The following is a 56,101-nucleotide window of genomic DNA, read 5'->3' as shown; positions in this document are numbered from 1 at the left end:
CGCCCAATCGGCGCTGCCCTTGTAGAATTGCTGGCGGGTGCGGCCATGCACCGTGATCATCGCCGCGCCGGCGTCGACCGCGCGCTTCGCCAGTTCGGGCGCATTGCGCGAGGCATCGTCCCAGCCGAGCCGCATCTTGACCGTCACCGGCACGTCGACCGCCGCCACCGCCGCCTCGACCAGCGACAGCGCATGGTCGAGATCGCGCATCAGCGCCGAGCCGGCCCAGCCGCCGGTCACCCGCTTGGCCGGGCAGCCCATGTTGATGTCGACGATGTCGGCGCCGGTGGCCTCCGCCAGCCGCGCCGCCTCGCCGAGCCAGTGCGGATCGCAGCCAGCGAGCTGGACGACATGCGGATGGACGCCGGTGCCCTCGGCCCGCAGCCGCGCCTCCTCGCTGCCGCGCACGAACTCGTCGGACGCCACCATTTCGGAAACCACGAGGCCGGCGCCATAGCGGGCCGCGATCCGCCGCATCACCACGTCGGTGACGCCCGACATCGGGGCCAGCAGCGCGCGCGAGGCCATCGCGACCTTGGCGATCACCGAAGCACTCTCGCCCGAATATGAGGCAGTTTCCATTATGATGATTTATTAGACATTGCTGCGTTTGCGCAAGAGGCGCGAGCTCATGTTGCAATGCGTCAACGTCGCACCCCTGCCGCACCGTATACTGGTATGGCGGGTGGCGGCTTCGATACGCGCTCTTGGCGATTGCGCAAGCGCTAGGTATCACCAAGGCCCATTCTGGAACCAGTTGCCGTGCCGACCGAAACCAAGATCGAAACTCTTCCGGTCGCCGCGCTCATCGTCGCTGCGGGACGTGGCCTGCGCGCAGGAGGCGAAACGCCGAAGCAATACCGCGAACTCGCCGGCAGCCCGGTTCTGCGGCAAGCGCTTGCCCCTTTTCTGGCCGAGGCGGCCATTAGCCAAATCATCACCGTGATCGGCGCCGGTGACGATGCGCTCTATGCCCAAAGCGTGGGCGCCATCGCCGATGCGCGGCTGGCCGCCCCCGTCTCTGGTGGCGAGACCCGGCAGGATTCGGTCAGATTGGGCCTCCAGGCGCTCTCCGGGAGCGGTTTCGACGGCATCGTCCTGATCCATGATGCCGCCCGCCCCTTCGTCTCCTCGGCCCTGATCGGCCGGGCGCTGGCGGCCGCCCGGATCGAGGTGGCAGCGATCCCCGCGCTCGCCGTCACCGACACGATCAAGCGCGTCGACGCGGCCGGCTGCGTCGTCGAGACGCCGCCGCGCGACCGGCTGGTCAGCGTGCAGACGCCACAGGCCTTCCGCTTCCGGCCGCTGCTCGCAGCCCACGAAGCCGCCGCCGCCGCTGATCTCACCGGCTTCACCGACGATGCCGCCTTGATGGAATGGGCCGGCCACAGCGTCGCGACCTTCCCCGGAGATGCCGAAAACGTGAAGCTGACCCATCCGCAGGATTTTACGAGCGCGACTGAGCACCTTGAACGCCGGCTGACCGTCCGGGTCGGCACCGGCTACGACGTCCATGCTTTCACCGAGGGCGACCATGTCTGGCTCGGCGGCGTCCGCATCCCGCATAGCCAGGGCGTCAAGGCGCATTCGGATGGCGACGTCGCGCTGCATGCCCTGACCGACGCCTTGCTCGGCACCTTGGCAGAGGGCGATATCGGCACGCATTTCCCACCGAGCGACCCGCAATGGCGCGGCGCCTCCTCGGACCGCTTCCTCGCCTTCGCGGCAAACCGCATTGCCGAACGCGGCGGCCGCATCGACCATCTCGACCTGACCGTGGTCTGCGAGGCGCCGAAGGTCGGCCCGCATCGCGACGCCATCCGCGCCCGCATCGCCGCGATCGCCGGCCTCACGCCCGACCGAGTCGCGATCAAGGCGACGACATCCGAGCGCATGGGCTTTACCGGCCGCGGCGAAGGGCTCGTGGCCTTCGCCACCGCCACGGTCAGGCTGCCCGAGCAGGAGTGAGACGATGTTCGACTTGCAGATCACGACGCTTGCCATCGAGGTCCTGGCGATCTGCCGCGAGCGCGGCCTCACGGTCGCGACGGTCGAATCCTGCACCGGCGGGCTGGTCTCCGGCGCGCTGACGGCGATCCCGGGCTCCTCGGATGTGGTCAATGGCGGGCTGGTGACCTATTCCGACGCCGCCAAGACGGCGCTGGCCGGCGTCCCGGCCGAGCTGGTCGCCGCGAAAGGCGCGGTCAGCGAGCCGGTGGCGCGCGCCATGGCCGAGGGCGGCAAGGCGAAGCTCGTCGCCGACATCGCGGTTGCGATCACAGGCGTCGCCGGGCCGGGCGGCGGCAGCGCGGAGAAGCCGGTCGGGTTGGTCCATTTCGGCTGCACCAGTGCGACAGGGACCGTGCATCGCGAAAAGCGCTTCGGCGACCTCTCGCGCGACGACATCCGCCGGCTCTCAGTGCTGGAAGCGCTCGATCTGCTGAAGCACGCGGCGCTCAGCCAATGATCGCGGCCGGCGCGGCGCCTTTGCCATAGACGACATCGGCCCGGCGCTCGAAAGCCTCCGCGAACTTGCGAAAAGCCTTGTCGAACATCGCGCCCATCAGCAGCCCGAGCATGCGGCTGGCGAATTCGTAGGAGATGAAGAAGCCGATCTCGCAGCCGCCGCCATCGAGCGGCTTGAAGCTCCAGCGATTCTCCAGGTGCCGGAACGGCCCATCGACATATTCGACCAGGATCTTGAAATTGGTGGGATCGAGCGTGACGCGGCTGGTGAAGGTCTCGTGGATCGCCTTGTAGCCGACGGTCATGTTGGCGATCAGCACCTCGCCGCCATCCTCGCGTGGCGTCCGCCGGCGCACCACCAGCCCCTCGCAGAGCGGCAGGAACTGCGGGTACTGCTCGACATCGGCGACGAGCGCGAACATCCGCTCCGGCGAATGCTTCACCCGGCGGCTGGTGTTGAACATCGGCATGAGGCGGGCTTACTGCCTCACTTGCCGAGCTTGGCGGCGCGCGCATCCCGCAGCCGCGCGAAATCCTCGCCGGCATGGTGCGACGAGCGCGTCAGCGGCGTCGAGGACACCATCAGGAAGCCCTTCACATAAGCGATCGCCTCAAAGCCCTTGAACTCCTCGGGCGTGACGAAGCGGATCACCGCATGGTGCTTGCGCGACGGCGCGAGGTACTGGCCGATCGTGATGAAGTCGACCTCGGCCGAGCGCAGGTCGTCCATCAGCTGGAGCACCTCGTTCCGCTCCTCGCCGAGGCCGACCATGATGCCGGATTTGGTGAAGATGGTCGGGTCGAGCTCCTTCACGCGCTGCAGCAGGCGCAGCGAGTGGAAATAGCGCGCGCCCGGCCGCACCGTCAGGTACTTGCCCGGCACCGTCTCGAGATTGTGGTTGAATACGTCCGGCTTGGCCGCGACCACGACTTCGAGAGCGCCCGGCTTGCGCAGGAAGTCCGGCGTCAGGATCTCGATGGTCGTACCGGGCGAAGCCTGGCGGATGGCGCGGATGACGCGGGCGAAATGCTCGGCGCCGCCATCCTTGAGGTCGTCGCGGTCGACCGAGGTGATCACGACATGCTCGAGCCCGAGCTTGGCGACGGCCTCCGCGACCTTGCGCGGCTCCTCATGGTCGAGCGGCAACGGCACGCCGGTCTTGACGTTGCAGAAGGCACAGGCGCGGGTGCAGGTGTCGCCCATGATCATGAAGGTGGCGTGCTTCTTCTCCCAGCACTCGCCGATATTCGGGCAGCCCGCCTCTTCGCAGACCGTGACGAGCTTGTTCTCCTTCACGATCTTCTGGGTCTCGGCCCATTTCGGCGAGCCCGGCGCCTTGACCCTGATCCAGTCCGGCTTGCGCAGGATCGGGTTCTCCGGGCGCTTCTGCTTCTCGGGGTGGCGCAGCTCCGGCGCGGTCTTCTCGGCATCCACCTTGGGATTGCCGGCATTGGGCCGCGGGTCACGGTTCAGGAGATCGAGAACAAGCGCCATAGGTACCATCCATAGCGCCGCCCCCGATCAGGAGGCGGCTGTCTTTCTAGGTAATCCGCCGCGTGCGTTGCGGCAACCGGACCTCAAAGCATTTTCAAGCGAAGTGGCTACCGGTTCGCATCAAGAAAATGCGTCAAATCATAAAGATAGGGCTGTTTTCCGGCCAGATCGAAAAGCGCTCTATGCGCGTCAGACCCTCGGCTTGCGCAGCGCGTTCCAGACCGTGATCACCACGACGGCGCCTATGACAGCCGCGATCAGGGTGCGGAAGAAGCCGAAGACCGGGATGTCGACCAGCTCGGCCAGGCGGCTGCCGATGAAGGACCCGGCCACGCCGACCAGCATGTTGGTGAAGATGCCATGGTCGGACGAGGTCAGCCGTTCCGCGATCCAGCCCGCCAACATGCCGATCAGCAGTGTCATGAAGAAGCCGTAGCCCGGCGTTCCGAGCGCTGCGTAGATGGTGTCGTTCATATCCCAGTCCTTTTGCCAGCCATCCGAATGGCGATATCAGCTTATCAGGCGATGAACCGCGCCAACAGGACCACGAGAATGGCCCCCAGCACGGCCATCGCCGCCTCGTCGACGAAGCCGTTCCCGGTGCGGATGCGCCAGCCCGTCAGCCGCACCAGCCCCTGCCCGACCAGCATGCCGAGAACACCGACGACGGCATGGCGGACCAGCCCGCCGCCGCCGACCACGAGGCTGGCGGCGAAGCCCGTCACCGTGCCGAACAGGATGGTCGGCACCAGCACGCGCCAATCCGCCGGCAGGCCGCGTCCGGGCGGCAATATCTCGACCTTGTCGTCCTCGACGACGCGGCCGGGTCCGCGAGGCTTGCGCGTGCGTGTGCTCATGGGCGCGATATGCCCATGAGCGCGATGGATTTCCAGCCCGCTCGCGGTTGAAGGCTTACGAGATCAGCCGCGCCAGCAGCACGACGACGATGGCGCCGATCGCGGCGGTGATGATCTGCGACACCAGCGGGTTGCCGATGCCGAGGTTGATGCCCAGCGCCGAGAGCAGGTAACTTCCGACGAAGGAGCCGATCAGGCCGGTGATGATGTAGCGGACGAGCCCGCCCCCACCGACGAAGATGCTGGCGAGCCAGCCGGCAACAAGACCGATGACGATGGCGACGACGATAGAGCGCATGTCCATGGCGATTCTCCAGCCCCAGGGAGGCCATCAGGAATCAGCTTCGCGACAAGGTCAAGACCGACGCAACGTCAGGATGTCAAGCGTTCAACACCTTGCCGTAGGCGTCGAGCACGCTTTCCTTCATCGTCTCCGACAGGGTCGGGTGCGGGAAGATCGTGTGCATCAGCTCTTCCTCGGTCGTCTCCAGGTTCATCGCGACGACGAAGCCCTGGATCAGCTCGGTGACCTCGGCGCCGACCATGTGGGCGCCGAGCAGCTTGCCGGTCTTGGCGTCGAAGATCGTCTTGACCATGCCGCTATCCTCGCCGAGCGCCACCGCCTTGCCGTTGGCGACGAAGTTGAAGCGGCCGACCTTGAGCTCGTGCCCGGCCGCCTTGGCCTTGGCCTCGGTCAGGCCGACGCTGGCGATCTGTGGCTGGCAATAGGTGCAGCCCGGGATCATCAGCTTGTCCATCGGGTGCGGATGCAGGCCCTTGATCGCCTCGACGCAAATCACCGCCTCGTGCTCGGCCTTATGCGCCAGCATCGGCGGTCCCGCGACATCGCCGATCGCATAGATGCCCTTCACATTGGTGCGGCAGAACTCGTCGATGGCGATGAAGCCGCGATCGGTCTTCACGCCGAGCGCCTCAAGCCCGATATTCTCGATATTGGCGACGACGCCGACGGCCGAGATCATCCGGTCGGCCGTGATCGTCTGCTTGCCGCCCTTCTCGTCCTCGATATGGGCGGTGATCGAGTCGGCTGATTTCTCGACCTTGGTCACCTTGGCGCTGGTGATGATCTTCATGCCCTGCTTCTCGAAGGCCTTTCGCGCGAAGGCGCCGATCTCGGCATCCTCGACCGGCACGACCTGCGGTAGCACCTCGACCACGGTGACCTCGACGCCCATCGTCCGGTAGAACGAGGCGAACTCGATGCCGATGGCGCCGGAGCCCATCACCAGCAGTGATTTCGGCATCTTGGCGGGCACCATCGCCTCGAAATAGGTCCAGATCAGCTTGCCGTCCGGCTCCAGCCCTGGCAGCGCGCGCGGCCGGGCACCAGTCGCGACGACGATGTGGTCGGCCGTGTAGGTGCCCTCGCCCTTGGCGTTCTTCGGCACCGGGCCCTGCGGCTGCATCGCCGGCTTCTTCGTCGGAGCCACCGTGATCGTGCCGGGCTTGGTCAGCTTGGCCTCGCCCCAGATCACGTCGACCTTGTTCTTCTTCATCAAGAACTGGACGCCATTGTTCATCCGCACCGCGATGCCGCGCGAGCGCTTGACGATGGCCTCCAGGTCCGCCTTGAACGTGCCTTCCAGCACGAGCCCGTAATCCTTGGCGTGCTGGCCGTAATGCATGATCTCGGCCGAGCGGAGCAGCGCCTTGGTCGGGATGCAGCCCCAGTTCGAGCAGATGCCGGCCAGATGCTCGCGCTCAACGATCGCGGTCTTGAAGCCGAGCTGCGCCGCGCGGATGGCGGCGACATAGCCGCCGGGGCCGGAGCCGATGATGATGACGTCGTAATCAGCCATGGTCGTTTCTCCGGCTCAAACCAGCATCGCCATCGGCTTTTCGATATAGCCCTTGAACGCCTGCATCAGCTCGGCGCCGAGCGCGCCGTCGACGGCGCGGTGGTCGGCCGAGAGCGTCACCGACATCACCGTCGCGATCGCCAGCGCGCCGTTCTTGACCACGGCTCGCTGCTCGCCGGCACTGACCGCGATGATGGTCGAGTGCGGCGGGTTGATCACCGCGGTGAACTCCTTGACGCCGTACATGCCGAGATTGCTGACGGCCGTGGTGCCGCCCTGGTACTCTTCGGGCTTGAGCTTGCGGTTCTTGGCGCGCGTCGCCAGGTCTTTGATATCGTTCGAGATCTGGCTCAGCGTCTTGTGGCCGGCGTCGCGGATGATCGGCGTGATCAGGCCGTTCGGGATCGCCACGGCGACGCCGACATCGACTTGCTTGTGCCGGAGCATGGCGCCCTCGGTCCAGCTGACATTGGCCTGCGGCTTGTCGCGCAGCGCCAGGGCGAGCGCCTTGATCACCATGTCGTTGACCGAGAGCTTGTAGGCCGGCTTGCCGTCCTTCTCGGGCGCGGCGGCATTGAGCTCGGCCCTGAGCTTCAGCAGCGCGTCGAGCTCGCAATCCACCGTCAGGTAGAAATGCGGGATCGTCTGCTTCGCCTCGGTCAGGCGGCGCGCGATCGTCTTGCGCATGCCGTCATGCGGGATCTCCTCATAGGAGCCCGGCTCGAACAGCTTCTTGGTCGCCTCGTCGGACGCTCCGGCGGCGAGCGGCGCGGCGGCCGGCTTCGGCGCGGCGGGAGCCGGTGCCGCGGCTGGTGCGGCCTTGACGGCCCCGCCCTGCTTGGCAGCCTCGATGTCGCGCTCGACGATGCGGCCATGCGGGCCGGAGCCCTGGACCTTGCCGATATCGAGCCCTGCGTCCTTGGCCAAACGGCGCGCCAGCGGCGAGGCGAAGGGCCGATCGCCCGAGACGGAATGGCCGCCGGTGTTGAGCCCGGCCGCGGCCGTCACCGCTGACTGGCTGACAGGGGCCGGAGCAGCGGCGGCCTGAGGCGCCTCAGCCTTCGGGGCTTCGGCCTTGGGCGCCGGAGCAGCGGCCGGGGCGGAGATGCTCTTGGCGTCCTCGCCCTCGCCGGCGATCACGGCGATGATCTCGTTGACCGCGACATCGGCCGTGCCTTCCGGCACGACGATCCTGGCCAAAATGCCCTCATCGACCGCCTCGACCTCCATGGTCGCCTTGTCGGTCTCGATCTCGGCGATGACGTCGCCGGACTTGATGGCGTCGCCTTCCTTCTTCAGCCACTTGGCGAGATTGCCCTTCTCCATGGTGGGAGAGAGCGCGGGCATCAGGATGTTGGTTGGCATGGCGTCAGCTCACTCTCGAAAGGGCGCGCGCGTCGGCGCAACGAGACGACTCAGTTGATGGCACAGGCCCGTCCGCCGGTGGTGGACGGGCCGCAATAGATCAAGGACGCCCCTTCGTCCCGCGAACGGGTCGGCAGAAGGAGCATGTAGTCGAGCAGTCCACTGCCCGCGCAGGACAGATGCCAAGACGCCGCCTTTGGCCCTAAGGCCGCGAGCGTTTGCTGAGAGTTCGGGCAGGCCCTGCCCCAACGCTCGCGCGCGAGAGCAGCGACTGATCTCGCGCGAGCTGCGGGCGCGAGGCGTTGGAACTCCGCATGCGTGAATGGCGTCGGCTTTATCAGCGATCGTTGAGCAAGCGCCGCCCGCGGTTCCTGCAGAGCGAGCAGCGCAATGCATCCGGCCATCCAGATAGCTGCGTGGCACAGGAAAGCTGAAGGCGCCATGCCTCGTCACCGATAGCAGACGGCTTTCACCGCCGCGATGACCTCGCCGATATTCGGCAAGGCGAGCTTCTCGAGGTTCGCCGCATACGGCATCGGCACGTCCTTGCCGGTGACGCGGGCGACCGGGGCGTCGAGATAGTCGAAAGCGGCCTCCATGATGCGCATGCCGATCTCGGCGGTGACGCCCGACTGCGGGAAGCCCTCCTCGACCGCGACGCAGCGATTGGTCTTCTGCACGGATGCGATGACGGTCTCGATGTCCATCGGCCGGATCGTGCGCAGGTCGATGACCTCGGCCTCGATGCCCTCCTTGGCCAGCGCCTCGGCGGCGCCGAGCGCATAGGTCATGCCGATGCCGAAGGAGACGATGGTGACGTCGGTGCCCGGGCGCACGACCTTAGCCTTGCCTATCGGGATCAGGAAGTCGTCGCCCTTCGGTACGTCGAAGGAGCGGCCGTAGAGGATCTCGTTCTCGAGGAAGATGATCGGGTTCGGATCGCGGATCGCGCTCTTGAGCAGGCCCTTGGCGTCCGACGCGCTGTAGGGGATCACGACCTTGAGGCCCGGCACGTTCGAGTACCAGGCGGTGTAGTCGTGGCTGTGCTGGGCCGCGACGCGGGCGGCGGCGCCGTTGGGACCGCGGAACACGATCGAGCAGCCCATCTGGCCGCCGGACATGTAGAGCGTCTTGGCAGCGGAGTTGATGATCTGGTCGATCGCCTGCATGGCGAAGTTGAAGGTCATGAACTCGACGATCGGCTTCAGGCCGGTCAGCGCCGCGCCGACGCCGATGCCGGCGAAGCCGTGCTCGGTGATCGGCGTGTCGATGACGCGCTTGGGCCCGAATTCCTGCAGCAGCCCCTGTGTGACCTTGTAGGCGCCCTGGTACTCGGCGACCTCCTCGCCCATCACGAAGACGTCGCCGTCGCGGCGCATCTCCTCGGCCATGGCGTCGCGCAGCGCGTCGCGGATGGTCATGTGGACGATCTCGGCGCCGGCCGGGAATTCCGACGAGGCGTCGTAGGACTTGGCCTGGGCCGGGACGGTTGCCGGGGCGGAGACAGCCGGCGCGTCCGCGACCGGCGTTTCTGCCTTGGCTTCGGGCTCGGCCGGCTTTTCAGCGGCCGGGGCCGGCTTCGGCGCGGCCGCGCCGTTCGCCGCCGCCTTGACGTCCTCGCCATCGGTGGCGATCACCGCGATCGGCGTGTTGACCGCGACGTTCTCGGTGCCGTCGGCGATCAGGATCTTGGCCAGGATGCCTTCATCGACCGCCTCGACCTCCATGGTCGCCTTGTCGGTCTCGATCTCGGCGATGATGTCGCCGGACTTGATGGCGTCGCCCTCCTTCTTGAGCCATTTGGCGAGCTTGCCCTCTTCCATCGTGGGCGAAAGCGCGGGCATCAGGATATCGATCGGCATGAATACACCCGGGATTTGACTGGACGCGGGATGGGAGGCGCCGGGCTTGAGAGACCGGCGGAGGCAAGGTTGGGACGGGCCTCAGGCCCGCGCCTTCTCCAGCGTGATATCGGTCCAGAGCTCGGAGACGTCCGGCTCGGGATCATGCGTCGCGAATTCGGCGGCGTCGTTGACGACCTCGCGCACCTTGGCGTCGATCGCCTTGAGCTCGTCCTCGCCGAGCTTGAAGTCGCGGGTCAGGCGGCCGCGCACCTGCTCGATCGGATCGTGCTCCTCGCGCATGCGCTGGACCTCGTCCTTGGAGCGGTACTTGGCCGGGTCGGACATCGAGTGGCCGCGGTAGCGGTAGGTCTGCATTTCCAGGATATAGGGGCCCTTGCCGGTACGGGCGTGCTCGATCGCGCGTTCGGCCGCATCGCGCACCGCGCGCACGTCCATGCCGTCGACCTGCTCGCCCGGGATGCCGAAGGACAGGCCGCGCTTGGAGAAATCGGTCTGGGCCGAGGCGCGGCTGACGGCGGTGCCCATGGCGTAGCGGTTGTTCTCGATGATGAACACGACCGGCAGCTTCCAGAGCTGCGCCATGTTGAAGCTCTCGTAGACCTGGCCCTGGTTGGCGGCGCCGTCGCCGAAATAGGTCAGCGATACCGTGTTGTCGTTGCGGTACCAGTTGGCGAAGGCGAGGCCCGTGCCGAGCGAGACCTGCGCGCCGACGATGCCGTGGCCGCCGTAGAAGTGCTTCTCGCGGCTGAACATGTGCATCGAGCCGCCCTTGCCCTTGGACAGGCCGCCGCGGCGCCCGGTCAGCTCGGCCATCACGCCGCGCGATTCCATGCCGCAGGCGAGCATGTGGCCGTGGTCGCGATAGCCGGTGATGACCTTGTCGCCCTCCTTCGCGGCCATCTGCATGCCGACGACGACCGCTTCCTGGCCGATATAGAGGTGGCAGAAGCCGCCGATCAGGCCCATGCCGTACATCTGGCCCGCCTTCTCCTCGAAGCGCCGGATCAGCAGCATCTCGTGATAGGCGTGCAGCTCCTCCTCTTTGGAGAAGACCGGCATGTTGCTCAGGGGCTTGTCGGCGCCCGACTTGGCTGGGTTGCTCTTGGTCGCGCCCTTGGCTGCGGCCTTCGATTGAGCGGGGGCTTTCGTCTTGCGCGCGGCAACGGCCATCGGCGATCCTCCAAAGATCAGTCGCCATTGGTTGTAGAGGATCGAAAAACCCTTGGCGAGAGAGGTGTCTCGCAATGCAACATGCACTTATGTCATTGTAAAAATTACAATTTCACAAATTAACCGAAATCCAGTTGATCGATGTGTCCGGGACTATTTGCCGGCACCGGCGCAAGGTTTCGCAAGGTCAATCTTCGTCGCGCCGACAGGGAGAAATCCACAGCCCCATCTCGCCAACGCCCCCGTTCTGGCTCATTGTCGCAAAGCCTCAACGCGAGCGTCGCCATGCCCAGCCGCATCCTCCTGGTCATTATCCTAGCGCTATCGCTGTCCGGCTGCGGCCGGGCCGGCTGTGGCTTTGGTGGCGGCGGCGGAAGTGGCAGCGGCGCCGGCGGGGGTGGCGGCTGCGGGATCGGCACGTCGTTCTAGAGCATCGGCCCGAAAAGTGGAATCCGGTTTTCGGAAGAATCCGATGCAATAACAAAGGCGTAGATCGCCATGCGTCCGATAGGACGCACGGCGATCGAGCTGCAAAAAGCAGGCGGCCGAATGGAGCCGCTAGTCCGGGCACACGCTAACAGGGCTAATGCCTCACCGGCCCATGATGATGACGTCGTTCTTGTGCACGCGCCCGAGCACGGAGCGCGCCCGCTCCTCGAGCATGTCGCGGTCGACCGCCTCGTCGCGCATCAGCGCGAGGCGCTGCTCCCAGCCCTTGCGCTCGGCCAGGAGGCCGGCGAGCTGCTCTTCCTCGGCCCTGAGCGATTCTTGAACATCGCCGCGCGCTTCCAGCCCCCGCGAGCCGTGCTGGGCATGGAACAGGAAATAGCCGACCGCCGCGCTCGACACGAGGTAGAGCAGGAGCGTGACGACAATGGATCTGACACCGCGGCGAACGACCATGCCAGAAGGCTAGGACGGCGCGGTTTCTCCAAGGTTAACGAATTGGCTTCGAGACATTCGCCGCGCCATCCGCCTGCGGCTGAGCCCCATTTGCAACAGCGATCAGGTCGCCCTCGACCCGCCGGGCTATCGGCAGGCGGAAATGCAGCGGGTCCCAGTAGTTCGAATCATCCCGCGTGATCGGCGAGGCATGGGCGTAGTCGACTATGGTCGCGCCATGCTTGGCCGCCAGCGCCCCGAGCTCAGCCTTGCAGGCGGCATAGCGCTGCCAGCCGGCCGAGCCCTCGCGCGGCAGCCCGCCGAGATGGACCGGCGGCAGCACGATCAGCTTGCGGGTCGCGGCCGGAAGCGCCGCGAGGGCAGCGTCGAGCCAATCCAGCGCCGGAAAGCGCCAGGACGCCTGCTCCGCGGCCAAAACCGCGGCCGGCGGCATGATCGGCGCGAGATCCGGCGCGACGCCGCCAGAACCCTGGAACAGATGGAAGCGCGCCCGGGCGAGATCGTACTGCGCCTCCGGCGGCGTGAAGACCTCGTAGCCGTCGCCGCGGATGCGCTCCGGCAGCAGCCCGAATCGATGGGCCAGAAGCCTTCCTGCGATCTCCAGCGTGGTCAGGTTGATCAGTTCCGGCCAGTCGTTCCAGATCTTGTCGTCGTAGAGCCAGGGCGGGAATGGCCGCGGCGTCAGGCGTTTCTCGGGTGCGGTCGCGTCTGGCGCGCACCAGAGCTGGTCGATGCCCCAGATCACGGCCTTCGGCACTGAGGTCTTGCGCGCGAAGAACTGCTCCATCTGGAGCTGCTCCCAGGGCGTCGCGGCGTTCATGGCGAGATTGACGACGCTGGCGCCGAATCCTTGCGAAAGGATGGCGGGGTCGAGCAGCCGCATGGTCGAGGTGCCGAAGACGGCGGCGTCGAAGCGGCCGGAGCGCACCAATTGCGGGTACATGAAGCGCTGGTTCAGATCCATCAGCGGCCGCGCCGCCTGCCCCGCCGAAACCCGCAAGCCGAACGGATCGAGCACCGCGATGAAGCCGAACAGGATGGCGACGAGCGCCAGCGCTGTCGCGAGGAAGCTCGTCGTCCAGCGTCGCCAGTCCGGGCCGCTCGCCACGGACTCAGCCAAGATGCGGCGCCCGCCGGCTGAGGAGCCATGCGCGGGCAGCGGCCGCGCCGGTCACGGCCATGATGGCCTCGCCTGCATCGAGGCTGGGCAAATCGAACATCGCATTCCTCCGGCGCGCCTTCTGCCACCAAAGCAGCCCTGGAACAATCAGGATGGCGGAACGAACGATGTTGACCCGCGCGCGGGGCCTCCGTATGTCAGCGGGCCAGTGAGGGCGGGTAGCTCAGTGGTAGAGCACGTGACTTTTAATCATGTGGTCGAGGGTTCGATCCCCTCCCCGCTCACCAGACATCCCTGACAACCTGAATATCGACGGCTGCCGATACCACGCGGTAGCAGCGCGCGCACCGGATCGGGGATCGCCGCCGTCTTGCCGGGTATCGCCGGGCGCAGCCGGAGCGCCTTCAGTCTCGCTTGCCTGAGAACCACTTGGGCGCCCACGCGAAGGCGAGCAAGCAGGCACCGGCGATCAATCCAACAATTCCGAGCTGAAGCAGGAATTCGCCAGGCTGGTCGTTCCAACGCACGGTTGAGCAGGCGCCCGCGCCATAACGGGATGTGGTTTTGCAGGGCCTTATCTCGCCGGATAGCAGCGCCGCGATCAGCAGCCAGGCGAAGCCGCCTGCAATGATTCCCAAAGGAATTCTTGCCCAAAGCGGCGACATGAATCTCGGCTCCTGGCTTTGTTGCGACCCCCGGCATGATGAGCGCGCCGCGGCCGCCCCGCATCCGCCATTTGCAGGATCGAGGTCGCGCCAAGATGGTTGCGCATCGCCCAGCGAGGCGGAAGAATGGCGCCACGCTGCGGGACGAGATCGATGAATATTGCTCTGGAGACAAAGCCCGAGACGCCGACCGGCAGGATCGGGAACCGTGACGAGTACCGGCTTGCGCGCCAGCGCATCGACGAACTCGCCGGCGTTCAGGACGAAACGCCGGAGGGGCTCGAGCTGGCGGCGCTCACCGTCGCGGTGCTCGACTACGAGGCCCGCTTCGGCGGAACGAAGGACGCCGCCAGCCGTTGAATCGGCCGCTACTATCGCAGCTTCGGGAGACGCAGGTGAAAGAACCGATCGTGATCCATACCGATGAGGACTACGAGCGTGCCCAGCTGCGCGTGAAGGAACTCGGCCGCCCGGCCGAGGGCAGCGCCGAGGAGAAGGAGCAGCAGGCTCTTGCCGAGGCGATGCTGTCCTGGGAGCTCAGGCACGACGAGGCGGAAGACCGGGACTGAGGGGCCTCACGGCCGCCTCAGCCGTCATTGCTCGCGTTGAGTTCGCCGGGCTCGATCGTGGTCTTCGGCGCAGTCGCGGGCATGTCGCACTCCTCGGGACCCGAACGCGGCAGGCCAGCCTGCGTTCCAGGCTCATGGAAACACGGGAAGACCGGCTCGCTCGACCGGGGCTCTGGAGCTGCGGATGGCGGCTTTCTAGCCGGCTCATCGCCGCCCCCGGAAAATGCAACGCACAAGCATGTGAACCAAATCGCCGTTTCGACGTTGGTCCGGCATGTGCCGCTCATGCGGCGTTTGAAGGAGGAAACCATGTTGAAGCGTCAGATCGCGTTGACCGCAATCGGCAGCGTCTTGCTCGCTGCGACGGCCATCGCCCAGACCAGCGCGCCGTCGCCGAGCGCGCCGTCCGCGTCGCCCCCGGCCGCTTCCACGGAAGCTGCCAAGCAGCCGGAGCAGAACCTGGCCGCGCCGGGCAAGTGGCGCGCCTCGAAGCTGATGGGCGTCGATATCTACGGCGCCGACGACAAGAAGGTCGGTGACGTCACCGAGGTCGTGTTCGACAAGAGCGGCAAGATCGAGATGGTGACCGTCGGCGTCGGCGGGTTCCTTGGCATCGGTGCGAAGGATGTCGCCATCCCGTTCGAGCAAATCACCTGGAGCGACGCCCCGATCGTTCAGCCCGCCCCGGCCCCGGCGGCCCCGTCCGGTGGTTCGGGCAGCATGACCGGCGCCTCGCCGACCCCGCCCTCGGCAGCGTCTGCCCCGAAGGGTCCGACCATGTACCCGGATCACGGCAAGATCGCCATGACCAAGGATCAGCTCACTGCCGCACCGGCCGTGACCTACGCCACGCGTTAACCGGCGGCGCCAACCGGCCCGCCTTCTCCAAGGCGGGCCGGCTTCTATTGGGAGGTCGCGTGCTCGCTTGGCCCTAGGGGCTCCTCGGCAGCTCCTCCGCAATGATGCCCCTGACTGCCTCGGGCAGGTCATCCGCGATGAGCCCCGCCCCGCTCGTTTCGCCGGCCTTGCCATGCAGCCAGACGGCAGCGCAGGCCGCCTCAAAAGCCGGCATTCCCTGCGCCAGCAGACCGGCGATCAAGCCGCCGAGCACATCGCCCGAGCCTGCCGTCGCCAGCGCCGACGATCCGGTCGCGTTGATCGCAGCCTCGCCCCCCGGTTCGGCGATCACCGTATCCGAGCCTTTCAGCACAATGACCGCGCCCGCATAGGCAGCCGCCCGCCGCGCCCGCTCGAGCTTCGACGGTGCTTGCACGATCTCCGGCAACGCGCCGAACAGGCGCTGGAATTCGCCTTCGTGCGGCGTCAGCACGCACGGCTTGCCGCGAGCAGTGATCGCGCGCTTCAACGATCGGGTGCGGGCGGCCAGCAAGGTCAGCGCATCCGCGTCGAACACCGCCGGCACCGCACTGCGCAGCACCGCCAGCACGCCTTGCCGCGCGACGCCGTCAAGCCCGAGCGCCGGTCCCGCCAGCACGGCGCCGAGCCTCGTCTCCGCCAGCATGGCCTCCAGCTCGGCCGGCTCCGCCACGGCTCGCTGCATCAGAGCGTCGGGCCCGCGCGCGGCATGGGCGGCGAGCGCCTCCGGCCGGCAGGCGATGGTCGCGAGCCCGGCGCCGATCCGCAGCGCCGCCCGCGCGCCGAGCCGCGGCGCCCCGACGCCGGCGAGACCGCCGGCCAGGACCAGGACCGCGCCGCGCTGATACTTATGCGTCTCGGCCGCATGGGCCGGCCAGGCATCGCGCCACAGCGCCGGCTCGTTGCGAAACGTCGTCGGTTTCAATGCGCCCGGCGCAAAGGCCACCTCGGCCGCGATCCCGATATCGGCAAGCGTGGTCACGCCGCAGAGCGACCGGCCGGGCTGCAGGAGATGGCCGGGCTTGAGCCGGAAGAAGGTCACGGTCTCGTCGGCCCGCACGACCGGCCCCTCAGCGCGCCCGCTTTCGCCCGACAGGCCGCTCGGCACGTCGACGGCGATGACGGTGGCGGAAGCCGCGTTCACACGCCGGACCATCTCGGCAACCTCGTCCGACAAGGCCCGGCTGAGACCGGCCCCGAACAGCGCGTCGACGACGAGCGCCACCTCCTCCGGCTTGGCCGCCGCAAGCGGCTCGATTGCGCCGGGCCAGCGCTCCGCCATCGCGGCGGCATCGCCCGTCAGCGCCGCTCGCGCTCCGGCCAGCGCCAGAGTCACGGCATAGCCGCGCTCGCGCAGCAGCCGCGCCGCGCTGAAGCCGTCTCCGCCATTATTGCCCGGCCCGCACAGCACGAGGATGCGCTGGCCCGGCCGCGCCCGCCGGCTGACCGAATCGGCCACGGCCCGGCCCGCCCGCTCCATCAGCACGAGGCCGGGCGTGCCGGCCGCAATCGCCGCCTGGTCGGCGCGCGCCATCTCCGCCGGCGTCAGCAACGCCAGCATGCTCTTGTCGGCTATGCCCATGCCGGCATCATCCGAGAGCGGCAGGCATCCGACAAGCCCACGCCCTGCCACGGATAATGGTCAACGATTTTGCATTTGCATAAATTATAGTCAGAATATCGCCTGATCATGAGGCGGTTCCGGTGCGACACCCACGTGGCGAGCCATCCGCGCCGATGCTATGAGCAGATCAGCAAGTGCATCGCCAGCCGTGATGCGGCGCTGAAACTGCTTCGAGGCCATCGGCCTCGGGTGATTTCGGCATTGCATCAATCGGGCTGACAGGCGATGTCGGGAATGCGGGCAACATCCGTTCCTGAATTGCGCGTGAGGGAGGCCGGTCGGCGCATGAAGAAGATCGAAGCGATCATCAAGCCGTTCAAGCTGGACGAGGTGAAGGAAGCCCTCCAGGAGGTCGGCCTGCAGGGCATCACCGTGCTCGAGGCCAAGGGCTTCGGCCGCCAGAAGGGCCATACCGAGCTCTATCGCGGCGCCGAGTACGTCGTCGACTTCCTCCCCAAGGTGAAGATCGAGATCGTCCTGGCCGACGAGATGGTGGAAAGCGCCATCGAGGCCATCAAGAAGGCGGCCCAGACCGGGCGCATCGGCGATGGCAAGATTTTTGTATCGACGGTGGAGGGGGCGATCCGCATCCGCACCGGAGAGACCGGCGCGGACGCGATCTAAGGGCTTCAATCCGGAACCCACGATATCGGCTCGCCGCCGGGTGATGACCCGCGGATCGATGGAATTGAGAAACTGCTTTCGAGAGGAATGCGAAGATGAAGAACGCCAAGGACGTCCTCAAGGCGATCAAGGACAATGACGTCAAGTACGTGGACTTCCGCTTCACCGACCCGCGCGGCAAGTGGCAGCACGTGACGTTCGACATCACCATGATCGACGAGGACATCTTCGCCGAAGGCACGATGTTCGACGGCTCCTCGATCGCCGGCTGGAAGGCGATCAACGAATCCGACATGCTCCTGATGCCCGACCCGACGACGGCGGTCATGGATCCGTTCTTCTCGGCCGCGACCATGGTCATCACCTGCGACGTGCTCGAGCCGGCCACCGGCGAGCCCTATGGCCGCGATCCGCGCGGCGTCGCCAAGAAGGCCGAGGCCTATCTCAAGTCGACCGGCATCGGCGACACCATCTATGTCGGCCCCGAGGCTGAATTCTTCGTCTTCGACGACGTCAAGATCTCGGCCGACCCCTACAACACCGGCTTCAAGCTCGACAACATCGAGCTGCCGATCAACGGCATGACCGAATACGAGGGCGGCAACCTCGGCCACCGCATCGCCACCAAGGGCGGCTACTTCCCCGTCCCGCCGCAGGATTCGGCGCAGGACATGCGTGGCGAAATGCTCGCCGCCATGGCCGCGATGGGCGCCAAGGTCGAGAAGCACCACCACGAGGTCGCCTCCGCCCAGCACGAGCTTGGTCTCAAGTTCGACACGCTGACGCACATGGCCGACCAGATGCAGGTCTACAAATACGCCATCCACAACGTCGCCCAGAGCTACGGCAAGACCGCGACCTTCATGCCGAAGCCGATCTATGGCGACAACGGCTCGGGCATGCACGTCCACCAGTCGATCTGGAAGAACGGCAAGCCGATCATGGCCGGCAACAAGTACGCCGACCTGTCGCAGGAATGCCTCTGGTACATTGGCGGCATCATCAAGCACGCCAAGTCGCTGAACGCGTTCACCAATCCCTCGACCAACTCCTACAAGCGCCTGGTCCCGGGCTATGAGGCTCCCGTGCTGCTCGCCTACTCGGCGCGCAACCGCTCGGCCTCCTGCCGTATCCCGTGGACGACCTCGCCGAAGGCCAAGCGCGTCGAGGTCCGCTTCCCCGATCCGATGGCGAACCCCTACCTCGCCTTCGCCGCCATGCTGATGGCCGGCCTCGACGGCATCGTGAACAAGATCGATCCGGGCCCGGCCATGGACAAGGACCTCTACGACCTGCCGCCGCGCGAGCTGAAGAAGATCCCGACCGTCTGCGGCTCGCTGCGCGAAGCCCTGGACTCGCTCAAGAAGGACAACGCCTATCTCAAGGCCGGCGGCGTCTTCACCGACGACCTGATCGAGAGCTATATCGAGCTCAAGATGCAGGACGTGATGCGCTTCGAGATGACGCCGCATCCGGTCGAGTTCGCGATGTACTACTCCTACTGAGGATTCAGCGCCGGGTTCAGGCCCGGCGCCCGGTCTTCCTCCCGACCGCGATGGTTCGCGGTCCAACTGAAACGCCGGGGCAGCAATGCCCCGGCTTTTTCGTACAGGCGCCGGGCGAGCGATTCACAGCAGGAGCCGAAAGGCGACGTAACGTTAAGCGTTCGGTACGGGATTGCGGTTACCACTCATCCGGCTTCAACGCGGGGACGGCTGCAATGCTGCGCATCACCGAAACGCGCCTGACCTACGCGATCCGGCGCGCCAATGACCTCCTGATCAAGAAGATCGTTCCCGCCAGCAGGAGGCACCTTCCGCCCCATCCGCGGATCGCCGTCATTCCGACCGACTATCTCGGCATATCCATCATCGGAAACGGCATCTACGAGCGCCGCGAAATCGCGTTCCTCAGGGAGCTCTTTCGCGCCCGCGGGCTTCAGTCCTCGGTTTTCTTGGACATCGGCGGCAACATCGGCAATCATTCCATCTCTCTTGCCGACAGCTTCGCGGAAGTCGTCGCCTTCGAGCCCAACCCTCCGATCGCCTCGCTGTTCAAGACCAACCTCCTGCTCTCGCAGACGGGCAACGTCCGCCTGCACGAAGTCGGTCTCGGCCGCGCCGACGCCGAGCTGAAGTTCTCCCTGCTCGAAGCAGGCAATGATGGCAGCGGCAGCTTTGCCTCCGGTCGGGGTGATATCGTGCTGCCGGTTCGCCATGGTGACCGCTATCTCGCGCAGAGTGAGCCGGAGATCGCGGCCAGCACCAAGCCGATCGGCTTCGTGAAATGCGATGTCGAGGGCTTCGAGGCCGATGTCTTCGCCGGGTTGCGGGAGACCCTTGCGCATCACCGCCCGATCCTCGCGTTCGAAAGCAATCACCGGCCCGCCGGAGAAAAGGCTTGGGCGGAACTTCGCGCCGCCGGCTACGATACGCTGTCCTGCCTCAGGGAGACCGGCGACGACGGCAGCCGGCTCGTCCAGGAGGCAAAGCGGTTGATCCTCGGCTATTCCTGCTGGCTCGAGTCTGTCCCTGAGGTACCGGAGCGGCGTTGCAATCTCGTCGCCAGCTTCGGCCCGTTGACTTGAGACAAGCGGGCGCGCCGGCAAAGCCGACGCTCACCTAACCTTAGGAAAGCCGTGGCATAGGCTGGTTTCAAATCTTCCCACCAGGGCCGCCAGCACGCATGCCTTCCCCCCAGCCCTCTCCGCCGCCTTCCGTCGTGATCTTCGGCTCGGCCCGGCCGGTCACCTGCGCCGTGATGGACTATTCGCGCCGGCTCTGCGACGCGATCAACGCGCAGCGCCCCGGCTTCATCGCCATGCGGATGATCGAACCGAACCAGCCCGCCGGCTTCGTCAGGGCCATCGCCGAAGTCCTGCGCCGCGACCAGGTCGCGCATTTCCAGCTTCCGGTCGAAGGCTGGGGCAACGCCATCCTGCCCGGCTCGGCCCTGCTGGCCGCGCGGCTGCTGAGCCGCAAGGGCCGCATCGCCGTCACCCTGCACGAATGGGCCTCGCTCAACCGGCTGCGCTACCTCTCGATGATCCCCGACGTGCTCGCGACCGACGGCTTCATCTTCGTCTCGCCGCAGCAGCGCGAGAGCTTCCTCAGGACGTCGCTGGTCAGCGATAGGAAGAAGCAGGCCGCGCCGGTCATCCCGATCGGCCCCAACATCATGCCGGCCCGCATCGACCCCGAGCGCGTCGCGGAGGAGCGCGTCAAAACGCGCGGCAGCGGCGCAACGGAAGCCGAGATCGTCATCGGCTATTTCGGCGTGCTCTATGCCAGCAAGCGGCCGGACATGCTGCTGCGCGTGATCAGGGCGTTGCATGAGCGCGGCACCAGGGCGCGGCTGCTGATCTGCGGCGATTTCCTCTGGGACAAGCCGAAAGACCGCGAGGCCTTCTTCGCATTGGCGCGCGAGCTCGGCGTAATCGATTGGCTCGACTTCCGTGGCCGCATCGACGACGAGGGCGAGTTGATGGCGGCGCTCTCGGCCGCCGACGTCTTCCTGCTGCCCTTCACCGACGGGATCAGCACCCGCCGCGGCAGCTTCCAGGCCATTAGCCAGCTAGCGGTACCCTTGGTCTCAACCAGGCCCGAGCGCCCCGATGAGTTCGATCTCTCGCCCTCGCTGAAGGCCAAGATCGACAATCCCGCGACAGTGCTTTGCCCCATCGATGCGACACCGGACGCCTTCGCCGAAGCGATCCTGAGAGCCAATGCCCACAAGGCCGAGGCAATCGGCATCGACCTGGCTAAGTCATGGGATGATGCCGCGACAGCCCATTTGGCCTTCTACGACCGGCTCATGGCGGCGAACCGCAAGGCCTGAAGCCTAGGGCTGCGCCGAGCGCCCTACCTCAGCGCCAGCGCAACCAGGCCTACGAGCGCAACAGCCGCAACGAGCCACCACAAGCGCCGGGACTGGCTCATGCCGCCGAGACGCGAGCTGGACAAGCCGGCCATGTCCTCATGGGCAAAAGCTTCGCCGGCAAGACGAGCGGCCCGCTCCAGCCCTACCAGCTTCACTCTCGGCACTGACGAACGCGACGTCACGGCTCTATCCCCCTTGCCGAAGCATAGCGCATTGCTGCGATCCGCGAAGTTCGACTTCGGTCTGATTGTTCTGCCCGGCTCGCTTAACGCTGCATGAACCATCTTCGTTCCCCGCCCCTGCTCCAGCGAACCCTCGCAAAGCCGGCTTGACCGGGGCTGAAACAGCTTGACGCGGCGGCATGGAGCTGGCACTCACTAGATGTACTGTACGTTACAGTTTAACCAGATCCGAGAGCAACGTCATGTCCCCCTCCGCCCCGCTTTTCCTCCGTCTCGCGCCGGTCCTTGCCCTGCTCGGCATGTGCCTTGGCATCGTCATGGGCATCAGCCAGGACCACCGGCTTCAGACCCTGCACGCCCATGTCAACCTGATCGGCTGGGTCTCGATGTTCCTGGCCGGCCTCTACTACCGACTCGTGCCTGCGGCGGATGGCCGCCTGGCCTATTGGCACTTCGGCCTCGCCACATTAGGGCTCGCATCATTGGGTACGGGCTTGGCCGGGCTCGCCTTTGGCGAGCGCTCCTTCGAGCCTTTCGCCGTGGTCGGCTCGTTGCTGACGATTGCCGCGATGGCGGTTTTCGCCTGGATCGTCGCCCGCACGAGCTGACCGGCCAAATGATGAAACGACAGACGCCTTGAGTGCCACAGACGCAGCCCCGCCCTCCGCCCCGCCGGCTCGCAGTCCGCGCGGGGCGCAGCGCGGCGAGGCCATCCTCGACGCCGCCCGCGCGCTCTTCCTCGAAAAGGGCTTCGCCGCCACCAGCATCGACGACATCGTCGCCCGTGCCGGCGGCTCCAAGGCGACGATCTACAACCTGTTCGGTGACAAGGCCGGCCTGTTCCGCGCCCTGATCAGCCGCTTCACCGAAGATTTCCTCGAAACCGTCGTCTTCGCCGACCTGCCCGAGACGCTGCCGCCGCGCGAGGCGCTGCGCATGGTCGGTCGGGCGGCAGCCAGCTCGATCCTGTCGCAGCCGCAGACGGAGATCCTGCGCCTGGCTGCGGCCGAGGGCATTCGCTTTCCCGAGCTCGGCCGCGGCTTCTGGGCGGCAGGTCCGGTCACGGCCGGCGCGGTGGTCGCGCGCTATCTCGCCCGGCAGCACGCGCTCGGCACGCTGAACGTGCCCGATCCGGAGCTCGCCTCGGACGTGTTCTACAGCATCACGATCGACCGGCGCGCCATCAGGCTGCTGCTCGCGGCCTGCGAGCCGCCGACGCCCGAGGAGATCGATCGTTTCGTCGCTGAGTCCACCGAGATTTTCCTCAGGGCATTCGCGCCTGCATGACGGCTCTGCTATGTGCGTTAAGCACAGTGACAGCGCGTTTGCGCTAATCTAACGCGTTGCGAATCAGGTTGGACCGGCGAAACCGAATGGCTGAGAGCGGCGATCTTTTTGGTGGGAACGAAAGCAGCACGCCGCGACCTTCGGCCGTGCCGCCGAAGCGCGAGCAGCCGCAGCCTGCCAAGCCAGTGGCCAACGCGGGCAACGGCGCGACGCCGCGCGGCAACGGCACCTTGTCCGAGGCCGGCTACGACGCCTCCGCCATCGAGGTGCTGGAGGGGTTGGAGCCCGTCCGCCGTCGTCCCGGCATGTATATCGGCGGCACCGACGAGCGCGCGCTGCACCATCTCTTCGCCGAGGTGATCGACAACGCCATGGACGAGGCCGTCGCCGGCCACGCCACCTTCATCGATGTCGAGATGTTCGAGGACGGCTCGCTCGCCGTCACCGACAATGGCCGCGGCATCCCGGTCGATCCGCACCCGAAATTCCCCGGCAAGTCGGCGCTCGAAGTCATCATGACGACGCTCCATGCCGGCGGTAAATTCGATTCCAAGGCCTATGAGACCTCGGGCGGCCTGCACGGCGTCGGCATCTCCGTCGTCAACGCCCTCTCGGACCGGCTCGAGGTCGAGGTCGCGCGCGGCAAGACGCTCTATCGCCAGATCTTCTCGCGCGGCCTGCCTATGGGCCCGCTGGAGACGGTCGGCCCCGTCGCCAACCGTCGCGGCACCCGGGTGCTCTTCCATCCCGACGCGCAGATCTTCGGCGAGGGCGCCCATCTCTCCCCTGCCCGCCTGTTCCGCATGGCGCGCTCGAAGGCCTATCTCTTCGGCGGCGTCGAGATCCGCTGGACCTGCCCGCCTTCGCTGCTGAAGCCCGAGGGCGATGTCGCGGCCGAGGCCGTGTTCCGATTCCCCGGCGGCCTGCGCGACTATCTCGGCCGCGAGATCGAGGGCAAGGACCTCGTCGCCGAGCCGATCTTCGCCGGCAAGATCACCAAGGATGGCGGCCACGGCTCGCTGGAATGGGCGATCGCCTGGCTGGCGACCGGCGAGGACGGCTTCTCGTCGTCCTACTGCAACACGATCCCGACGCCCGAGGGCGGCACGCATGAGCAGGGTCTGCGCGTCGCGCTGCTGCGCGGCCTGCGCGACCATGCCGAGCGCATCGGCCAGTCCAAGCGCATGGCGCAGGTCACCTCCGACGACGTCATGGCGACCTGCGCCGCGATGCTCTCGGTCTTCATCCGCGAGCCGGAGTTCCAGGGCCAGACCAAGGACAAGCTCGCGACGCTGGAGGCCGCCCGCATCGTCGAGAACGCGGTGCGCGACGCCTTTGACCATTGGCTCGCCGCCTCGCCGCAGCAGGCGCTGCGCCTGCTCGACTGGTCGGTCGACCGGGCCGATGAGCGCCTGCGCCGCCGGCTCGAAAAGGAAGTCTCGCGCAAGACCGCGACGCGCAAGCTGCGCCTGCCCGGCAAGCTCGCCGATTGCAGCTCGGCCGGCGCCGCCGGCTCCGAGATCTTCATCGTCGAGGGCGATTCGGCCGGCGGCTCGGCCAAGCAGGCGCGCAACCGCGCGACGCAGGCGATCCTGCCGCTGCGCGGCAAGATCCTCAACGTCGCCAACGCCACGCGCGACAAGCTCAACGCCAACCAGCAGCTCGCCGACCTGATCCTGGCGCTCGGCTGCGGCATCGGCAGCCAGTTCCGCGAGGACGACCTGCGCTACGAGAAGGTCATCGTCATGACCGACGCCGATGTCGACGGCGCCCATATCGCCTCGCTGCTGGTGACCTTCTTCTGGCGCCAGATGCCGCGGCTGATCGAGAAGGGCCATCTCTACCTCGCAGTGCCGCCGCTCTACCGGCTCCAGCATGGCGGCAAGAGCGTCTATGCCCGCAACGACGCGCATAAGGACGAGCTGATCGAAAGCGTCTTCAAGGGCAAGAAGCCGGAGATCAGCCGCTTCAAGGGCCTGGGCGAGATGATGCCGGCCCAGCTCAAGGAAACCACGATGGACCCGGCCAAGCGCATCCTGCTCAAGGTCATGGTCGATCATGAGGCCAAGGAAGAGACGGCCGACGTGGTCGAGCGGCTGATGGGCAACAAGCCCGAGGCGCGCTTCCTCTTCATCCAGGAGCGGGCCGCCTTCGCCGGCGAGCTGATCGACCTGTGACGGCAGGCGGCGCCCGTTCGTTCCGGGCGCGCCACCCCTTCAATTTTGTCGGCCTCGCCCGCAATTCCGGCGGGCTGCCAGCAGCGGGCGGCGCGGGCAACCTGCCCCCATGCCGAAGAGAACCCGCCATCGCCCGAACGACCCCTGCCATGATGCCGATAACTGGGCCCGTGTCCCGCCGCAGCAATGGCCGCTGATCGCATGGGGCAGCCTGCTTCCGCTTCATCTCGACGCCGGCCCGACCTGGCGCCAGCCGACTGGGACGACATCGCCATCTTCCACGCCGTCGCCGTCCACGGGGCGTTGGCCGTGGCGGCGCTGGCGCTCGGGCTGAGCGAGGCGACGCTCGCCCGCCGGCTCAAGGCCTTCGAGGCGAAGCTCGGCGTCCCTCTGTTCCGCCGCACCGCCAACCGCCTGATCCTGACGGAGGCGGGCACGGCGCTCGCGGGCGACGCGGCCGAGATCGCTGCACGCGTCGATCGCTTCATGAGCCGGGCGAAGGCAGCGCGCGCGGCCGACGACGCGCCGGTCCGGATCACCGCCACGACCTCGATCAGCCTGTTCCTCACCATGAACGCCACGGTGATCTCGGCCGCCGCCGGCGTTGAGATTGTCATCATCAGCACGCGCGACCGGCTCGACATCGCCCGCGGCGATGCCGACATCGCCGTGCGCATGCACAAGCCGCCGCAGGAGAGCGGCCACTACAGCCAGAGGGTCGGCCGACTGGTCCAGGCGCTCTATGTCCGCCGCGACGTCGATCCGCTGAGCGCGCCGATCATCTCCGTCAACCGCGAGGTCTCCTCGCGCATCGACGAGCATATCCGGCGCTGGGCGGCCGGCCGGCCGATCGCGGCTCGCGTCGGCGATTCCGCCGCGCGCTACGAGAGCATCCGCTCGGCCGGCGCGGTCTCGATGGCGCCCTGCTTCATGGCTGATGCCGACGAGGCCCTGTTGCGCCTGGAGCCGCCGCCGCCCGAGACGGCCGACGAGATCTTCCTGGTCTCGCACGAAGTCTCGCGGCAGCGCCCCGCCGTGCTGGCGGTGCTCAAGGCCTTGCAGAAAGTCTTCCGCGACAACCGTGCGCGGCTCAACGGCGATGCCGTCGCCGCACCGGTGAAAGCTTCGTCCTGACGATCGATCCACGCAATGTGACAGATCACGTCAAGCATTCGCTAACCGTCCTTTTACCGCAGCGCGTGCATTCTGCTGGCAAGGGCGCCTTCGCGCTCAGTCAAGGCGGGCTGTCGCATGCACCTCATCAAGCATTTCTGGAAGAACGAGCGCGGCACCATGGTCGCCGATGTCGCCAAGGCGGGCGCCGCCATCGCCTTCCTCTCGGTCATCGCCGCCAATTTCGTCTCGTCGCAGACCGAGCGCTTCGACAGCGAGCGCCTGACCCAGGTCGCAGGCGCGGCCTCGAAGGGCCAGCCGATCGACCCGCTCGTCACCGGCTCGATCCGCAAGAGCGCCAACGAGACCAGGCTCGACCCCTGCGTCCTGCCGCGCTAGAGCATCGGACCAGAAAGCGGAATCCGGCTTTCGAAAAATCAGATGAAATAACAAAGACTTATATCGCAGTCTTGCGTCCGAAAGGGCGCACGGCGATCTAGCCCAGCCACGCCAGCAGTTCCTGCGTCAGCACCTCCGGCTTCTCCAGCGTCGAGAGATGTCCGCTGCCCGGCACCACCACGAGCTTTGCCTTCGCCCCGATTCCCTCAGCCATCTCTTGCGCCTCGGCGACGGGCGTAATGGCGTCCTCCTCGCCGACCAGCACCAGCGTCGGCACCGAGATGCCGCCAAGGCCGGGGCGAGAATCCGGCCGGCCCATGATCGCGTGCTGCTGGCGGATGAAGCCCTCCGGCCCGATATCCTCGGCCATTTGCCGGACCAGCAGCCGCAAGGGCTCGTCGGTCAGCCGGTGTGCTGCCACCAGCCTTTGCCAGAGCAGGGTCGTGACGTTGTCGAAGGCGCCCTTCTCCGCCAGCGCGATCATCTGCTCGCGCGGCGTGTTGGTCTCCGGCGTCGCCGGCTTCGCGCTTGTGTCGAGCAGCGCCAGCCTGGTCACGCGCTCCGGCGCCTGCCGCATCACCTCGAAGGCGACATAGCCGCCCATCGACAGCCCGCAGAGCGCGAAGCGCTCGGGCGCCGCGGCAAGCAGGCGCTTCGCGATAGGGCCTAGGCTCTCATCCCGCGCATGGTCGGCAACGACGATCATTCGCCCGGGCGCCAAAGCCGGCCATTGCGGGCCGTAGAGCGCGGCCGTGCAGCTGAGGCCGGGGATCAGGACAAGCGGTTCGGACATGGCGACGTTTCCGTCCTCGTTGCGCGGCATGGCATGGTCCGCAGTGATGGGTGAGTTGGTGCTCGCGGACAAGGCCAGGCGGGCCGGCTTCCCCCTGCGACTGCCTTATCCGAGGGCAGTTGCCGAAGATCGTGCTCGCGCGAGACGCGATCAACCGGGTCACCTGCCATGGCAACAGGGCTGCAATGCTGCATTGGCGGTCTAGTTTATTGACTTCGCCCCACTTTTTCTGCATTGCACAGGGGTCCGAAGGCGCGCAGGAACGAGAAGTCGCGCCAACGTCGCGGTTGATAGGTCATCCCGCCACGTGCAACCGACCCTTGAAGAGCGCAACCCTCGATGTCTTTTGCCGAACTCGGCCTGAGTGAAAAGGTTCTGACAGCCGTCACGACCGCAGGCTATACCACGCCGACCCCGATCCAGGCCCAGGCCATTCCCCATGTGCTGGCCCGTCGCGATGTCCTGGGCATCGCCCAGACCGGCACCGGAAAAACCGCCGCCTTCACCTTGCCGATGCTGACCATTCTCGAGAATGGCCGCGCCCGGGCAAGGATGCCGCGCACGCTGATCCTGGAGCCGACCCGCGAGCTTGCGGCGCAGGTCGAGGAGAACTTCACCCGCTACGGCGTCAACCAGAAGCTTTCGGTGGCGCTGCTGATCGGCGGCGTCTCCTTCGGCGACCAGGACGCCAAGATCACGCGGGGCGTCGACGTGCTCATCGCCACGCCCGGCCGCCTGCTCGACCATGTCGAGCGCGGCAAGCTCCTGCTCACCGGCGTCGAGCTCCTCGTCATCGACGAGGCCGACCGCATGCTCGACATGGGCTTCATCCCGGACATCGAGCGCGTCTGCAAGCTCGTGCCCTTCACCCGCCAGACCCTGTTCTTCACGGCGACGATGCCGCCGGAGATCACCAGGATCAGCGAGCAGTTCCTGCATAACCCCATCCGCATCGAGGCCTCGCGCCCGGCGACGGCGGCGACGACGATCACGCAGCGCCTGATCGCTTCGAACGGGCAGGATTTCGAAAAGCGCGACACCCTGCGCAAGCTGATCAACGAAGCCAGGGACCTGCAGAACGCCATCGTCTTCTGCAACCGCAAGCGCGATGTCGCGACGCTGCACAAGTCGCTGCAGAAGCACGGCTTCCCGGCCGTGGCCCTGCATGGCGACATGGACCAGTACGCGCGCATGGCCGCGCTCGAGTCGTTCCGCACCGGCGAGAACCCGATCCTCGTCGCCAGCGACGTCGCGGCGCGCGGCCTCGATATCCCGGCCGTCAGCCACGTCTTCAATTTCGACGTGCCGACCCATGCCGAGGATTACGTCCATCGCATCGGCCGCACCGGCCGCGCCGGGCGCGAAGGCGCCTCGTTCACGATCGTGACCCGCCATGACGAGAAGCTCGTGGCCGCGATCGAGAAGCTGACCGGCCAGCCGATCACCTGGGAAGGTCCCGGCCTCGACGGCCTGCCCCCCGGCGCCCCCCGCGAGGAGCGGCGCGGTGGACGCCGTGACGAGCGTCGCCCGGCGCGCGGCGGTGGCCGCAGCCGCCCCGAGCGCACGGAGCGCGCCCCGCGCAGCGAACCGGCCGAGGCGGCAGCGCCCGCCACCGAGCGGGGCGAGCCGCGTCGGCGCAACCCCGACGGCCCGATCAAGACCCGCATCCGGCACGATCCCGAGTCGCGCGCGGCCAGGCCTGCCCAAGCCAAGCCTGCCCAAGAGAAGCCGGCTCGAGAGAAGCCAGTTCAAGAGAAGCCGGCCCCGATCTCGCCCACCTCCTCGGCTTCGCCCGCCAAGGCCCCGCAACCGCGCCGCGACGACGATGACCGGGAGCCCAAGGTCAAGGGGCTTGGCGACCATGTCCCGGCCTTCCTGCTGCGGCCGGTCAGGGTGGGATGACCTCAAGGGGGAGCCGCCACGCGGCCCCTTTTGACGTCTGGATTGTCTCTCGACTGAAGAGCGCGGGCATAATCTCGTCCGAAAACCGCTTCGCGTCTTTCGGCGCCGGGCTCAACGTCGGTTGACCTTACGATATCTTAATTTAATTCGTTGAAAGTCCCCAGGTGGTTAGCAGGAATGCTGGCCGCGCCGGGGCGCTTGCCACCGTCACGACGGACAGGATGTCCCGCTTCGATTCACAAGGGCCAGGACCGGCGTCGCCGGCTCCGGGGCGGTCGGGCGTTGTCGATGAGCGAGCAGGCACAAGCATCCCTTCAGACGATCGAGCTTGCCGATCGCGTCGTGGGCGCCATGCGCCAGCATGGCTCGCCCGGCTATCCCCGCGCTTTCGAGGTCTGGTATGCGCATCTGAGCGGCGAGATGCCGGCGCTGAGCATGCAGATGAACGCGATCATCGCCGCCAGCGAGGGCAAGGTCGGGCTCGCCGATATCGACGCGCTCTACGACCGCTTCATCGGCACCGAGCGCCTCGCCCGCCAGGCCGAGCGCACCAGCCTGCAGGTTCTCGGCGAGATCGACGGGTTGATGAACCTGGTCAACCAGGCGCTCGATTCGAGCGAGCGCTACCATGGCCGCCTGGCCGCCATGTCCGACGAGGTCCCGCCCCCGGCCGACCGGCAGCGCCTGCGCGAATGGGTCGAGGCGCTGGTGATGTCGACGCGGGAGGAGGTCACCCGCAAGACGCAGCTCGAAGGCCAGCTGCGCGACAGCTCGAACGAGATCCGGCATTTGCGCGAGGCGCTGGAATCGACCCGCGCCGAGGCGCTGACCGATCCGCTGACCGGCCTCGCCAACCGCCGCCATTTCGAGGAGATGCTGCAGAAGTCGATCGACCAGACCACCTTGCGCCGCGAGCCCTTCGCGCTGGTCATGGCCGATATCGACTTCTTCAAGACCTTCAACGACACGCATGGTCACCTGACCGGCGATCAGGTGCTGCGCCTCGTCGCGCGCACGATGAAGGACAAGTTCAAGGACAAGGCGATCATCACCCGCTTCGGCGGCGAGGAATTCGCCATCATCCTGCCCGAGGCCGATATCGTCGCCGGCAAGTTCGGCGCCGAGACCGTGCGCCAGGCGCTGCTGACGCGGGAACTGGTCAAGCGCTCGACCAACGAGAACCTCGGCCGCATCACGATCTCGCTCGGCGTCGCCGTCTATCATCGCGGCGACACGGCCGGCTCGATCGTCGACCGCGCCGACCAGGCCCTGATGCAGGCCAAGCGCGACGGCCGCAATCGCACCGTTACCGAAGAGGCGCTCGAGTCGACGAGCCGCGTCGCCTGAGCGGTGACGGCTGCGTCTCCGTCAGCCCTCATCCTGAGGAGCCGCAAAGCGGCGTCTCGAAGGATGTTTCAGTGCGCGCTGGAGCATCCTTCGAGACGCGCTTCGCGCTCCTCAGGATGAGGGCTGAGGGTCCAAATGGGCGGTTAGGATACCAATCTTATTGCGCCGCCAGCGCGCTCTCGGCGCGCGGCTTGATCTCGACCGATTCGCCGCAGCCGCAGGCCGAGACCTGGTTCGGGTTGTTGAAGACGAAGGTCGAGGCGAAGCGGTCGGTCTTGAAGTCGAGCTCGGTGCCGAGCAGGAACAGCACCGCCTTGGCGTCGACGATCACCGTCGCGTCCTTCTCGGTGACGAGCTCGTCGCCCTTGCTGGTCTCGCGCGCGACCTCGAAGGTGTACTCCATGCCGGCGCAGCCGCCCTTCTTGACGCCGACCCGCAGGCCGAGCGCCGGAGCGTCGGGGTTGTCGAGCGCCGATTGCGCCATGATCTCGCGAATGCGCGTTGCGGCTGCATCCGTCAGCGAAACGACCTTCAGGCCCGGAATCGAAAACATCCTCTTGTCCTTCCTCGATCGGATTCAAGGTCCGATGAACCAGGATTGCTTCGCATAACATAGGGACTGCCGGGCCGAAGGTCGAGATGCTGCGGCGCGCACCTGCGAATATCGCACTGCGCATTGCATGACCGGCCGGCTCATGCACTCTGGCAGTCCCCGAAGAGATTTGATCCGACGACATGAGCTATCGCCTGCACCGCCCCGAAGCGCTCCGCGCGCTTGCCCATCAGATGATCCTCAAGGCCGGCTGGACCGAAGACGAGGCGCAGGAGACCGCGCACCATGTCGTGCTCGCCAATCTCAGCGGCCATGACAGCCACGGCATCGGCATGCTGCCGCTCTATTTCAACGCGCTGGCGGACGGCAACCTCAAGCCTGAATCAAAGGGGAAAGTCCGTGTCGAGGCCGCCCCCTTCCTGATCGTCGACGGCAATGTCGCGTTGGGGCAGCCGACGGCGCGCAATGCCGTGCGCCAGGCCGTCACCATGGCCCAGGCCGGCGGCGTCGCCATCCTCAACCTGCTCGACGCGCACCATATCGGCCGCATCGGCCATTACGCGGAGATCGCGGCCGCGGCGGGGCTGATCTCGTTCTTCTGGGTCAACGTCGCCGGCCGCCCGCCGATCGTCGCGCCCCATGCCGCCAAGCAGGCGCGCTTCGGCACCAACCCGCACGCGATCGGCATCCCCGTGCCGGAGAACGATCCCATCATCCTCGACTTCGCCACCAGCCGCATGGCCCATGGCAAGGCCCGCGTCGCGCTCAACAAGGGCGTGCAGGTGCCGCCCGGCTTCATCATCGATGGCGAGGGCCGCCCGACCACCGACCCGGCCCATGTCTTCCAGCACGCGATTCCCGGCCTGCCGCTCGGCGCGCTGCTGCCCTTCGGCGACCACAAGGGCGCGGGCTTGTCGCTGATCGTCGAGCTGCTCTCGGCCGGGCTGATGGGCGCCGCCCGCATCGACCAGAAGCCGCAGAAGACCTGGATCATCAACTCGCTCTTCGGCGTGCTGATCGATCCGGCGCGGCTGGAGCCCGATGCCGCGCTGCGCAAGAGCCGGATCGAGAGCTATCTCGCCTTCGTCCGCGCCGCTGAGCCGCAGGACCCGGCCGACCCGGTGCTCGCGCCCGGCGACAAGGAGCGCACCATGCGCATCGAGCGCGGTCGTGACGGCATCCCGCTCGACAATGAGACCTGGGCGCAGATCAGCGCGGCTGCGGCAAGGTTCGGCATCGATGCCGAGTCGTTCTGATCGCGAGCGATGACCCTCGACGAGTACAACGCCTTCTGCGCTGCCCTCCCCGCGACGAGCCATGTCGTGCAATGGGGCGGCGCGCATGTCTGGAAGGTCGGCGGCAAGGTCTTCGCCATCGGCCGCTGCGATGTAGACGACGAGCTCTCAGTCTCGTTCAAATGCTCGCAGATGGCCTTCGACATCCTGAAGGAGCTGACCGGCCTGCGTCCCGCTCCCTATCTCGCCTCGCGCGGCATGAGCTGGATCCAGCGCCAGAGCGACGAGAGCATGCCGGACGACGCCTTTCAGGACTATCTGCGCGAGAGCCATCGACTCGTCACGCTCAAGCTGCCGAAGAAGCTGCGCGCGGAACTGAAGCTCGGCTAAAGCAGCGCCTCGCCGCGGAACACCGGCACGCAGGCCCCGCCGACCGTCGCGCGGACGCCGTCCGGGCCACGCGTCGCCGTCAGCTTCAGGAGGCTCGGCCGGCCCATCTCGACGCCCTGCGTCAACTCGAACCGCGCGCTGTCGCCGCCATCCAGCTTGAGCAGCAGCGCGGCAAGCGTCGCGCTGGCCGAGCCGGTCGCCGGGTCTTCCCAGGTACCGGCCAGCGGCGCGAACATGCGCGCCCTGATCGTCGCGCCGTCGCGGGCATAGATGAACAGCGAGAGCCGCTTCTCCAGCGCCGGATGGGCCGCTTCGAGCGTGCGATAGGCGGTGATGTCCGGCAGTGCGCGAGCCAGCGCCTCGGCCCTGACCTCGGCCAGCACGAACTTGACGCCAACCGAGGCCTGAATCGGCTTATGGGCGGAAACCGCGACATCGGCGGGAGCCAAGCCGACGCAGGCCGCAATGCCATCGGCCGGCAGCTCGATCCCCGTCGAGAGCGGCTGCGGCGCGGCGATGGTCGCGCCAGTCACGTTGCCGGCGGCATCGCGCGCGACCTTGACCTCGACCAGCCCGGCCAGTTCCTCGAACAGCAGCACGCCGTCCTTGTCGCGGCCGTGCCTAGCGAGCACGCAGGCCGTGCCGACATTGGGATGGCCGGCGAAGGGCATTTCCGCCGTGCGGTGAAAGATGCGGACGCGCGCCGTATGGGCCGGATCGGCCGGAGGCAGCACGAAGGTGGTCTCGCTATAGTTCATCTCGGCCGCGAGCGACTGCATCTCGGCGTCCGACATGCCGCGCGCATCTGTGAACACCGCGAGCGGATTGCCGCCGAAGCGGCTGCTGGTGAAGACGTCGACGGTCTCGTAGGCGTAGGTCGGCATGGCGGGCTCCATGATCAGGTGCCGCAGAGCCTGCCATCAATCGGCGCAGCAGAAAAATGAACGACGTGAATGCGATCGATCACGCGGCCGATGAAGTGCCGCGCCGCGCGCTCACCACATGTCGAGCGCGACCCTCGCCTCGTCCGACATGCGCGACTGATCCCAGGGCGGGTCGAAGGTCATGTTGACCGTCACCGAAGCGACGCCGGGCACGGCACTGACGGCGTTCTCGACCCAGCCCGGCATCTCGCCGGCGACCGGGCAGCCTGGCGCGGTCAGCGTCATGTCGATCGCGACCTGGCGGTCATCGGCGATGTCGACGCGGTAGATCAGGCCGAGCTCGTAGATATCGGCTGGAATCTCCGGGTCGTAGATCGTCTTCAGCGCGGCGACGATGTCGTCGGTGAGCCGGTCGATCTCCTCCGGCGGCAGGCCGGCGCTCGCGCCCATCGCGGGCGCGTTCGGCTTCAGCTCGTCGGTTGCGCTATCGGTCATGTCATCTATCCCGTCTGAGCCGCTTTCACCGAAAGCGGCTCCATCCCTTTGCTTAGACGCATTTTCTTCACGCGAACCGGAGGCCACTTCGCTCGAAAATGCTTCAGACGAACAGGTTCTCGGCCTTCTGCAAGGCTTCGACCAGCTTATCGACTTCTTCCATCGTGTTGTAGAGCCCGAAGGAGGCGCGGCAGGTCGACGTCACCCCATATCGTGCCAGGAGCGGCATCGCGCAATGGGTACCGGCCCGAACCGCGACACCGGCGCGGTCGATCACCGTCGCGACGTCATGGGCGTGGGCGCCCTTCATCTCGAAGGAGACGATTGCGCCCTTCTCCCGCGCCTTGCCAAAAATCTTGATCGAGTTCATCTCGCCGAGGCGCTGGCGGGCGTAGTCGCCGAGCTTGGCCTCATGCGCCGCGATGTTCTCGCGGCCGAGCGCCATCATGTAGTCGAGCGCGACGCCGAGCCCCACCGCCTCGACGATCGCCGGCGTGCCGGCCTCGAACCGGTGCGGCGGGTCGTTATAGGTGACGCTGTCTTCGCTGACGGTGATGATCATCTCGCCGCCGCCCTCGTAGGGTGGCAGCTTCTCCAGCCATTCGCGCTTGCCCCAGAGCACGCCCGAGCCGGTCGGCCCATAGGTCTTGTGCCCGGTGAAGCAGTAGAAGTCGCAGCCAAGCGCCTGCACATCGACCGGGAGGTGCACCGCGCTCTGGCTGCCATCGACCACCAGCGGGATGCGATAGGCCTGGCAGATCGCCGCGACCTCGGCGATCGGGACGATCGTGCCGATCGCGTTCGACATCTGGGTCAGAGCCACGATCTTGGTACGCGGCGAGATCAGCTTCTCGAACTCCTCGATGAGGAAGTTGCCGTCCTCGTCGATCGGCGCGAATTTCAGCACCGCGCCATAGCGCTCGCGCCAGAAATGCCAGGGCACGATGTTGGAATGGTGCTCCAGCACCGAGATGATGATCTCGTCGCCTTCCTGGATCTGGAGATGGCGCCCGAGCGACGAGGCGACGGCGTTCAGGCCGCCGGTCGAGGAGCGCGTGAAGATGATCTCCTCGAGATGCGCCGCGTTGAGGAAGCGCCGGGCGCTCTCGCGCGCCGCCTCATAGGCCTCGGTCGAGGCATTGGCGAGGTAGTGCAGGCCGCGATGCACGTTCGAGTAGTTCTCGCGCATCAGGCTGGACATCGCCTCGATCACGACCTCCGGCTTCTGCGCCGAGGCGGCATTGTCGAGATAGACCAGCTTCTTGCCGTAGACCTCGCGGCTCAGGATCGGGAAATCCCGCCTGATCGCCTCGACGTCGTAGGGCTTCACGGGCGCATTCATGACGTCACGCCTTTCCCGGTGTGGCCGGCCTGTCGGCGACGAGCACGCCGGCATGGCCCCAGTCCTCGCGCTCGATCTCCTGGATCACGATATGGGTGTTGGCCGGGTTCTTGCCGAGCACGCTGACCAGGGTCTGCGTGAACTGCTTGACGATCTCAGCCTTTTGCTCGCGCGTCGCGCCCTTGGTGATCTGGAGATTGACGTAGGGCATCAGATCGCACTCACCACGGCTGAATCCCGGCGCTCGCCGAGCCAGGCCTCGATCTCGGACATGATCAGCTCGCGCAGGCTCTCCTCGGCGACGAACTCGACCGCCTCGCCGGCAAAGGCCTGCAGCACCAGCGCCTCGGCCTGCGGCCGCGGCAGACCGCGCGCCATCAGGTAGAAGAGCTGCTCGCCATCGATCTGCGCGACGGTCGCGCCATGGCCGCAGACGACGTCGTCGGCGAAGATCTCAAGCTCGGGCTTATTGAACATGGTGGCGCCGTCGTTCAGCAGCAGCGCGTTGCTCTTCATGCTGCCATCGACCTTCTGCGCCTGCGGGCGCACGATGACCTTGCCCTGGAACACGCCGGTGCCCTCGCCGCCGACGATGGTCTTGTAGAGCTCGCGGCTGGTGCCGTGCGGCACCTCGTGGTCCATCACCAGCGTCACGTCGCAATGCTCCGTGCCGCCGAGCAGGTTGACGCCGCGCAGCCCGATCTCGGTATGCTCGCCGGCATAGCGCACGAAATTCTGCTGGCGCACCGTGCCGGCCTTGCAGACCAGCGCGAACGAATCGAACTTCGCCTGCGCCCCGACGGTGGCGAGCAGGCTCAGCACCTGCACGCTCTCGGGCTGCTGGCGGGTCACGATCCGGACGTGCTGGACCTCGCTCTCGTCGCCGGTCTCAAAGACGATCGCGTTGTTGATCTGCGCAGCAGCCGGGCCGACGCTCTCGTTGATGTCGACGATGGTCGCCTTGACGCCCTTGCCGGCGAGAACGACGGAGCGGCTGAAGATGGCGCGCTCCTCGCTGCCCGAGGTCAGCGAGACGATCGCGATCGGCGCATCGAGCTCGGTGCCCTCGGCGATCTCGACCATGACGCCGTCGCGCATCAGCGCGGTATTCAGCATCAGGCCGGAATCATCGGCGGAGACGCTCGGGCCCGACAGGATGCGCGTCAGGTCGTCGCGCTGCGAGACCAGCGCATCAGCGAGCCCATTGACGCTGACGCCCTCCGGCAGCGCCTCAAGCGTCGAGAGTTCGGCAGCGAAAGCGCCGTCGACCAGCACGAGCCTGGTGCCGTCGAGCTTGAGTGCGGCCAGACGCTCGCGCACGGCCGGCGTGACCGCAGCCGAGCCGGCCAGCGGCTTGGCCTCGCGCAGGATCATGCGCAGGTCGGTATAGCGCCAGGATTCGAGCCGGCGATGCGGCAGGCCCTTGGCCTCGAAGCCGGCAAAGGCGTCCTCGCGCAGCTTGCGGACGGCGCCGCCGCCGGGCAGCTCAGCCTTGACGTTGGCGAACTGCTGGGCGAGCACCTGCTCCGCCGCCGTCTTGAGCGGGGTGACGATGGCCATCAGGCGGCCTCCGCATAGGCGGCGTAGCCGCTCTTTTCCAGCTCGAGTGCCAGTTCCTTGCCGCCACTCTTGACGATCCGGCCCTTGGCCATGACGTGCACGGTGTCGGGAATGATGTGGTCGAGCAGGCGCTGGTAGTGCGTGATCACCAGGAAGCCGCGGTTCTTGTCTCTGAGCGCGTTTACGCCATCGGCGACGATGCGCAGCGCGTCGATGTCGAGGCCGGAATCGGTCTCGTCGAGGATGCACATGGACGGCGCCAGCAGCGCCATCTGCAGGATCTCCATGCGCTTCTTCTCGCCGCCGGAGAAGCCGACATTGAGCGGCCGGCGCAGCATGTCGCGGTTGATGCTGAGCTTGTCGGCCGCCGCGTTGACCTGCTTGATGAAGTCGGGCGTCAGCAACTCGGCCTCGCCGCGCGCGCGCCTCTGCGCGTTCATCGCCGCCTTGAGGAAGGTCATGGTGGCGACGCCGGGGATCTCCAGCGGGTACTGGAAGGCGAGGAAGATGCCAGCGGCGGCGCGGGCATCCGCCTCCATCTCCAGCACGTTCTCGCCGTTGAGCAGGATCTCGCCGTCGAGAACCTCATAGTCCTCCTTGCCGGCGATGACGTAGCTCAGCGTCGACTTGCCGGAGCCGTTCGGCCCCATGATCGCGGCGACCTCGCCTGCGTTCACGGTGAGGTTGAGGCCGTTGAGGATCTGCTTGTCCTCGTCGGCGATCTTGACGACTAGGTTTTTGATTTCGAGCATTTCAGTCACCTGATGGATAGAGTTCTTGCCATTTTTGGTCGATCTGGGCCTGATTTAATCCAGCCGCGCCCCAAAATTCATCGAAAGCCTCACGATATAGCTGCCGTGCGACGAATATTGCGATGAAGCTGACGGCGGCAACGACTCCGCTTACAACGGCGACACCATTCCAAGATCTAGTCATGCAGAATAAAAAGAACGCAGCGGCGGCCATGAACACCAAAAAGCAAACCAGAGCTCTTTTGTTGGCCTTCCCGAGACTTTGCTCAAGGTCGCCGAGCTCAGTCACCCCACGCTCCCCTCAAGCGAGATCGTGATCAGCTTCTGCGCCTCGACGGCGAACTCCATCGGGAGTTGCTGCAGCACCTCCTTGACGAAGCCGTTGACGATCAGCGCCACCGCCTCCTCCTCGGAGAGGCCGCGCTGCTGGCAATAGAAGAGCTGGTCCTCGCCGATCTTCGAGGTCGTCGCCTCGTGCTCGAACACGGCGGTCGCGGTCTTGGCCTCGATATAGGGCACGGTATGGGCGCCGCACTGATCGCCGATCAGCAGCGAGTCGCAATTGGTGAAGTTGCGCGCGCCGATCGCCTTGCGATGGGCCGAGACCATGCCGCGATAGGTCGAGTCCGATTTGCCGGCCGCGATGCCCTTGGCGATGATCTTCGAGGTGGTGTTGCGGCCGAGATGCAGCATCTTGGTGCCGCTATCGACCTGCTGCATGCCGTTCGAGACCGCGATCGAGTAGAACTCGCCGCGCGAGCCGTCGCCGCGCAGGATGCAGGACGGGTACTTCCAGGTGATGGCCGAGCCGGTCTCGACCTGCGTCCACGAGATCTTCGAGTTCTTGCCGCGGCAATCGCCGCGCTTGGTCACGAAATTGTAGATACCGCCCTTGCCCTCGGCATCGCCGGGGAACCAGTTCTGCACGGTCGAGTACTTGATCTCGGCATCGTCGAGCGCGATCAGCTCGACCACGGCGGCATGGAGCTGGTTCTCGTCGCGCTTGGGCGCCGTGCAGCCTTCGAGATAGCTGACATAGGCCCCCTCGTCGGCGATGATCAGCGTGCGCTCGAACTGGCCGGTATTCTGCTCGTTGATGCGGAAATAGGTCGAGAGCTCCATCGGGCAGCGCACGCCCTTGGGCACGTAGACGAAGGAGCCGTCGGTGAACACCGCGCTGTTCAGCGTGGCGAAGTAGTTGTCGGTCACCGGGACCACGGTGGCGAGGTACTTCTTCACCAGCTCGGGATGCTCCTGGATCGCCTCCGAGATCGAGCAGAAGATCACGCCGGCCTGCGCCAGCTCCTTCTTGAAGGTGGTGACGACCGAGACCGAGTCGAACACGGCATCGACCGCGACCCGGTTTCCAGGCTCCACGCCGGCCAGGATTTCCTGCTCGCGCAGCGGGATACCGAGCTTCTTGTAGGTCTCCAGGATCGCCGGATCGACCTCGTCGAGCGACTTGGGCGAGGCGCCCATCTTCGGCGCGGCGTAGTAGTACAGGTCCTGGTAGTTGATCGGCGGGTAGTGCACGCGCGACCAGGTCGGCTCGGTCATGGTCTTCCAGCGGCGGAAGGCGTCGAGCCGCCATTCCAGCATCCATTCCGGCTCGTTCTTACGGGCCGAGATGTAGCGGACCGTGTCCTCGGTCAGGCCCTTGGCGGGCTTGTCGACCTCGATCTCGGTGACGAAGCCGTATTTGTACTCGGTCACGTCGATCGACTTGACCTGATCGATGGTCTCCTGGACCGCTGCCATGTTCACTCTCCAGTCGCGGGTTCAAGGCCCGCCGGTTTGGTCTTCTTCGGAACGCTCAGGCGGCAGCCTGAATTGTCCCGTTCCGCCGTGCGGCCAGCGCTTTCGCATAGGCCGCGAGAAACTTTGCGATATCCGCCTCGCAGGTGGTCCATCCCAGGCTCGCCCGCAAGGCCCCTGCGCTCATGGCAGGGTCGATATTCATGGCATCGAGCACATGCGAGCGCCTGACCTTGCCCGACGAGCAGGCCGAGCCGGAGGACAGCGCCACGCCGGCGAGATCGAGCATGATCAGGGCCGTCTCGGCCTTGATGCCCGGCGTCGCGAATCCGCTCGTATTCGGCAGGCGCTCGGCGCCGCGCCCGAAGATCGCCGTATCCGGCGCCAGCTCGAGGATTCCGGCCTCCAGCTTGTCGCGCAGCCCGGCAAGCCGCTTGGCCTCGCCGACCAGCGCGTCGCCGGCGATCTCGGCCGCCAGCCCGAAGGCGACGATGCCCGGCACGTTCTCGGTGCCGGCGCGCCAGCCGCGCTCCTGGCCGCCGCCGCGCATCGGCTTGTCTGCAAGCTCGTAGGCCCCGCCGCGGAAGACGATGGCGCCGACGCCCTTCGGCCCACCGAGCTTATGCGCCGACAGCGTCAGAACATCCGCGCCCAAGATATTGATATCGATCGCGATCTTGCCGGCGGCCTGAACCGCGTCGCTATGCAGGAGGGCACCATGGCGGTGCACGATCTCGGCGGCTTCAGCGATCGGCTGGATCACGCCGGTCTCGTTATTGGCGAGGTGCAGCGAGACCAAAGCCCGCGCTCCGGGGTTCTCGGCAGCGAAACGCTCCAGCCGCTCAGCCAGCCAGCCGAGATCGGCCCTGCCGGCGCCGTCGACCGGGATCGCCTCAGCCGCCGCGCCGAAGCGATGGCCCTCGCGCACGCAGGCATGCTCAGTCGCGCCGTAGAGCAGCAGAGAAGCGGGGGTGCGCACGCAATCGCGCCCGCCGCTGCATTCCATCAGCCCGGGCGAGAGCACCGTCGCATTGGCCTCGGTGCCGCCGCTGGTGAAGACGACGTTGGCCGCCTTGGCCCCGCACAGGGCCGCGACCTGCTCGCGCGCCCGCTCGACCGCCGCCCGCGCGATCCTGCCCTCGCCATGCACCGAGGACGGGTTTCCGGCCAGCCCAAGCGCAGCCACCATCGCCTCGACGACCTCCGGACGCACCGGCGTCGTGGCGTTGTGATCGAGATAGGCGCGGGACGACCCGGTCACTGTACGCGAAGCTCCGATCCTGCTGCCGGCTCTTGCGGCCACGAAATGCTTGAAATCGCACCCATGCGCCGTGCTATAGCCGCCGCTCCAACGCGCCGTGTCAGGAGCGGGGAAGCGCCGAAACCGGCAGAACTTCCGTTTGTTCCTGACTTGTTCACGGGTGTTAGAACCATTCTAAGCCCTTGATGTAGGGCGCGAGCGGCGGGTCCGTCAAGGGCGACACGGCTTTTTAGCGGCATCATGCCGCCGATTGGACGGGTTGCGGGCGGCCTCTCCCAACAAAAGGCGAGCAAGAGATGCCCGAGGTTATTTTCAACGGACCGGCCGGCCGGATCGAGGGCCGCTACCAGCCCGCCAAGAAGAAGGGCGCGCCCCTCGCCATCATCCTGCATCCGCACCCGCAGTTCGGCGGGACGATGAACAACCAGATCGTCTACAACCTGTTCTACACCTTCGTGAATCGCGGCTTCTCGGCGCTGCGCTTCAACTTCCGCGGCGTCGGCCGCAGCCAGGGCCATTTCGACCATGGCGCCGGCGAGCTCTCGGACGCGGCCGCAGCGCTCGACTGGATGCAGGCGCTCAACCCCGAGGCCAAGAGCTGCTGGATCACCGGCGTCTCCTTCGGCGCCTGGATCGGCATGCAGTTGCTGATGCGCCGCCCCGAGATCGAGGGCTTCCTCTCGATTGCGGCGATGGCCAACCGCTACGACTTCTCCTTCTTGGCGCCCTGCCCCTCGTCGGGCCTGTTCGTGCACGGCTCCGAGGACCGCGTCGCCCCGGTCAAGGAGGTGATGGCGGTGATCGAGAAGGTGAAGACCCAGAAGGGCATCCAGATCGAGCATGCCGTCGTCGACGGCGCCAACCACTTCTTCGACGGCCGCGTCGACCAGCTCATGGAACAGGTCAGCGCCTATCTCGACCGCAAGGTCGGGCCGGAAATCTCCAAGGCCGAGCAGGAACAGGCCTGAGTCCAAGCCTTGAACCTGATGGTCAGAAGCCGGGAGCCATCAGGCCCCGGCTTCCAGGGATCACGGGCAGCGTCAGGCTCCCGGCACTTGCTTCCGCCAGGGCCCAGTCGCGGAACAGCTTGATCTTGCGCTCGCGCTGACGCTCCTGCGGGTAGACGATCCAATATGCCCACGCATCGCGGATGACGTGTTCGGCGGCGAAGACCAGCCGCCCCGCCGCGATGTCGTAGGCGAACAGCTCCGGTATGGCCATTGCCACGCCATGCCCGCGCAGCGCCGCCTGAATGCTCATCGCCTGCATCTGCAAGGCCATCGTCGCCGGCCCGCCCAGCTTGGGCGCGTCGATGCCGACATCGGCGAACCAGGTCTTCCAGCTCGCATCGCCAGGGCTGAGCAGCGGTGCCTGGAGCAGGTCTTCGGGTCTGCGTAAATTCAACCGTTCCCGCAGCTCCGGCGAGCACAGCGGCGCATAGTGACAATCGAACAGCTTCTCGGCGATGGCACCGGGCCATTCGCCCGCGCCGTAGCGCAAGGCCAGATCGACGGCTTCTGTGGCGAAATCGACGAGGTGCTCCGAGGTCCGCACCCGCACCTCGAATTGCGGATTCTCCTCCTGGAACTGCCCAAGGCGTGGCGACAGCCAGGTTATCGCCATCGTTTGCAGGGCCGAGATCGTCAGCGCCGTCTGGTTCTCCTCGCAGACTTCGCGAAACACCGTGCTGATATCGGCAAGCGCCTTCGCGACGGGCCCGGCCAGCCGCTGCCCGAGCGGCGTCAGCGACACCTGCCGCGGCTGCCGTACGAACAGCGCAGCCCCAACGCGATCCTCCAGCAGACGGACCTGATAACTCACCGCGGCCTGCGTCATGCCGAGCTCTTCAGCTGCGCGCGTAAAATTCTGATGGCGCGCGGCCGCCTCGAAGACACGGACGGCAGCGAGCGGCGGCAGCTTGAGCGGTTGAAAGGGCGGAGCCATGGCCAAGCATAAGGACAGCTTATGGCAGTTGGCAATCTTCCGCTTTGTGAAGCCGCAGCGCCTCGCCCAGATTCGATCCCACGAGCGCGGCCATTGTTGGCCGCCATTGCGAGGATGGGATCATGACCTGCATTGCAGACACCCGCCGCTCTGATCTGCACGAAGGCCTTGCGCCCCTTGGGCAGCGTTGGCTGACGCTTTGGCGAAAGGCGCGCGCAGCACGACGGGAACGGCGCGACCTCACCCGACTCGACAAACGGTCCCTGTGCGATCTCGGGTTGCAGCGGGGCCTCGTCGACCCACCCCACCCCCGTGACGCAGTCGCCTCGTGGCTGGGGTATATCCCCAGTTGAGCTGCTTCGGCGGGCGCGCGCGACGCCACCGTGTCGCAAAAGCGGTTTCCACTTTCGCGGAACATGCTCTAGACGACGGCGGAACGACGGACATCAGATCGCACCCGCCATGACCAGCTTCAAATCCGACCTCCTGCGCGTCCTCAGCGAGCGCGGCTATGTCCACCAGATCTCCGATCCAGAGGGCCTGGACGCTGCCGCAGTGAAGGGGCCGATCAGCGCCTATATCGGCTTCGACGCGACCGCGACCTCGCTCCATGCCGGCTCGCTGATCCAGATCATGATGCTGCACTGGATGCAGGAGACCGGCCACAAGCCGATCGCGCTGATGGGCGGCGGCACCTCGATGGTCGGCGACCCGTCCTTCAAGGACGAGGCGCGCAAGCTGCTGACGGTCGAGGACATCGAGCGCAACCTCGTCGGCATCCGCCAAGTCTTCGCCCGCTACCTCGATTTCAGCGGCGGCGCCAGCATGATGAACAATGCCGACTGGCTGCTCGGGCTGAACTATCTCGAGTTCCTGCGCGATGTCGGCCGGCACTTCTCGGTCAACCGCATGCTGTCCTTCGACAGCGTCAAGACCAGGCTCGACCGCGAGCAGTCGCTGTCCTTCCTCGAATTCAACTACATGATCCTGCAGGCCTACGACTTCGTCGAGCTGAACAAGCGCACCGGCTGCATCCTGCAGATGGGCGGCTCCGACCAGTGGGGCAACATCGTCAACGGCATCGACCTTGGCCACCGCATGTCGGACGTGCAGCTCTACGCCCTGACCTCGCCGCTGCTGACCACCGCGTCGGGCGGCAAGATGGGCAAGACGGCGTCGGGCGCCGTCTGGCTCAACGCCGACCTGATGAGTCCCTACGAGTTCTGGCAGTTCTGGCGCAATACCGAGGACGCCGATGTCGAGCGCTTCCTGAAGCTCTACACCAAGCTGCCCTTGGCCGAGATCGCCAAGCTGGCGGCACTCGGCGGTTCCGAGATCAACGAGGCCAAGAAGGTGCTGGCGACCGAGGTCGCCGCCCTGCTGCACGGGCGTGAAGCAGCCGAAGCAGCGGCCAACACCGCCCGCCAGACCTTCGAGGAAGGCGCGCTCGCCGCCGACTTGCCGAGCGTCCCGGTGCCGAAGGCGACATTGGATGGCCTTGGCGTGCTCAGCGCCTTCGTCACAGCCGGGCTGGTGCCCTCGACCGGCGAGGCCCGCCGCCAGATCAAGGCCGGCGGCCTGCGCGTCAACGACACGCTCGTCAGCGACGAGCGCGCGACGCTGTCGGCTGCCGACCTTGCCGAAGGCGTGATCAAGCTCTCCTTCGGCAAGAAGAAGCACGTCCTGCTCCGGCCGGAATAAGCGGCGGGATATTCCTCAGCCCTCATCCTGAGGAGCAGGCTTTAGCCTGCGTCTCGAAGGGTGCTCCAGTGCTCTCTGAAACATCCTTCGAGACGCCGCTTCGCGGCTCCTCAGGATGAGGGCTGAGCTTATTGTCAAACTTCAGCGCTGGGCTTCGTTGGTCCCTGACACTCGCCCCTGCACCGGGCGCTCGATCGGCGAGCCGCCCAGCGGATCGACGAAGCGGCGCAGGATGCCGGGCGCGATCGCCGAAAGCGGGTTGATCGTCATGGTCGGCGCGCTGGCGGCGCCTGAGATGCGAAAATTCACCGCGAAGAGCCCGCCATATTGGCTGCCGCCGCCGAGCAGCGCACCCACGACAGGAACCTGCGCGAAGGCGTTGTTGAAGGCATAGCCCGGCACGAAGGTCCCGGCGATGTCGACCCGGTCGCGGCCGTAATCGACATTGCCCTGCAAGGTGAAGCCGACCTGCTGGCCCCAGATCACCATGTCGGAGACGTCGAGCCGGCTCGCCGAGCGGCTGAACTCGGCCCTGAGCTTGGTGAAGGCGGCCTCGTTGGCGTTGATGCGCGGGGTCGCGACCCCGCCGGGCGCGTCGCCCGCCATCGCCAGGTTGGTCTGCTCGCCGACGACGCGCTTCAGCGCCGGCTCGTCGCGCACCACGAAGTCGCGGAACAGCAACTCCCCGCTCTGGCGGGTCTCGCCCGGCCCGAGCGTCAGGATCAGGTCGCCGCCATGGGCGCGGCGGTAGAGGTCAAAGAAGCGCAGCACCGCGCCGCCATTCTCCGACTGTACCACGAGCGCACCCGAGCCGTCGCCCTTGCGGGCCGTGACGTTGGCCTTGCCGATCCGCCCGTCGAAGCTCAGCGAGCGCAAATCGCCGTCGCGCTTGGCGAGCTTCATCTTGCCGTTGCCGATCGCCTCGTTGTTGAAGCCGGTCAGGATCGGCACGTCGAGGTCGATGTCGAGATCGGCCTCCTTCGGCATGGCCTTGTCGCGACGCCCCGCCGGGGCCGGCGCGCCCTGCAGGTCCTTGACGAAGGGCCTGACATCGGCGACCGCGCCGCGGATTGTGAGCTTGGTCAGGCTGCCGTCGCGCCTGGCCTCGACCTTGAGGTTGTCGCCGGGCGAGATCCGGACCTGCGACAGGCTGGCGCTCTCGAAGCCGTTCTGCTTGCCGAGCTCGACCTTGCCCTTGATCAGCACCGGGGCGGCGTCGAGCGTGAAATCGTCGAGATCGGGCCCGTCATTGTCGGCGAGGTAGTTGAAGCTCACCTTGCCGGGCTTGCCGGCCGCCTTGGCGAAGCCGGGAATGCTGCTCTCGATCGCCGCCCTGGTCAGGTCGAGCTCGATGCGCGGCGGCTGGTCCCCCTTGCTGCCCAGGGCCTTGGTGACCTTGACCGGCACCGGCCCGGTGATGCCGGCCTCGGCGCCGAGCCCGCGCTTCTGCCTGGCGGCATTGTCGAGCACGAGCGAGAGGTTGGCCTCGCCCTGCCCCTTCGGGTTCTGCTTGACCTCGATCTGCGCCTTGTCGCCGCTGACCCGCCCGTCGCCGCGCAGCGACAGGCCGTTGCCGTCGAAGGTCACGGCCAGGTTGGCGCCGTCGAGCTTCTCCGGTGCGAGCAGGCTGTCGGAGGCGACGTTGGTGAAGTTGCCTGAACTCTGGACCGTGACCTCGTTCGCCTTGACGTCGTCGGCGAGCGGCAGGACCAACATGGTCTTGAGGTCGCTCATCCCGCGCAGCGAGGCCGGGTCGAGCGCGCCCGGCGTGAAATCCTTCAGCGCCGGATAGGCGAACAGCGCCGCCAGCGCATCCATCGGGCCGGTGGTGCGGAATCCGACGCGGGCCGGAGCACGGTGCACCCAGATTTCCGGCAGGCTGAAGCTGCCCTCGCTCAGCGCGAGCTTGCGGCCATTGCCGAGATCGGCCGTCGCCTTCGGGATTGCCAGGGTGACGACGCGCCCGCTCGCCGTGCCGTTCACCTCGGCGTCGATCAGCGGCGGCAGGCCGGGCCCCGGCTGGAAGCGGATCTGAGTGCCGTCGACCGAGACCGAGAGCGCCTTGTCCGGCAGGCCGGCGCCCTTCACCAGGCGCGCGTGGTCGGCCGCGGGCAGGTCGAGATCGACCACGACGGACTTCATGCGGCCGGCGAGCAGCTGCCGGCGCAGCGTTCCGTGCAGCTCCGGCGATGTCCAGCCCGGCCAGATCGCCAGGATAGCGCGCGCGTCCGAGTCGGTGCTCTTGATCAAAAGCTTCTGATAGGGCGACTCGCCCTCGCGGCGCACCAGCCCCGTCAGCTCGGCATGAACAGCCGGCCCCTGAACCGTGAAGCTGGGAATCCGTACCTCGCCGGCGCGCTGGTCCAGTGTCAGGTCGCCATGCATCCTGTCGATCGCGACCGGCGGATCCGAGTCGAGGCCCGCGACCTGGCCGCTCACGTCGAGCGCGGCCTGCCAGACGCCGTTCTCCTCCTTGAGCCGGCCCGTGCCGTGCAATTGCGTCGCGCCGGCCTTCACCTCGGTCGAGCGGATGCGGAAATCGTTCAGTCCGCCATTGCTCTCGACCTCGACATGGGCCGATTCGATCGTGATCGGCTCGATCGGGCTGTCGCGGAACCGCACCGTGCCGGGCAGGATGTCGAAGCGGGCGTCGATCTTGCTTTCGCCGCCCGGCTTCTGGGCGAGCGAGATCTTGCCCTTCATCGGCAGGCCGTCGATCGCGACGCTGGCCGTGCCGAAGGCGAGCGCCATCGCCTCGGCCGGCTCGAAGCGGATGATGTCGACCTCGGCGTGGTGCGTGCCGTCCTTGTCGGTGGAAAGGTCGATCGAGAGTTCTTTCCAGCGCGAGCCGGTCCGGCCCTTCATGGTCAGGCGGGTGACGCCGTTATCGGCGCGCGACAGCCTGATGTCGACATCCTCCAGCCCGGCCTTCTGCCGCCCGTCGGGATCGACCAGCGCCAGCCTGGCGCCGCGCATGCCGGCGGTCTCCAGCGCGCCGAGCAGCCCGTCGCCCTGGGCGAGCGTGCCGACGGCGCCCATGATGCTGGTGAAGGCGTTCCAATGCCCGGCATCGGGCAAGACCGGCTGCGGCGGCACCTCGACCGGCGCCGAATCGGCATTCACGATCAGCGCCCCGTCATGGTTGACGCCGAGCCGGACGTTGACGCCGCGCAGGTCGACCGAAACGAGCCTGATCTCGCCGCGCAGCAGCGCCAGGGGCTCATAGCCGAGCACGGCCTCCGGCGCGCGGAAGGCCGCGCCGCTGCGATGGCGGAACGAGACCTGCTTGACCATGAGCTGTGAGCGGCCGTCGATTCGGCTGAGCTCGGCCTGCTCGGCCTCGACCTTCCAGTCGGGTCCGAGCCGTTCGGCGATCGCGGCCGAAATCCGGCCCTCCAGGCCCGAAAGCGGGATCATGCCGGTGACGAGCAGGGTTCCGGCCGCCCCGGCCAGCGTGACGAGCGCGACGACCACCGCGACCGCGATGGTCACGAGCCCGGCCTTCGCCCGGCGCGCCACGATAGCGACCTCGTCGCAGGCCGGCGTCTTCGCCACGGCCTGCCCCCTTTGATCCGTCGTCTCGTTCACCGGAGCCTTTGCGTTGGGATGGAGGAGCGAAGTGGATTCTTCACCCCCGGATAGGCCCGCCACGACAAACGCCGCGACCCGGATGACCGCGCAGCCAAGGCTCGCACGGATGCCGCCGCAACACTAACCGATTCGGCTCTCATCCGACCCGGCGCGCTCCTGGTCGGCCAGAATTCGCACCCAACCTACCCTCAAGCACGCCCCTGTCGGAAACGGGAGCCGCCCTTGCGAAACATGCTCGGCTGGCTTGGGTTCCGAAATCCGGCATACCCTGCCAAACGATTCTCCCGCTGCATGCAGCCCGAACACGACGAAAGGAAGGCAATCCGTGGCTTTGACGGAAGGCGAATTGGCGCCCGACTTTACCTTGCCGACCGATGGCGGCGGCTCGCTGACGCTTTCGAGCCTGCGCGGCTGCAAGGTCGTGCTCTACGCCTATCCCAAGGACGACACCGAGACTTGCACCAAGGAAGCCATTGCCTTCAACGGCTTGCGCGAGCAATTTGGCGCAGCGGGCACGGAGGTCATCGGCATCTCGCCCGACCCCGCCAAGCGCCATGACAAGTTCAAGAAGAAGTATGAGCTCGCCTTCCCGCTCGTTGCCGACGAGGCGCACGCCATGCTCGAAGCCTATGGGCTCTGGGTCGAAAAGAGCATGTATGGGCGCCAATACATGGGCGTGGAGCGCACCACTTTCCTGATCGACAAGGACGGCCGGATCGCCCGCATCTGGCCGAAGGTGAAGCTTGCCGGCCATGTCGAGGAGGTTCTCGCGGCAGCCCGGGCGCTGTGAGACGACCGCGCCCTTTGCGAAAGATTAACCCTAATATTGTCTGATTGCAGGATCGGCAGCGTCACATCCGGTACTGCGTATGACCCATTCCGCTTCCCAAGGCCCGGCCCTCCCCGTCACGGGGCTGGTCTCGCATAAGGCCTACACGATCCGCCGCGCCACGGCCTTCGGCGGGCTCGCCTTGCTGACGCTGACCACGGCGATCAGCGGCGCCTCCGGCTGGTACATTCTCAACAAGGATGATCTCGCCGCCCGGCTGATCGCCCGAGAGACGGCCCGCCAATATGCCTATGAGGATCGGATCGCGGCGTTGCGCGCCGATATCGACCGGCTCGCCAGCCGCGCCCTGATCGACCAGGACGGCGTCGAGGCCCGCGTCGACGAGCTGGTGACGCGCCAGTCCGAGCTTGAGAGCAAGCAGGCGCTGGTCGCCTCCGTCGCCGAGACGCTCCAGTCGATCGGCATCGCACCCGGCGCCGCGAAAGCGCCGCTGCGCGGCGCCCGCCTGATCAAGCCGGACGAGCCGGTGCGCGCCTCCAGCGTCTCCAGCTTCGCGCCGATCGCCCCAGGCAAGCCGATGCCGGCACCCGAGAGCCTGCCCCTGCGCGGCGCCGAGGAGCGCAAGAGCCCGGCGCCCTGGGAATCGGGTGAGGCCGAGCCGCAGCCGCAGGCGCCGGTGAAGCGCGTCGCCGAGACGCTCGACCGGGTCGACCGCTCGATCGCCCGCACCGCCGACGCCCAGCTCGCGGCCTTGCGCCAGATGGACGAGAGCCTCGCCGATTCGCAGAAGACCATCCGCGGCGCGCTGGCCGAAACCGGGATCGATGCCGAGAAGCTGGCGGCCTCGGTCGCGGCCCCTGCCACCAAGGGCGGCGTCGGCGGCCCCTTCGTTCCCTTCAAGATCGACGCCTCCGCCGGCCCGTTCGAGGCCTCGCTGAGCGCCTTGCAGCCGCGCATCTCATCGGTCGTGCGCCTGCGCGGGCTGATCGAGCAATTGCCGCTGCGCAAGCCGATGCAGGGTGAGGTCGACATGACCTCGAACTACGGCTACCGCGTCGACCCCTTCACTCGCTCACCGGCCATGCATACCGGCATCGACTTCCGGGCCGAGACTGGCTCGCCGGTGCGGGCCACCGCGCCCGGCAAGGTAGTCACGGCCGAATATACCGGCGGCTACGGCAACATGGTCGAGATCGAGCATGCCGGCGGCGTCAGCACGCGCTACGCCCATATGTCGGCGATCCTGGTCTCGCCCGGCCAGGCGGTCTCGACCGGCACGGTCGTCGGCAAGGTCGGCACGACCGGACGCTCCACCGGCCCGCATCTGCACTACGAGACCCGCATCAACGAGGAGCCGCTCGACCCGACGCGCTTCCTGCGCGCCGGCGGCAAGCTTGCGGGAATGCTTTAAGCCAAGCCTGCAAACTACGGAACAGGCAGCGCTTTCAACGCATCAGCCACGGCTGCGCCGGCAACGGCGTGGCCCTTTTCGTTCCAATGGTAGTCGGCATCGAAATCGAAGCGCTGATGGTTCCTGGCCCAGTCCGCGGCGAAAACGGGGTGCAGGTCGAGGAAGGCTATGCCGGCGCGCTGTGCCGCCTCCGCCGCGATCTGGTTGAGCTTCAAGGCAGGGCTGTCCGCGCGCCCGGCATAGATCGCCTGGCGGTCGCCATCCATCGCGACCAGGAGCTTCGCACTGATGCTGCCCGCCCGCTCGGCCAGGCGCTTGAAAACATAGTCGGTCGTCAGCTTGATCTCTGCCTCATGGCTCAGCACCGAGGCGACGTCGATATTGGCGGCGAACCTGGTGTCCCCGGCCTGGGCCTGCGCCGGGGCGGGTCCGAAGATCGCATCGACCAGCGCCTGCGGCCGCACTTGCCAGCGGTAGAGGAAATAGCGCGCCGTCGCACTCTGCCGCAGCCATTCGACCGCGCCTGGCCGCCAGGGCTGCGGGGGCACCTCGCCCGCGACCTTGCCGCCCTCGATCCTCAGCTTGAGGAAGCTCGACGTGTAGCGCCCCGGCTTGAACAGGAAGCTCTCGTCGAAATCGTTATGGACCAGCAGTACGACGATCGCGTCCGGCTTCGCCGCCACCACCTCGCGCTCGACCATTTGCAGGTATTGGCTGAGCGGGGCACCCGCGATGGCGAAGCGATAGGTCTCGGTCGGCCGCGTGGCCGAAAGTCCCGCCTGCATCACCTCGGCGAAGCTGCGTGAGACCGGCACTTGCAGCGCCTCGACGAAGCTGTCGCCGACGAAGGCGATGCGGCTCACACCCGGCTTGCGCTCCTGCGGATAGTCGGCGAGCGGCGAGTTCCAGCCCTTGGCGTTGATCGAGAACGGCGCCACGACCTCGTCGCGGATGCGCCAGACGCCCTGCTGGTTTGGCGCATAGCGCACGACCTCGTTGACGAAGTCGTTGCGGGGCACGTCGCTGCCCGGCAGCACGAAGCGGAACAGCACGAACTCGCAGAGCAGCAGGAAGACGGCGAGGCTCGCCAGCGAGACGCCAAGGTTGATCAGGCCGTTGCGCAGGCGCGAGCCGGGCTTTTCTGTCGTCATGCCCGGCTCCTAGCCGCTAGTCGATATCCTCGACCTCGACTTCCGTGCCGTAGACCCGCTGCGCCAGCGAGGCCTCCATGAACGGGTCGAGATCGCCGTCGAGCACATCGGACGGCGCCGTAGAGCTCACGCCGGTGCGCAGGTCCTTCACCAGCTGGTAGGGCTGCAGCACATAGGAGCGGATCTGGTGGCCCCAGCCAATATCGGTCTTGGAGGCCTGCTCGGCATTGGCCTTCTCTTCGCGCTTCTTCAGCTCGACCTCGTAGAGGCGGGCGCGCAGCATGTCCCAGGCCTTGGCGCGGTTCTTGTGCTGCGAGCGCTCCTGCTGGCAGGTCACCGCGATGCCGCTCGGGATATGCGTGATGCGCACCGCCGAATCGGTCGTGTTGATGTGCTGGCCGCCCGCGCCTTGCGCCCGGTACGTGTCGATCCGGCAGTCGGATTCTTTCACGTCGATGACGATGCGGTCGTCGACCACCGGATAGACCCAGACCGAGGCGAAGGAGGTCTGCCGCCGCGCATTCGAATCGAACGGCGAGATCCGCACCAGCCGGTGCACGCCGGATTCGGTCTTCAGCCAGCCATAGGCGTTATGGCCCTTGAACTGCAGCGTCGCCGACTTGATGCCGGCCTGGTCGCCGTCCTGGTAGTCGAGCATGTCGACCTTGAAGTTCCGCCGCTCGCCCCAGCGCCGGTACATGCGCAGCAGCATCTCGGCCCAGTCCTGGCTCTCGGTGCCACCGGCGCCGGGATGGATTTCGAGATAGGTGTCGAGCTGGTCGGCCTCGCCCGAGAGCAGGGTCTCGACCTGCCGGCGCGCCGCCTCATGCTCGACCGCCTTGATCGCAGCCTCGCCCTCGCTGACGGAGGCCGCATCCTCCTCCATCTCGCCGAGCTCGATCAGGGTCAGCGCGTCGTCGAGATCGCGCTCCAGCTTGGTGATGCCGTTGATCTGGTCCTCGAGCGAGGTGCGCTCGCGCATCAGCTTCTGTGCCTGCTCGGCGTCGTTCCAGAAGTCGGGGCCCTCGGAGAGCGCGTTCAGCTCCGCGAGGCGTCGATGTGCGACATCCCAGTCAAAGATGCCTCCTCAGCAGTCCGATCGACTGCTTGGCGTTGTCGAGCTGGGTCTGGACTTCGGGACGCATGATTGGGGATCGGCTTCCGTTACGGGTTCGCGCTGGAGCGCTGAGATAGGGGTGAAAGGCTCGGCTGTAAACGCCCAAGGCCTCGATCACCGCCCTCCACGTCATGCTCGGCCTTGTGCCGAGCACCCACGTCTTGCCACGCGGATCCAGGGAGACGTGGGTGGTCGCCCACAAGGGCGACCATGATGGCGGAGGCAGCGAGCGTCAGGCCTCAGTACAGCCCGCCCGTGCCCGAGCCGACGCTGCGCCCGCCGCCCGCAGGCGCGACGCTGAGGGGCGTAGTGCCGTCGCCGGCGGCGCCGATCACCGAATAGCTGTCCGGCGGCGCTGTGCCGGGCTTGAACGCCTCCAGGATGCCGCCCTCGCCGCCGGCGCGCATGCCGGTGCGCGGATCGACGCGGATCAGCTTGATGCCGGCCGGAACGCGGAACGGCGTCGCAGGCTTGTCCTTCAGGGCCGCCGCCATGAAATCGCGGAAGATCGGCGCGGCGTACTGGCCGGCGGTCGCCGAGTTACCGAGCGATTTCGGCTTGTCGAAGCCCATGTAGACGCCGACGGCGAGGTCAGGCGAGAAGCCGACGAACCAGACGTCCTTGGCCTCGTTGGTCGTGCCGGTCTTGCCGGCGAGCGGCTTGCCGACCGACTTGACCACCTGCGCCGTGCCGTTGTTGACGACGCCTTCGAGCAGCGAGACCATCTGGTAGGCGGTCAGCGGATCGAGCACCTGGTCGCGGTTGTCGATCAGGCGCGGCTCGCGCTGCTGGCTCCACTTATCGGCGCTGCAGCCTTCGCAGATGCGCTGGTCGTGCCGGAAGATCGTGGCGCCGAAGCGGTCCTGGATGCGGTCGATCAGGGTCGGGCGAATGCGCTTGCCGCCATTGACCAGCATCGAATAGGCCGCGGTCATGCGCATCACCGTGGTCTCGCCGGCGCCGAGCGCCATCGAGAGCACCGGCAGCATGTCGTCGTAGATGCCGAAGCGGCGGGCATATTCCGCGATCAGCGGCATGCCGACATCCTTGGCGAGCCGCACCGTCATCAGGTTCTTCGAGAACTGGATGCCGTAGCGCAGCGTGCGCGGCCCGGTCGACTTGCCGTCATAGTTCTCCGGCCGCCACATGCCGAGGCCGCCGCCCTGGTCGATCTCGATCGGCGCGTCGAGCACGATGCTGGACGGCGTGTAGCCGTTGTCGAGCGCGGTCGCGTAGACGAAGGGCTTGAAGGACGAGCCCGGCTGGCGCAGCGCCTGCGTCGAGCGGTTGAATTCGGACTGGTCGTGCGAGAAGCCGCCGACCATGGCGAGCACGCGGCCCGATTGCGGGTCCATCACGGTGATGGCGCCGTTGACCTCGGGCATCTGGCGCAGGCGGACCTGGCCGGGCTTGCCGTCGAGCGGCTCGACATAGACCACGTCGCCGGCCGAGACCGCCTGGCTGACGCGCGCGCGCCGGGTCCAGCGGATGCCGTCCGGGCCGAGCGTCACGGTCGCGCGGTCGTTCAGCAGCGCGCCGGAATTGTCGCGTCCCGGGTGCAGGCCGAGCCGGGCCGTATCGCCGGCGACGTCGAGCACGACGGCGAGGCGCCAGGGCGCGACGTCGCCGAGCACCGGCAGGTCGCCGAGCGGCAGGCCCCAGTCGCGGGCGGTGGTGTCGAGCTTCTGGATCGCGCCGCGCCAGCCGCGCGCCTCGTCGAAGCGCACGAGGCCGTCGACCAGCGCCTTGCGGGCGAGCAGCTGCATCTTCGGGTCGACTGTGGCGCGCACCGAGAGGCCGCCCTCGAGCAGCTTCTTCTCGCCGTAGCGGTCCTGCAGCTCACGCCGGATCTCCTCGGCGAAATAGCCGGCGGCGATGTTGTTCGGCGAGACCGTGCGCGGGTTGACCCCAAGCGGCTGCGCCTTGGCCTTGTCTGCAGCGTCGCGCGCAATGTAGCCGTTCTCGGCCATGCGATCGATCACGTAGTTGCGCCGCTCGATGGCGCGGTCGCGGTTGCGGAACGGGTGCAGGTCGGTCGGCGCCTTCGGCAGGGCCGCGAGATAGGCGGCCTCCTGAATGTTCAGCTCGTGCACCGACTTGCCGAAATAGTTCAGCGCCGCGGCGGCGATGCCGTAGCTGCCCTGCCCCGGCGCCGGCGCGCCGAGATAGATCTCGTTGAGATAGAGCTCGAGGATCTTGTCCTTCGAATAGGTCGCCTCGATCCGCAGCGCCACCAGCGCCTCGCGGATCTTGCGCTCGAGCGAGCCTTCCGAGCCGACCAGGAAGTTCTTCGCCACCTGCTGGGTGATGGTCGAGGCGCCCTGCGGCCGGCGGCCGGAGCCGCGGTTGCGGAAGTTCGAGATCGCGGCGCGCACCAGGCCTTCCGGATCGACGCCGACATGCTTGTAGAAGTTCTTGTCCTCGGCCGAGAGATAGGCGTCGATGATCAGCTTCGGCACCGCCTGGATCGGCAGGTAGAGCCGGCGCTCGCGCGCGAATTCAGCGATCAGGCTGCCGTCGCCGGCATGGACGCGCGTCATCACCGGCGGCTCGTAGTTACGGAGCTGCGCCGAATCCGGCAGGTCCTTCGAGTAATGCCAGATCATCGCGGCCGCGCCGAGCGCGCCGACGACGAAGACCACCGCCCCCGCGGCGAATAGCCACCCGAAGAATCGCAGTACAAACCGCATCTAAGGCTCGAGCCCCTGATCATGCCGCGCGGTCTGCGTCGGATTCATCCGATTCGCCGCGTCAGTCCTCGTCGCTTCCAAATCACGTCTATAGCATGGCGGAAATGGCGGAACCGTGGCCTCAACACCACAAATCGCCGCCAAGACCAGTTTTGTTCTCTGCGCCAAGCCTCAGCGCTGGTTTCAAGCCTCAGCGCTGGTTCGCAGCCGCCTTGCCGACGGGCTGGCCGCGTTCGAAATAGCTGTCGATCGCAGTTCGAACCGCAGCCACGGCCTGCGTCCGCCATTCCGCCGAGTTCAGCAGCTCGGCGTCCTTCGGGCTCGACATATAACCCAGCTCGATCAGCACCGAGGGCACGTCCGGCGCCGTCAGCACGCGGAAGCCGGCCGAGCGCAGCGGCACCTTGTGCATCTTCACCGAGCCGCCGAGCTTCTCGACCAGGTTGCGCGCGAAGAGCGAGGAGAAGGTCCGCGTCTCGCGCTTGGCGAGGTCCATCAGGATGCCGGCGACGTCCTGCACCTCCTCGGCCATGTCGAGGCCGGCGACCGCGTCGGCCTGGTTCTCCTTGGCGGCGAGCCTGGCCGATTCGGCATCGGTGGCGCGTTCGGAGCCGGTATAGATCGTGGCGCCGCGCACATCCTGCGCCTGCGCCAGCGAATCGGCGTGGATCGAGATGAACAGGTCGGCGCCGGCGGCACGCGCGATCTTCACCCGCTCGCCGAGGGGCACGAAGACGTCGTCAGCGCGCGTCATCAGCACGCGATAGCGCCCGCCCGCCTCCAATTGCTCCTTCAGGCCAAGGCCAAAGGCGAGCACGACAGATTTCTCGGCGATCGAGGCCACGACCGTGCCCGGATCGATGCCGCCATGGCCGGGGTCGATGACCACGAGCTGGCGGCCGTCGCGCTGCGGCTTGGCGGGCTCGACCGGAGCCTCTGGCGGCTTGCGCTCGGCCAGCTTCGCCACGGCCTGGAACTCGG

The 56,101-nt window shown here is 66.9% G+C and carries 53 protein-coding genes and 1 tRNA gene (2 of these 54 only partly in view); 23 read left to right on the top strand and 31 right to left on the bottom strand.

Going from position 1 to position 56,101, the window contains the following annotated elements; translation table 11 throughout:
* Positions 1-582, bottom strand: partial view of a tRNA dihydrouridine synthase DusB gene (dusB, locus tag DWF00_RS13795; RefSeq protein WP_114832038.1) — the 5' portion only. It extends 441 nt beyond the left edge of the window; only the first 582 of its 1,023 coding nucleotides appear in the window; it begins with the start codon at positions 580-582; the stop codon falls past the left edge of the window.
* Between the two features lie 180 nt (positions 583-762).
* On the opposite strand from dusB, the gene DWF00_RS13790 reads away from it, so the two are divergent.
* Together DWF00_RS13790 and DWF00_RS13785 are read left to right on the top strand one after the other, a co-directional pair.
* Positions 763-1,968 carry a bifunctional 2-C-methyl-D-erythritol 4-phosphate cytidylyltransferase/2-C-methyl-D-erythritol 2,4-cyclodiphosphate synthase gene (locus tag DWF00_RS13790; RefSeq protein WP_245973890.1) on the top strand — a complete coding sequence of 402 codons (1,206 nt, stop codon included), beginning with the start codon at positions 763-765 and terminating at the stop codon, positions 1,966-1,968.
* Between the two features lie 4 nt (positions 1,969-1,972).
* A complete protein-coding gene (locus DWF00_RS13785) occupies positions 1,973-2,467 on the top strand; it encodes a CinA family protein (protein ID WP_114832040.1) in 495 nt (164 codons plus the stop codon).
* Here DWF00_RS13785 and DWF00_RS13780 read toward each other — a convergent pair.
* From DWF00_RS13780 to DWF00_RS13725, 11 genes are all read right to left on the bottom strand, one after another.
* Positions 2,457-2,936, bottom strand: a complete 480-nt coding sequence (locus DWF00_RS13780; RefSeq protein WP_114832041.1) for a type II toxin-antitoxin system RatA family toxin — start codon at positions 2,934-2,936, stop codon at positions 2,457-2,459. The genes DWF00_RS13785 and DWF00_RS13780 overlap by 11 nt on opposite strands.
* Before the next feature lie 17 nt (positions 2,937-2,953).
* Positions 2,954-3,961 (bottom strand): lipoyl synthase, encoded by a 1,008-nt coding sequence (gene lipA / locus DWF00_RS13775; RefSeq protein ID WP_114832042.1) that lies wholly within the window; start codon positions 3,959-3,961, stop codon positions 2,954-2,956.
* Between the two features lie 189 nt (positions 3,962-4,150).
* Complete coding sequence (locus DWF00_RS13770; protein WP_114832043.1) at positions 4,151-4,435, bottom strand: GlsB/YeaQ/YmgE family stress response membrane protein; 285 nt, start codon at positions 4,433-4,435, stop codon at positions 4,151-4,153.
* Positions 4,436-4,479: 44 nt separating this feature from the next.
* On the bottom strand, positions 4,480-4,818 hold the full coding sequence (locus DWF00_RS13765) for a GlsB/YeaQ/YmgE family stress response membrane protein (protein ID WP_245973889.1): 339 nt from the start codon (positions 4,816-4,818) through the stop codon (positions 4,480-4,482).
* Between the two features lie 55 nt (positions 4,819-4,873).
* Positions 4,874-5,122, bottom strand: a complete 249-nt coding sequence (locus DWF00_RS13760; RefSeq protein ID WP_114832044.1) for a GlsB/YeaQ/YmgE family stress response membrane protein — start codon at positions 5,120-5,122, stop codon at positions 4,874-4,876.
* Between the two features lie 76 nt (positions 5,123-5,198).
* The gene (gene lpdA, locus DWF00_RS13755) at positions 5,199-6,638 is read right to left on the bottom strand and encodes a dihydrolipoyl dehydrogenase (RefSeq protein WP_114832045.1); all 1,440 of its coding nucleotides are present in this window, start codon (positions 6,636-6,638) and stop codon (positions 5,199-5,201) included.
* A 15-nt stretch (positions 6,639-6,653) separates the two neighbouring features.
* On the bottom strand, positions 6,654-8,003 hold the full coding sequence (locus DWF00_RS13750; protein ID WP_114832046.1) for a pyruvate dehydrogenase complex dihydrolipoamide acetyltransferase: 1,350 nt from the start codon (positions 8,001-8,003) through the stop codon (positions 6,654-6,656).
* Between the two features lie 449 nt (positions 8,004-8,452).
* Positions 8,453-9,865, bottom strand: coding sequence for a pyruvate dehydrogenase complex E1 component subunit beta (locus DWF00_RS13745; protein WP_114832047.1), 1,413 nt, complete (start codon positions 9,863-9,865; stop codon positions 8,453-8,455).
* Positions 9,866-9,946: 81 nt separating this feature from the next.
* On the bottom strand, positions 9,947-11,038 hold the full coding sequence (pdhA, locus tag DWF00_RS13740) for a pyruvate dehydrogenase (acetyl-transferring) E1 component subunit alpha (RefSeq protein WP_114832048.1): 1,092 nt from the start codon (positions 11,036-11,038) through the stop codon (positions 9,947-9,949).
* Between the two features lie 591 nt (positions 11,039-11,629).
* Entirely contained in the window at positions 11,630-11,941 is a 312-nt protein-coding gene (locus DWF00_RS13730; RefSeq protein WP_114832049.1) for an FtsB family cell division protein, read from the bottom strand.
* 34 nt (positions 11,942-11,975) lie between these two features.
* On the bottom strand, positions 11,976-13,061 hold the full coding sequence (locus DWF00_RS13725; RefSeq protein WP_245973887.1) for a hypothetical protein: 1,086 nt from the start codon (positions 13,059-13,061) through the stop codon (positions 11,976-11,978).
* Between the two features lie 212 nt (positions 13,062-13,273).
* Between DWF00_RS13725 and DWF00_RS13720 the strand changes: the two genes are divergently transcribed.
* Positions 13,274-13,348, top strand: a tRNA-Lys gene (locus tag DWF00_RS13720).
* 117 nt (positions 13,349-13,465) lie between these two features.
* On the opposite strand, the gene DWF00_RS13715 is transcribed toward DWF00_RS13720, so the two are convergent.
* Positions 13,466-13,726 (bottom strand): hypothetical protein, encoded by a 261-nt coding sequence (locus DWF00_RS13715; RefSeq protein ID WP_147283806.1) that lies wholly within the window; start codon positions 13,724-13,726, stop codon positions 13,466-13,468.
* A 153-nt stretch (positions 13,727-13,879) separates the two neighbouring features.
* Between DWF00_RS13715 and DWF00_RS13710 the strand changes: the two genes are divergently transcribed.
* From DWF00_RS13710 to DWF00_RS13700, 3 genes are all read left to right on the top strand, one after another.
* Positions 13,880-14,086, top strand: coding sequence for a hypothetical protein (locus tag DWF00_RS13710; protein WP_114832050.1), 207 nt, complete (start codon positions 13,880-13,882; stop codon positions 14,084-14,086).
* A 35-nt stretch (positions 14,087-14,121) separates the two neighbouring features.
* Entirely contained in the window at positions 14,122-14,295 is a 174-nt protein-coding gene (locus tag DWF00_RS29435; protein ID WP_181832847.1) for a hypothetical protein, read from the top strand.
* Between the two features lie 240 nt (positions 14,296-14,535).
* Complete coding sequence (locus tag DWF00_RS13700) at positions 14,536-15,153, top strand: PRC-barrel domain-containing protein (RefSeq protein WP_114832051.1); 618 nt, start codon at positions 14,536-14,538, stop codon at positions 15,151-15,153.
* 73 nt (positions 15,154-15,226) lie between these two features.
* On the opposite strand, the gene DWF00_RS13695 is transcribed toward DWF00_RS13700, so the two are convergent.
* The gene (locus tag DWF00_RS13695) at positions 15,227-16,753 is read right to left on the bottom strand and encodes an NAD(P)H-hydrate dehydratase (RefSeq protein WP_245973886.1); all 1,527 of its coding nucleotides are present in this window, start codon (positions 16,751-16,753) and stop codon (positions 15,227-15,229) included.
* Positions 16,754-17,080: 327 nt separating this feature from the next.
* Between DWF00_RS13695 and DWF00_RS13690 the strand changes: the two genes are divergently transcribed.
* From DWF00_RS13690 to DWF00_RS13650, 9 genes are all read left to right on the top strand, one after another.
* The gene (locus DWF00_RS13690; protein WP_043236635.1) at positions 17,081-17,419 is read left to right on the top strand and encodes a P-II family nitrogen regulator; all 339 of its coding nucleotides are present in this window, start codon (positions 17,081-17,083) and stop codon (positions 17,417-17,419) included.
* Between the two features lie 95 nt (positions 17,420-17,514).
* Positions 17,515-18,924: a type I glutamate--ammonia ligase gene (glnA, locus tag DWF00_RS13685; protein WP_114832849.1), complete on the top strand. Its 1,410-nt coding sequence runs from the start codon at positions 17,515-17,517 to the stop codon at positions 18,922-18,924.
* 215 nt (positions 18,925-19,139) lie between these two features.
* Complete coding sequence (locus DWF00_RS13680; RefSeq protein WP_181832927.1) at positions 19,140-20,006, top strand: FkbM family methyltransferase; 867 nt, start codon at positions 19,140-19,142, stop codon at positions 20,004-20,006.
* Between the two features lie 98 nt (positions 20,007-20,104).
* Positions 20,105-21,256: a glycosyltransferase family 4 protein gene (locus DWF00_RS13675; protein ID WP_114832847.1), complete on the top strand. Its 1,152-nt coding sequence runs from the start codon at positions 20,105-20,107 to the stop codon at positions 21,254-21,256.
* A 466-nt stretch (positions 21,257-21,722) separates the two neighbouring features.
* Positions 21,723-22,088 (top strand): hypothetical protein, encoded by a 366-nt coding sequence (locus DWF00_RS13670; RefSeq protein WP_114832846.1) that lies wholly within the window; start codon positions 21,723-21,725, stop codon positions 22,086-22,088.
* A 28-nt stretch (positions 22,089-22,116) separates the two neighbouring features.
* A complete protein-coding gene (locus DWF00_RS13665; RefSeq protein ID WP_181832926.1) occupies positions 22,117-22,767 on the top strand; it encodes a TetR/AcrR family transcriptional regulator in 651 nt (216 codons plus the stop codon).
* An 86-nt stretch (positions 22,768-22,853) separates the two neighbouring features.
* A complete protein-coding gene (gene parE, locus DWF00_RS13660) occupies positions 22,854-24,944 on the top strand; it encodes a DNA topoisomerase IV subunit B (protein WP_114832844.1) in 2,091 nt (696 codons plus the stop codon).
* 201 nt (positions 24,945-25,145) lie between these two features.
* Positions 25,146-26,078, top strand: a complete 933-nt coding sequence (locus tag DWF00_RS13655) for a LysR family transcriptional regulator (RefSeq protein ID WP_181832925.1) — start codon at positions 25,146-25,148, stop codon at positions 26,076-26,078.
* A 117-nt stretch (positions 26,079-26,195) separates the two neighbouring features.
* The gene (locus DWF00_RS13650; protein WP_114832842.1) at positions 26,196-26,456 is read left to right on the top strand and encodes a hypothetical protein; all 261 of its coding nucleotides are present in this window, start codon (positions 26,196-26,198) and stop codon (positions 26,454-26,456) included.
* A 97-nt stretch (positions 26,457-26,553) separates the two neighbouring features.
* Here the strand turns inward: DWF00_RS13650 and DWF00_RS13645 are convergent, their stop codons facing one another.
* Positions 26,554-27,249, bottom strand: a complete 696-nt coding sequence (locus tag DWF00_RS13645) for an alpha/beta fold hydrolase (protein WP_114832850.1) — start codon at positions 27,247-27,249, stop codon at positions 26,554-26,556.
* Between the two features lie 339 nt (positions 27,250-27,588).
* Here DWF00_RS13645 and DWF00_RS13640 point away from each other — a divergent pair, with 339 nt between their 5' ends.
* Together DWF00_RS13640 and DWF00_RS29995 are read left to right on the top strand one after the other, a co-directional pair.
* Positions 27,589-29,151 carry a DEAD/DEAH box helicase gene (locus DWF00_RS13640; protein WP_114853029.1) on the top strand — a complete coding sequence of 521 codons (1,563 nt, stop codon included), beginning with the start codon at positions 27,589-27,591 and terminating at the stop codon, positions 29,149-29,151.
* Positions 29,152-29,439: 288 nt separating this feature from the next.
* The gene (locus DWF00_RS29995) at positions 29,440-30,498 is read left to right on the top strand and encodes a GGDEF domain-containing protein (RefSeq protein WP_181832806.1); all 1,059 of its coding nucleotides are present in this window, start codon (positions 29,440-29,442) and stop codon (positions 30,496-30,498) included.
* 157 nt (positions 30,499-30,655) lie between these two features.
* On the opposite strand, the gene DWF00_RS13630 is transcribed toward DWF00_RS29995, so the two are convergent.
* Entirely contained in the window at positions 30,656-31,051 is a 396-nt protein-coding gene (locus DWF00_RS13630) for a HesB/IscA family protein (RefSeq protein ID WP_114831415.1), read from the bottom strand.
* Between the two features lie 182 nt (positions 31,052-31,233).
* Between DWF00_RS13630 and DWF00_RS13625 the strand changes: the two genes are divergently transcribed.
* Together DWF00_RS13625 and DWF00_RS13620 are read left to right on the top strand one after the other, a co-directional pair.
* The gene (locus DWF00_RS13625) at positions 31,234-32,307 is read left to right on the top strand and encodes a malate/lactate/ureidoglycolate dehydrogenase (protein ID WP_114831414.1); all 1,074 of its coding nucleotides are present in this window, start codon (positions 31,234-31,236) and stop codon (positions 32,305-32,307) included.
* Positions 32,308-32,316: 9 nt separating this feature from the next.
* Positions 32,317-32,676 carry an MmcQ/YjbR family DNA-binding protein gene (locus DWF00_RS13620; RefSeq protein WP_114831413.1) on the top strand — a complete coding sequence of 120 codons (360 nt, stop codon included), beginning with the start codon at positions 32,317-32,319 and terminating at the stop codon, positions 32,674-32,676.
* Here the strand turns inward: DWF00_RS13620 and DWF00_RS13615 are convergent.
* From DWF00_RS13615 to DWF00_RS13575, 9 genes are all read right to left on the bottom strand, one after another.
* On the bottom strand, positions 32,673-33,560 hold the full coding sequence (locus tag DWF00_RS13615; RefSeq protein ID WP_114831426.1) for a PhzF family phenazine biosynthesis protein: 888 nt from the start codon (positions 33,558-33,560) through the stop codon (positions 32,673-32,675). The genes DWF00_RS13620 and DWF00_RS13615 overlap by 4 nt on opposite strands.
* Positions 33,561-33,671: 111 nt before the next feature.
* Positions 33,672-34,055: an SUF system Fe-S cluster assembly protein gene (locus DWF00_RS13610; RefSeq protein ID WP_114831412.1), complete on the bottom strand. Its 384-nt coding sequence runs from the start codon at positions 34,053-34,055 to the stop codon at positions 33,672-33,674.
* Positions 34,056-34,158: 103 nt separating this feature from the next.
* The gene (locus DWF00_RS13605) at positions 34,159-35,397 is read right to left on the bottom strand and encodes a cysteine desulfurase (RefSeq protein WP_114831411.1); all 1,239 of its coding nucleotides are present in this window, start codon (positions 35,395-35,397) and stop codon (positions 34,159-34,161) included.
* A 4-nt stretch (positions 35,398-35,401) separates the two neighbouring features.
* Positions 35,402-35,608, bottom strand: coding sequence for a tautomerase family protein (locus tag DWF00_RS13600; RefSeq protein WP_114831410.1), 207 nt, complete (start codon positions 35,606-35,608; stop codon positions 35,402-35,404).
* A complete protein-coding gene (sufD, locus tag DWF00_RS13595; protein WP_114831409.1) occupies positions 35,608-36,957 on the bottom strand; it encodes a Fe-S cluster assembly protein SufD in 1,350 nt (449 codons plus the stop codon). The genes DWF00_RS13600 and sufD overlap by 1 nt, the downstream gene beginning before the upstream one ends.
* Entirely contained in the window at positions 36,957-37,709 is a 753-nt protein-coding gene (gene sufC / locus DWF00_RS13590) for a Fe-S cluster assembly ATPase SufC (protein WP_114831408.1), read from the bottom strand. Before sufC ends, sufD begins: the two co-directional genes overlap by 1 nt.
* Position 37,710: 1 nt before the next feature.
* Positions 37,711-37,998 carry a hypothetical protein gene (locus DWF00_RS13585; protein ID WP_114831407.1) on the bottom strand — a complete coding sequence of 96 codons (288 nt, stop codon included), beginning with the start codon at positions 37,996-37,998 and terminating at the stop codon, positions 37,711-37,713.
* The gene (gene sufB / locus DWF00_RS13580) at positions 37,995-39,467 is read right to left on the bottom strand and encodes a Fe-S cluster assembly protein SufB (RefSeq protein WP_114831406.1); all 1,473 of its coding nucleotides are present in this window, start codon (positions 39,465-39,467) and stop codon (positions 37,995-37,997) included. The genes DWF00_RS13585 and sufB overlap by 4 nt, the downstream gene beginning before the upstream one ends.
* A gap of 55 nt (positions 39,468-39,522) precedes the next feature.
* Positions 39,523-40,725 carry a cysteine desulfurase family protein gene (locus DWF00_RS13575; RefSeq protein ID WP_114831405.1) on the bottom strand — a complete coding sequence of 401 codons (1,203 nt, stop codon included), beginning with the start codon at positions 40,723-40,725 and terminating at the stop codon, positions 39,523-39,525.
* Between the two features lie 296 nt (positions 40,726-41,021).
* On the opposite strand from DWF00_RS13575, the gene DWF00_RS13570 reads away from it, so the two are divergent.
* Positions 41,022-41,693, top strand: a complete 672-nt coding sequence (locus DWF00_RS13570; protein ID WP_114831404.1) for an alpha/beta hydrolase — start codon at positions 41,022-41,024, stop codon at positions 41,691-41,693.
* Between the two features lie 22 nt (positions 41,694-41,715).
* Here the strand turns inward: DWF00_RS13570 and gcvA are convergent, their stop codons facing one another.
* On the bottom strand, positions 41,716-42,669 hold the full coding sequence (gcvA, locus tag DWF00_RS13565; RefSeq protein WP_114831403.1) for a transcriptional regulator GcvA: 954 nt from the start codon (positions 42,667-42,669) through the stop codon (positions 41,716-41,718).
* A gap of 462 nt (positions 42,670-43,131) precedes the next feature.
* On the opposite strand from gcvA, the gene tyrS reads away from it, so the two are divergent.
* Positions 43,132-44,370 (top strand): tyrosine--tRNA ligase, encoded by a 1,239-nt coding sequence (tyrS, locus tag DWF00_RS13560; RefSeq protein ID WP_114831402.1) that lies wholly within the window; start codon positions 43,132-43,134, stop codon positions 44,368-44,370.
* Positions 44,371-44,511: 141 nt separating this feature from the next.
* Here the strand turns inward: tyrS and DWF00_RS13555 are convergent, their stop codons facing one another.
* Positions 44,512-47,925 carry a YhdP family protein gene (locus tag DWF00_RS13555; RefSeq protein WP_114831401.1) on the bottom strand — a complete coding sequence of 1,138 codons (3,414 nt, stop codon included), beginning with the start codon at positions 47,923-47,925 and terminating at the stop codon, positions 44,512-44,514.
* Positions 47,926-48,286: 361 nt separating this feature from the next.
* Here DWF00_RS13555 and DWF00_RS13550 point away from each other — a divergent pair, with 361 nt between their 5' ends.
* Complete coding sequence (locus tag DWF00_RS13550) at positions 48,287-48,751, top strand: peroxiredoxin (RefSeq protein ID WP_114831400.1); 465 nt, start codon at positions 48,287-48,289, stop codon at positions 48,749-48,751.
* Between the two features lie 79 nt (positions 48,752-48,830).
* Positions 48,831-50,162: a M23 family metallopeptidase gene (locus DWF00_RS13545; protein WP_114831399.1), complete on the top strand. Its 1,332-nt coding sequence runs from the start codon at positions 48,831-48,833 to the stop codon at positions 50,160-50,162.
* A 14-nt stretch (positions 50,163-50,176) separates the two neighbouring features.
* Here DWF00_RS13545 and DWF00_RS13540 read toward each other — a convergent pair whose 3' ends face one another.
* The 4 genes from DWF00_RS13540 to DWF00_RS13525 form a co-directional block, all read right to left on the bottom strand.
* On the bottom strand, positions 50,177-51,313 hold the full coding sequence (locus DWF00_RS13540) for an SGNH/GDSL hydrolase family protein (protein WP_114831398.1): 1,137 nt from the start codon (positions 51,311-51,313) through the stop codon (positions 50,177-50,179).
* A 16-nt stretch (positions 51,314-51,329) separates the two neighbouring features.
* A protein-coding gene (prfB, locus tag DWF00_RS13535) for a peptide chain release factor 2 (protein WP_114831397.1) occupies positions 51,330-52,458 on the bottom strand; the annotation gives its coding sequence in 2 pieces (ribosomal slippage) (positions 51,330-52,388 and positions 52,390-52,458; 1,128 coding nt in all).
* Positions 52,459-52,669: 211 nt separating this feature from the next.
* A complete protein-coding gene (locus DWF00_RS13530; protein WP_114831396.1) occupies positions 52,670-55,120 on the bottom strand; it encodes a penicillin-binding protein 1A in 2,451 nt (816 codons plus the stop codon).
* A gap of 190 nt (positions 55,121-55,310) precedes the next feature.
* A protein-coding gene (locus DWF00_RS13525; RefSeq protein ID WP_181832805.1) for an N-acetylmuramoyl-L-alanine amidase crosses the window boundary here: on the bottom strand, positions 55,311-56,101 show its 3' portion. The gene runs 442 nt beyond the window's last position; 791 of the gene's 1,233 nt are visible here — the last part of the coding sequence; the start codon falls outside the window, past its right edge; it ends in the stop codon at positions 55,311-55,313.

Source organism: Allobosea caraganae (genome assembly GCF_003351345.1).
In the GTDB taxonomy this organism is placed as follows: domain Bacteria; phylum Pseudomonadota; class Alphaproteobacteria; order Rhizobiales; family Beijerinckiaceae; genus Allobosea; species Allobosea caraganae.
The sequence above is the reverse complement of the archived record's forward strand: the minus strand, read 5'-3'. Positions and strand labels throughout refer to the sequence as shown.

Coding starts and splice junctions, on each gene's coding strand:
- DWF00_RS13785 (WP_114832040.1), top strand. CDS start 1,973: ATGTTCGACTTGCAGATCACGACGCTTGCCATCGAGGTCCTGGCGATC.
- DWF00_RS13780 (WP_114832041.1), bottom strand. CDS start 2,936: ATGCCGATGTTCAACACCAGCCGCCGGGTGAAGCATTCGCCGGAGCGG.
- lipA (WP_114832042.1), bottom strand. CDS start 3,961: ATGGCGCTTGTTCTCGATCTCCTGAACCGTGACCCGCGGCCCAATGCC.
- DWF00_RS13770 (WP_114832043.1), bottom strand. CDS start 4,435: ATGAACGACACCATCTACGCAGCGCTCGGAACGCCGGGCTACGGCTTC.
- DWF00_RS13765 (WP_245973889.1), bottom strand. CDS start 4,818: ATGAGCACACGCACGCGCAAGCCTCGCGGACCCGGCCGCGTCGTCGAG.
- DWF00_RS13760 (WP_114832044.1), bottom strand. CDS start 5,122: ATGGACATGCGCTCTATCGTCGTCGCCATCGTCATCGGTCTTGTTGCC.
- lpdA (WP_114832045.1), bottom strand. CDS start 6,638: ATGGCTGATTACGACGTCATCATCATCGGCTCCGGCCCCGGCGGCTAT.
- DWF00_RS13750 (WP_114832046.1), bottom strand. CDS start 8,003: ATGCCAACCAACATCCTGATGCCCGCGCTCTCTCCCACCATGGAGAAG.
- DWF00_RS13745 (WP_114832047.1), bottom strand. CDS start 9,865: ATGCCGATCGATATCCTGATGCCCGCGCTTTCGCCCACGATGGAAGAG.
- pdhA (WP_114832048.1), bottom strand. CDS start 11,038: ATGGCCGTTGCCGCGCGCAAGACGAAAGCCCCCGCTCAATCGAAGGCC.
- DWF00_RS13730 (WP_114832049.1), bottom strand. CDS start 11,941: ATGGTCGTTCGCCGCGGTGTCAGATCCATTGTCGTCACGCTCCTGCTC.
- DWF00_RS13715 (WP_147283806.1), bottom strand. CDS start 13,726: ATGTCGCCGCTTTGGGCAAGAATTCCTTTGGGAATCATTGCAGGCGGC.
- DWF00_RS13710 (WP_114832050.1), top strand. CDS start 13,880: ATGAATATTGCTCTGGAGACAAAGCCCGAGACGCCGACCGGCAGGATC.
- DWF00_RS13695 (WP_245973886.1), bottom strand. CDS start 16,753: ATGGGCATAGCCGACAAGAGCATGCTGGCGTTGCTGACGCCGGCGGAG.
- DWF00_RS13690 (WP_043236635.1), top strand. CDS start 17,081: ATGAAGAAGATCGAAGCGATCATCAAGCCGTTCAAGCTGGACGAGGTG.
- glnA (WP_114832849.1), top strand. CDS start 17,515: ATGAAGAACGCCAAGGACGTCCTCAAGGCGATCAAGGACAATGACGTC.
- DWF00_RS13680 (WP_181832927.1), top strand. CDS start 19,140: ATGCTGCGCATCACCGAAACGCGCCTGACCTACGCGATCCGGCGCGCC.
- DWF00_RS13675 (WP_114832847.1), top strand. CDS start 20,105: ATGCCTTCCCCCCAGCCCTCTCCGCCGCCTTCCGTCGTGATCTTCGGC.
- DWF00_RS13670 (WP_114832846.1), top strand. CDS start 21,723: ATGTCCCCCTCCGCCCCGCTTTTCCTCCGTCTCGCGCCGGTCCTTGCC.
- parE (WP_114832844.1), top strand. CDS start 22,854: ATGGCTGAGAGCGGCGATCTTTTTGGTGGGAACGAAAGCAGCACGCCG.
- DWF00_RS13655 (WP_181832925.1), top strand. CDS start 25,146: ATGGGGCAGCCTGCTTCCGCTTCATCTCGACGCCGGCCCGACCTGGCG.
- DWF00_RS13650 (WP_114832842.1), top strand. CDS start 26,196: ATGCACCTCATCAAGCATTTCTGGAAGAACGAGCGCGGCACCATGGTC.
- DWF00_RS13645 (WP_114832850.1), bottom strand. CDS start 27,249: ATGTCCGAACCGCTTGTCCTGATCCCCGGCCTCAGCTGCACGGCCGCG.
- DWF00_RS13640 (WP_114853029.1), top strand. CDS start 27,589: ATGTCTTTTGCCGAACTCGGCCTGAGTGAAAAGGTTCTGACAGCCGTC.
- DWF00_RS29995 (WP_181832806.1), top strand. CDS start 29,440: ATGAGCGAGCAGGCACAAGCATCCCTTCAGACGATCGAGCTTGCCGAT.
- DWF00_RS13630 (WP_114831415.1), bottom strand. CDS start 31,051: ATGTTTTCGATTCCGGGCCTGAAGGTCGTTTCGCTGACGGATGCAGCC.
- DWF00_RS13625 (WP_114831414.1), top strand. CDS start 31,234: ATGAGCTATCGCCTGCACCGCCCCGAAGCGCTCCGCGCGCTTGCCCAT.
- DWF00_RS13620 (WP_114831413.1), top strand. CDS start 32,317: ATGACCCTCGACGAGTACAACGCCTTCTGCGCTGCCCTCCCCGCGACG.
- DWF00_RS13615 (WP_114831426.1), bottom strand. CDS start 33,560: ATGCCGACCTACGCCTACGAGACCGTCGACGTCTTCACCAGCAGCCGC.
- DWF00_RS13610 (WP_114831412.1), bottom strand. CDS start 34,055: ATGACCGATAGCGCAACCGACGAGCTGAAGCCGAACGCGCCCGCGATG.
- DWF00_RS13605 (WP_114831411.1), bottom strand. CDS start 35,397: ATGAATGCGCCCGTGAAGCCCTACGACGTCGAGGCGATCAGGCGGGAT.
- DWF00_RS13600 (WP_114831410.1), bottom strand. CDS start 35,608: ATGCCCTACGTCAATCTCCAGATCACCAAGGGCGCGACGCGCGAGCAA.
- sufD (WP_114831409.1), bottom strand. CDS start 36,957: ATGGCCATCGTCACCCCGCTCAAGACGGCGGCGGAGCAGGTGCTCGCC.
- sufC (WP_114831408.1), bottom strand. CDS start 37,709: ATGCTCGAAATCAAAAACCTAGTCGTCAAGATCGCCGACGAGGACAAG.
- sufB (WP_114831406.1), bottom strand. CDS start 39,467: ATGGCAGCGGTCCAGGAGACCATCGATCAGGTCAAGTCGATCGACGTG.
- DWF00_RS13570 (WP_114831404.1), top strand. CDS start 41,022: ATGCCCGAGGTTATTTTCAACGGACCGGCCGGCCGGATCGAGGGCCGC.
- gcvA (WP_114831403.1), bottom strand. CDS start 42,669: ATGGCTCCGCCCTTTCAACCGCTCAAGCTGCCGCCGCTCGCTGCCGTC.
- tyrS (WP_114831402.1), top strand. CDS start 43,132: ATGACCAGCTTCAAATCCGACCTCCTGCGCGTCCTCAGCGAGCGCGGC.
- DWF00_RS13545 (WP_114831399.1), top strand. CDS start 48,831: ATGACCCATTCCGCTTCCCAAGGCCCGGCCCTCCCCGTCACGGGGCTG.
- DWF00_RS13540 (WP_114831398.1), bottom strand. CDS start 51,313: ATGACGACAGAAAAGCCCGGCTCGCGCCTGCGCAACGGCCTGATCAAC.
- DWF00_RS13530 (WP_114831396.1), bottom strand. CDS start 55,120: ATGCGGTTTGTACTGCGATTCTTCGGGTGGCTATTCGCCGCGGGGGCG.